The following is a 57,671-nucleotide window of genomic DNA, read 5'->3' as shown; positions in this document are numbered from 1 at the left end:
GCAACGTCCGGCCGACTACGTTGGCGACTGGCCTGAGGCCGGCCGCGTGTACGCCGTGCGCGTGTTGCCGCATGTGCGCACGGGCCAGCCGCAGGTGCACGTCCTTGGTTTCTATGCCGAGCGTCCTTACGGGGCTTTTGCCGCCCACCGCTTCGAGCAGGTGGCGGATGTATGGTTGAACTAGGCCGCGCCGGCCGTTCGCCCGATGGTTTCATCCCTTAAGACCCCGCTGGCTTCATCGCCGGCGGGGTCGGTTTGTTTGGGGGGGGGGGAATGCCCGGCACGCCAGCGGCCTTGGCTTCTGTTGCTGCTGGTTGAATTCCGACCCTAAAACGGCTTAAAAACGGGAAACGAGCAACCAAAAACAAGCAACCAGAAATCGAGTACTTAACAGCAATTACTCAAATCGCCCGATTCCCGTTCGTGTGGATAGGGTCATTGCACCAAATGCGTAGTTAGCATTTTCTGGTTGAGCTTAAAAAAACATGTGTCGATTGCTGAATCGGAAAGTCCTTTACAGCGCCAGGATTCGGTGAAATGATTTACTGGCTGCTCAAATAGTTACAACAGCCTCCTCACAACTTGCCTTGTTCAAAGTATGCTATTGGTCAATGCGTTGTAAATATTAGCTCAACTATAGCAACGCTAACTGTGCATTTGGTGCAATGGCCCTATTCGTGTGGACGCTGGTGCCACTGACCGCGAGAAGGGCGTTGATTAGCATAAAATACTAGCTTGGGAAAAAAGATTACCTACATTGTCGGGCTTATCCCTGCCATCTTTCTTCCTTTCCCAGTATGCGTTTTTATACCCTGGGCCTCTGGCTGCTGTGCCTGAGCCTGTTTATTATCCCTCGCGCTGACTACGCGCAAACCCCACCAGCCAAGCCCGCCGCGACGGTTATCAAAGATTCGGCACGCACCCTGGGCCTGAGCACCGACATGGGCCGGCTACAGCGCCTCGACTCGCTGCGCCGCCAGAACACGGCCCAGTTGGCCCAGCTGCAACAGGAGCTGCTGGGGCTAAAAAGTGGGCCCAACCGCTCGCGCGAGCGCGAGCTGCTCACCCAATTCCAGGCGCTGCGCACCGTCGACTCGATGCGGCAGGTGCGGGCCCACCGCTACATCGACTCGCTCAAGCAGTTTGCCCGGGGCTACCCGGTGGTGGCCCATGCCGATACGCTGTTCTACGTATATACCCGGTTCGGGCCGTTCCGGCCGGAGGAGCGGGCCGCGCTTACGACCAGCAAAATTCTGGAGCTGGAGAAACAGGCCTTCTTCCGGCCCGACTCGCTACGACTGGTCCCCTCGGAGCAAACCGTGGATTTGATGTATGCCGACCGCGTGCTGCAAAGCGTGAGCGACAACGACGCGCTGTGGCAAAACGTGAGCAAGGACTCGCTGGCCCGCCAGCACCAGCAAGCCATTATCCGGGCCATCACGGCCTACCAAAAGGCCAATAGCGTGAAGACCTACCTGCGACAGGCGGGGCTCACGCTACTCGTGCTGCTGGTGTTCTTCTTTGCCGTTAAGTACATCAACAGGCTGTTTGGCTGGGTGCAGGGCAAGCTGGTGGCCCGCAAGGGCACCTGGTTTACGGGCATGAAGATGGGCACCTACGAGTTTTTCAATGCCGACTGGCAGCTCAATGCCGTGCTACTGCTGCTCACCATTCTGCAGTGGACCGTAATTCTGCTCACTATTTACCTGGTGCTGCCCATCGTATTCAGCATTTTTCCCGGCACCCAGAACATTGCCGATATGCTGGTGGGCTACGTACTGAACCCGGTGCGAAAGATTCTGCACTCGGTCTGGAACTACCTGCCCAATCTGTTCACCATCATTGTGATAGTGGCGGTGTTTCGCTACGTGCTCAAGTTCATCTATTCGCTGAAGGAAGGCATCCGGCAGGGCACGCTCACCATCGACGGCTTTTACCCTGACTGGGCCGACCCGACCTATCAGATTGTGCGGGTGCTGGTGTTTGCCTTTGCGCTGGTAGTGGTTTTCCCTTACCTGCCGGGGTCCGATTCGCCTATTTTTCAGGGAGTATCGGTGTTTCTGGGCTTTTTACTCACCTTCGGCTCGGCCGGCTCGCTCTCCAACGTGGTGGCCGGGCTGGTGCTGACGTACATGCGGGCCTTTAAAATCGGGGACCGGGTGAAAATCGGCGATGTGACCGGCGACGTGCTCGAAAAAACCCTGCTCGTAACGCGCATCCGCACCGTCAAAAACGAGGAAATTACTATCCCGAATTCTACGGTGATGAGCTCGCACACCACCAACTACAGCACGGCCGCCCCCACCCGCGGCCTGATTCTGCACACCACCATTACCATCGGCTACGATGTGCCCTGGAAGCAGGTGCACGCCCTGATGCTGGCCGCCGCCGCCCAGGTGGAGGAGCTGCTGCCCGACCCGGCCCCCTTCATCCTGCAAACCAGCCTCGACGATTTCTACGTGAGCTACCAGCTCAATGCCTACACCCGCGCCGCCGGGGCGCAGGCGGGCATCTACTCGCGCATTCACCAGAATATCCAGGACCAGTTCAACGCGGCCGGGGTCGAAATTATGTCGCCCCACTACCGCGCCGCCCGCGACGGCAACCAGACCACCATCCCGGCCAGCTACCTGCCCGCCGACTACGTGGCGCCGAGCTTCCGGGTAGAGCCGCTGCCTACCGGCGGGCCGGCCGTCCACTAGCTGCGGAACCACCAGCCTAGGCCGTGGCGGAGGTGAGCAGGCCACCTTCTTCGCGCCCCGCGCCCAGGGCGGCCAGCGTGAGCGGGCCGGGCTCGGTGTAGCTCAGGCGGGCGGTGTGGCCGGCGGCTCGCAGGTCCTGGAGCAGCGCCGGGCCATCGGCTTCGGGCGTAAAGACATCGGCGGTAGTGGCCACCACCTGCACCGGGCGCAGCGGCAAGCCCGCAAGCAAATTGCGCCGGTCGGGCAGCGGGGGAAACACGGCCGCGTACAGAACCAGCCGCTGGTAGGCCATGTTGCTTTCGGCCAGCCAATGGCAGGCCACCACCGCGCCGTGCCCGTAGGCCAGTACCGTAACGGGGGTACCGGCCGGGCAGGCGGCCAGCGTTTGGGCGGCCAGAGCTTGCAGGTAGGTAGCCGAATCGGCCAGGTCATCCGCTATCGAGTTGGGGGCAAACCACATGGCGCGGTCCGACGCGGGCTGGTCGGACCCGTCGGGCAGCGTGTAGCGCGAAAGCGCCTCGGGCAGGATGAGCAGCCGTTCCGGGGTATCGAGGTTCACGAGCTGCGCGGCCAGCTCCGCCACGGGCTGGTCGTGGTCGTGCAGGCATATCCAGACGTGCTGAATGGCTGGCCCCGGCTCGCCCAGGCTAAAAAAACGAGCGGTGCGGGGAGTGATGATGGTTGCGGGCTGCATTAGAAGCAAAATAGCGGGACAAGACGGGGAAAACGGCGCGCGAAACAACGCACCCGGCCAAACAAGAGCAACAAAGAACGGTGATGCTCATCTGCGGCCCACGGAACCAGCCGCACCAATCAGCTACCGGCCGTAGATGAGGAAAATACCTTTGTCGGAAGGCGTCCAGAGGCAGGCGCGCTGGCCGCTGGCTTTCAGGGCATTGTTAGTCCAGGTGTTGCAGGTGTAGAGGAAGCTGTACACGCGGTGGGCCTCGTAGAAAGCATCATCCGGACCGTAGCTGTGGCCGGCGATGTGCTGGGTGCGGCCGGCGACATCGAGGGCGAAGCTACGCTGGATGTAGGCAATCAGGCGGGCATATTCGGCGTGGCTGAGGTGCAGCGGGATGGTTTCGGGGCCGGGCGCGAGGCTGTGAAAGTAGGTGGTGTGCATGGCCGACGAGCCCAGCCAGAACGCCGCCACGAAGGCCGTGCTCACCTTGAGGTCGGCCCAGGTAGGCGTATCGAGGTAAAATCCTTTATCGCCCCACCCGAAGGCGATATAGCGCATGGTGCTGTCCTGCGAGGGAATATTGGCGATGGGCAGCGACTGGCCCCAGTCAATCTGGTTGGTTTTGATGGGGAGCACGATGTCGGTGTGCACGCCGTTGGTGCGCAGAAAAACCGTGACGTCGGCCGGAGCGTTGGAGTCGGCCTTGGGCACCGGAATGGCCGACAGCACCAGCGCCGACCCCACATAAAGCGCCGCGACGCCTATGATGCCGCCAACGGTATAGGCGTTTAATTTCAGCGTTTTGCGAAGCTTAAGCGGCATAGATTGGGGTAAGCGGATTTATTGAGCAGTGCCCATGCGCTGGCTGTCGCGGGTGTTTTTCTGCACGGCAATGGCCGCAAACATGCTCAGCAGAAACGACATGGCGTAGAGGCCTTTTTTGCTCAGGATGAGCGTGGCGTTCCACAGGCCCACGCTGAGCAGCAGAATGCACAGTACGGTAGAAAACCAGCTCAGGCCGTAATAAATGTTGGTTACGAGAATGCCTTCGAGACGGTCGCGCACGCTTTTTTACAGGGAAATGGCCGAAAACAGGCCGTACATCAGCACCGTGAAGTAGTAGCCTTTCTCGTTCAGGGGCATGGCGGCGTTCCAGAGGCCGATGATGAAGGCGGCTAGCCCAGCCAGCAGGGCTGCCCAGAAAGCGGCGATGAAGGCATTGGACGGTTGCGGCTGGGGGTTCATAGGTGGGTGGAAATGGTTGAATTTTGCGCCGCCAAGTATGGCAGAAACAGGGAAAGCCACGGGCCGGCGGCAACCGGCCGCCGCCAGTACTTTTGCCTGGCCGCCGCCACCTGCGGCGCTCCTCCCCTCGCTTTCCATGTGGACTTCAACCTCCGAGCGGCTGGCCGCCCTCGACGCCGAGTGGCGGCAGCCCCCGGCCCGCTTTCGCAACTTTCCGCTTATTGCCCGCTACCACGCAGCGGTGCAGGCCGAGCCCGCCTACCACCGCCTCGACCAGCAAACCTGGACCGACCTGAACGGCGACGAGCTGTTCACGCTCCTCGACGGCACCGTGAGCCGCGTGGGCCAGCAGTGCCTCTACCACCGCCTGCGCAGCCCCCTGGCCGATGCAACGGCCCTGCGGGAGTTCGACAAAGCAGCTACGTTTTTCGCCACCCAGACCCCTGAGCGCGGCCGGGCGCAGCTGGCTCTCAGCCGCCTCGCCTCTACCGAAGCCTACTACCTGACCGACCTGCTGGCCGGCGATGCCCTGCCCGAGCTGTCCTGGACGGCCACCGCCCCGGCGCTGGTACTGCTGCTGCTGGCCACGGCCGTGGGCGGCTTTTGGGAGCCGGCGCTGTGGCTGCTCACGGCGGGACAGCTGCTGGTGCACACGCTGCTGCATTTCTGGAACCGGACGCGGGTGGTGGCCGGCGTGCGGCCCATGCTGCAATTGGGCAGCCTCTACCGCGCCGGGCGCGACCTGGGCCGCCTGAGCCTGCCCCTGGAGCCCCTGGCTGGGCTGGCCGCGCCGCTGGGCCGGCTGAGCTCCATTGTGAGTAAGGCAGCTTTTTTACAGTTTGAGGGCCAGCTGCAGTCCGACCTGGCGGCCCTGCCGTGGCTGATACTGCAATACGTGAAGATTGTGCTGCTGCTCGATTTCATCGTATACCACCGCTGCCGGCGCGACGTGATGCAGCACGCCGAGGCCATCCGGGCCGTGTATGAGGCAGTGGGCTACGCCGATTGCGCGGTAGCAGTAGCCGGGTTTCGAGCGAGATACGCACACTGCGCCCCGGTTTTTTCAACGGAAGAAACCGGCCTGCACCTCACGGCGGCCTACAACCCGCTGGTGCCCGGCTGCGTGCCCAACGACCTGGCCGTAACCGAGGCCAGCATCCTGCTCACAGGCTCCAATATGTCGGGCAAAACCACCTTTATGCGTACCATCGGCCTCAATACCCTGCTGGCCCAAACCATTGCTACCTGTCCGGCGGCGGCCTACGCGGCCCCATTCCGGCGGGTAGTATCCAGCATCAACCTGGCCGATAACCTACCCGAGGGCAAGAGCTATTATTTCGCCGAGGCCGAGGCCGTGCTGGGCTTTATTCAGCAGACCGAAGCCGAGGGCTACCTGTTTATTCTCGATGAGCTGTTTAAGGGCACCAATACCGTGGAGCGCATTGCGGCCACGCAGGCGGTGCTGGCGCACCTGCAATCGCGCAGCCTGGTGGTGGCCTCCACGCACGACGGCGAGCTGGGCGCACTCCTGGCCCCGGCTTTCACCGAATACCACTTCTCCGAAACCGTGACCGAGGCCGACTGGTACTTCGACTACGAGCTCAAGCCCGGCCCGCTCACCACCCGCAACGCTATCCGGCTGCTGGCCCGGGCGGGCTACCCGGCCAGCATCGTGCAGCAGGCCCTGGCCCTGAGCCGCACCCTGGATGCGGCCGGTGCCGCAGCCCCGGGCACAGCCGCCGGCTAAATTAAATCGCAGTACCAGAAGCCGGTATCGAACGGGCTAGGGTCGGAGGCGGCGGGGGCGCAGTCGTAGTCGGCCGCGTCGGTAGGCTGGGGCGCGGGCGCGAGGTATTTGCGGTACACGATTTCGCCCTTCTCGAAGGGAATGGGCTGGCTGAACAGCGGGCCATCGAACACGAAGGTGTGGAATTCGCCGTTTTCGCCGCAGGGGTCCACATTGGCGGGCAGGTCGCGCAGGAATTCCTCGTCAATGATGCGGCCCACGAAGCGCTGGTCCAGGAATTTCTCGTTGACGCAGGTGGTGATGGTTTTGAAGCCCAGGCCGATAAACTCGCGGATAAGCTCGCCCGTGGGCACGCCCCAGAGCGGAAAAACGGCCTGCATGCCCAGCTCGGCTAGCTTAGTTTCGCGGTACTGCCGCAGGTCTTCCAGGAAAATATCGCCGAAGATGGAGGCCGTGGCCCCGGCACTTTGGAGCTCGTGCATAGTACTGGCCATCAGCTGCTCGTAGGCAGCCATGGTGGGGGTTTCGGGCAGCTGAAGCTTGCGGCAAGGCAGCCCGAGGGCGGCCGTCTGCCGGTCGAGCAGGGCCGTGCGTACGCCGTGCATGGAAATGCGCTGGTAAGGCTCGCTGATGGTGGTGAGCAGCGTTTGCACCGCGTAGTGCCCGCTTTGCAGCGTTTTGTAGAGCGCGAGCGCCGAGTCTTTGCCCCCGCTCCAGTTAAAAATGGCCGATTGTTGCATGTGCCGGCAAAGTAACCAAGTGCCGGGCATTCGGCGGGTTCAGGGCCGCACGGTTCGGCTGGGCAGGCGGGCGCTGCACCCCAACAGGCCTAAACGACAACTTTTTTGGCTTTCCCGACGAACACCCTGCCTATGCATTTTACCGTCATCACCCCCACCCACCAGCGCCGGGAGCTATTGCCCGAGGCCGTGGCCAGCGTACGCGCCAACATCAGCGCCCCGCTCAACTTCTCCTTCGAACACCTGATTTACGACAGCGGCTCGCGCGATGGCACGGCCGCCTACCTGCGCGAGGCCGCCGCCCAGCCCGGCCCGCCGCTGCGCCACTGGCACTCGCCCAGCCGCCAGCTGGCCGGCGCGGCCCGCAACGCCCTCATCCGGGAAGCCGCGCCCGATGCCTGGGTTGTGCCCCTCGATGACGACGACATCATGCTCCAGCGCACCCTGTACCACTACGCCGCCCACATTCAGGCCCACCCCGACCGGCCATGGCTCGTGGCCGATTTCCTGCGCGTGGATGAATCCGGCCGCTACCTGCCCCACGAGGACTACTACGCCTGGCAGTTTGAAACGCCCACGGCCATGCTGCAAGCCATTTTCCGGGCCGAGCATTTCATCCAGGGCAACGTGTGCTACAGCCGGGCTTTTGTAGACGAGGTGGGCGGCTACGACGGCGAGCTGGCCATGGCCGAGGACCTCGACCTTTACGTGCGCTTCCTGCTGGCCGGGCAGCTGCCGGTGGTGTGCCCGCACATCAGCCACCTGCACCGCTTCCACGCCCGCAACGTGAGCATTGGGGTAGATGCCGGGAAGCACAACGCCGATTTGCAGGTGATTTACGAAAAATACGCGCCGCAGCTGCGGGCGCTGGGCATTGCCGCACCAGGGAAGTAGCGCCGGCCTTATTTTTGGGCTTTTGCCCGCCCCATGGCCGTCCCCGAAACTGCCGCCGCCCCCGAAGTATACGCCATCCCGGCCGCGTACCGGAAGATGGAAAACACGCACATCCTGTTCTGGCTGCTGAAGGATATTGCCTGGTGCATGGTGTGGCGGCCGCTGGGCCTGCTCATGGTGGTGCCCACGCTGGGCATTGCCCTGGTCATTGCCTGGCGCACCCGCGCCTACGCCTCGGAGCTGGCTCACAACCTGGCCATCGTATTCTGGATTACGGCCAATTCCTACTGGATGACCAGCGAGTTTTTTGGGTTCGATACCGTGCAGGTGGCTCCGCACGTCACGGGCAAGCACTTGGCGCTGGTGCCGTTTCTCATCGGGCTGGGCATTCTGCTGTATTATTACCTGGTGCAAAAGCCCCGCGAAACGCGGGCCAGCCAGGTAGCTACCTTGTAGCGCAAGCTGTAACGTTCGCGCTACGGCCCTTTTCCCTTTTCCGAATGAACTCCGAAGAACAGCAAGCCCGCATCGAGCTTCGTGCCTGGCAGCTGAAAATGCAGCGGTCGCCGTCGTTTCTCAACAACTTTGCCCGGCGTGTGCAGGTGCGGCTCAATGCCTTTTTGCCCGAGCGTGTGCACCAGGCCATCACGGCCGCCATCCGGCAAATGGTGCGCGGCGTGCTCTTCGGCTCGCAGCACACCACCGGCAAACTGCTGGCCAACGCCACCTTTGCGCAGCGCGAAACCGCCGTGCGCAGCCAGATTCGCAACTACCGCACCATGGCCACCGCCGAAGGTGCCGTGACCGGTGCGGGCGGCTTCCTGCTCGGCCTGGCCGATTTTCCGCTGCTGCTCGGCATCAAGCTCAAGCTGCTCTTCGACGTGGCCGCCGCCTACGGCTACGACGTGCACGACTACACCGAGCGCCTTTACGTGCTCTACGTGTTCCAGCTGGCCTTCAGCAGCCAGCACACCCGCAACGCCACCTACCACCGCCTCGCCACCTGGGACGCCTACCGCCTCACCCTGCCCCTCAACCCCGAGGAATTCGACTGGCGCACTTTTCAACAGGAATACCGCGACTACATCGACCTCGCCAAAATGGCCCAGCTCCTGCCCTTCGTGGGGGCCGCCGTGGGGGCCGTGGCCAACTACAAGCTCATCGCGCAGCTGGGACACACGGCCCAGAACTGCTACCGGATGCGGTATTTTACGGCCCGGCAACTGGAGTAGTGCCGAAATAGCTCACAGCTCTTTCGGAGTTATACTCCGAAAGCCCAATCTGCCGGGGGCTTGCAGCCCCCGCCCGGCGCACGAAATTCACCCACCAAACAGAACTCAACCCCGCAACCACTCATAAAAGCCCCCACCCAAATGGGCCTAAAAAACCGCATCTTCCCCGACCACATCTACTTCCTCACCATGACCGTGGTCGACTGGGTCGACGTATTCACCCGCCCCTCCTACCGCCACATCATCGTCGATGCCCTGCGCTACTGCCAGCAGCACAAGGGCCTGGAACTGTACGTCTGGTGCCTGATGAGCAACCACCTACACCTGATTGCCGCCACCCCGCCCGGCAAGAACCTGTCGGACATCCTGCACGATTTCAAGCGCCACACCAGCAAAGCCATTACCACCGCCATCCAGCGCGACCCCGAAAGCCGGCGGCAGTGGCTGTTGCACCGCTTCGCCTACAACGCCCGCACCAATGCCAAAAGCGAAACCTATAAATTCTGGCAGGACGGCAACGAAGCCAAAGAATTAATGACCCGGGATTTCACCCTGCAAAAGCTGCATTACCTGCACCAAAACCCCGTTCGCGCCGAACTTGTGGCCGAGGCCGAACACTACCTCTACAGCTCCGCCTCCAACTACGCCGAGCAAGGCGGCCTCCTCGACGTCCTATTTCTCGACTGAAAAAGCCGAAAAGCTCAAAAAGCTCTTTCGGAGTTATACTCCGAAAGCCACCTGCTGCGGAGTTCTACTCCGCCCGTATGCACGCTCAACGAGCGGGGGCTACAAGCCCCCGACAGGTTTGGCTTTCGGAGTACAACTCCGAAAGAGCAGCGGGGCTTCTAAAAAGCCGTGATGACTGCTCTTCTAAAATATGGCTACTAAGTGCTTGTTCCAAATTAAACAGTTGATGCATTTGACATAACTAACTGATAGAAAACAAGAAAGAGAAAGACTATCAGCTAAAAGCTAATGGTTCTGCACTTAGCTCTGACCGGGGAAAATGGTGGCATATTACTAAGCTTTGAAATTCTTTAGTTCGTCGTATCCAGAGCCGCCACAACGAAAGCAAACGCCGCCTTCTACATGTTTATAGCTTGGTATATCGCCACTACCTCCACATCTTGAGCAAGACGTATAATAGAATACTTTTTGTTTTAAATCAGCGACTTTAAGAAGCACTTCATCACGCGCTACCTGCGTTAAAAAAACAGGGATAGATGTTCCAGCTTCATGGATTTCACGGTGACACCAATTACAAAGTGTAATTAATGCTTCGTCATTGTACTGCCAAGGCAACGATGAATGGATATAATATTTGTGATGAATTTCCAAGTGATATGCTTTGTCAGCAAGAATCTCTGCCATGCTACTATTAGACATCTTTCATGCATATATTTATAAAACAAACAAGTTATAACATGTAAATCACTGGTTATGAATGATAAATACAAACTACTTCAGGCTAACCCAACCATTTGCAAACGGCTTTTTGGGGTTGATTTTGTTCAACTGCAACAAGTGCTGGTGAAAGTGCAAAACCGGATTGACCAGTATTTGCGGGAAAATCCGCTCTCCAAACGTGGAATTGAGGCAGAATTGAGCGTTGCGAATCAACTGCTGCTGACATTCGAATACCTGCGGCAATACCCCACTTTTTTGAGCCTGGGGTTTTCGTACGGAATCTCGGAAAGCTATTGCCACAAGATTTTTCACAAGATGCGACCCATTCTAGCCGACGTAATCGGGCTCAAAAATCCGGAGAAATTAAAATATACCCACGTAAAAACAGTTGTCGTTGATGTTACCGTGCAGCCCATCGAACGACCGAAAAAGAATCAGGAAGTCTACTAGACTTGTTGCGAGCTATTAATCACAGATTTAAGCTGAAATTCCACAAGCCCGCACACACTCCCAGCACGTCATTGTACAGGTTCAAATTATGCAAACGTAATCGGTCTTCCAAAATTCGATAACGTTTCAATCCGCCAATGCTATGCTCTACGGTAATTCGTTCACTTGCTTGTTTTGTATTTATTTCTCGTTGTTCATCGGTGAGTTCTTTCCCTTTCGGCTTTTTGATAGGAATAAAAACTTTCCGGCAAACGTAGTCTTTCGCGAAGCCCAAAAACCCCAGGTCCAACCGCACCTTGAACTTTTTAAACCACTCTTTATCAACTGGTAAAATGCTTTTTAGCACACTGTAGTCGTGGTGTCTTCCGCCGTAACAACGGCTGATAAAACCAATCCAGCGGATGGTCGTTGAAATAACTATCTCTTTTACGGCGTGCATTTTTTTTTACCGCTATAGTAGTCTTTTTGCATCTCTTTATTTCCTGGTCGTTGCTTGCGTTGCTCCGTTCCATCGACCAATAACGTCTCGTGTTCCTGAAAATAGGCTTCAAATTCGGCCACTGTCGTAAATTCCCGCTTTGGCGCATGCCCGGTTTGCTCCAGCGCTTCTTGGAGCACCGTAATGCCTAATTCCTGGTTGCGTTTCGCGTTGGAACCGTCCATCCCACTGACCAATCCCAACAAATCATACGTCAAGTTTGCTTTGAAGCTGAATAGGGTGAAAAGCAGTAATTCTTCTTCTGTTTTAAGGGCTACTTCATACGGCGCAAAAGCCCCACGTTCAATCATATCTGTTCCATTCAACCGAAAATACGCCTGCTTAAAATGCGCCAAAAGCTGCGCAAAACGCTCCGCCGTGAGTCCCGTGGCAGCACGCCATTTACGCGAAGTAGTGAGGTTTTTTACGGAAAAGTTCATGTTCTAAATTTAAGTACAGTTTGTCGAAAATTCCGCACTTCACTCACTTCGCAACAAGTCTACTATAATGGCTCTAAAAAAAACATATCATTAAGTCACAATTAATTATTAGTCAAAAGGATAAAACGATTGAGCATTGCCGGGTAGAACTGGAAGGCCGCAAGTCAGATATTCGCATTTTTCAGGAGACGCCCCTGGAAATTCATCGGAAAATCAAGGTGAAAGGCGATTTAGGATACGTTGGCATTCAAAAAGTGCATACCCGCAGCCAAATCCCGCACAAAAAACCGAAAAACGGGGAATTGACCATCAAGCAAAAGAGGCAAAACAAGGCTTTTAGGAGCAAACGAGCCAAAATTGAACACGTTAACCGGCTGTGCAAGTGCTTTCGAATGGTTAAAGAAACCTACCGGAACCGATTGAATCACATTGCGCAAATTTGGCTCATCGTATGCGGACTCATAAATCTTAATATTGAAAAAGTTATACGTATTTAGGAAAGAGGTCTAATCTGCAAGAGAAATTTTAGGAGTGTCCATGATTGCAAATTCGTTTAATACAGAAATTAAACCGATTCAAATACAACCAAAAACGGCCGCCCCAGTTTCCTGAGGCGGCCGTTGCAGCTTAAGCTCTTGGCTGATGGCAATTACGCCACCTGGCCGGCTTCTTTCAAGCGAATCAGGTTCAGGGCCGAGCCGGCTTTGAACCACTCAATCTGACCTTCGTTGTAGGTGTGGTTCAACGTAATCAGGTCGGTGTCGCCATCGGCATGGTGCAGGCGGGCTTGCAGGGGCTTGCCTTCCTGGAAATCCGTCAGGCCGAGGATGTCGATGGTGTCGCCTTCCTCAATCAGGTCGTAGTCGGCCTTGTTGGCGAAGGTGAGGCCGAGCATACCCTGCTTCTTCAGGTTGGTTTCGTGGATGCGGGCGAAGCTCTTCACAATCACGGCGCGCACGCCGAGGTGGCGGGGCTCCATGGCGGCGTGCTCGCGCGACGAGCCTTCGCCGTAGTTCTCGTCACCGATGACCACGGTGCCGATATCCATGCTCTTGTAGGCGCGGGCCGACTGCGGCACGGTGGTGTAGCCGTCGCCCTGCACGGCGAAGTTGCGCACCGAGTTGGCCTCGCCATTGAAGGCGTTGGTGGCTCCGATGAGCATGTTGTTGGAGATATTATCCAAGTGACCGCGGTATTTCAGCCACGGGCCGGCCATCGAAATATGGTCGGTGGTGCACTTGCCCTGGGCTTTGATGAGCAGGCGCAGGCCCATCAAATCGGTGCCTTCCCAAGCCTTGAAGGGTGTCAGCAGCTCCAGGCGGTCGGAGGTATCGCTCACCAGTACCTGCACGCCCAAGCCATCGGCGGCGGGAGCCTGGAAACCGGCATCCTCCACGGCGAAGCCACGCGGGGGCATTTCCACGCCCACCGGCTCGTCGAACTTCACGGGGCCGTTTTTGCCGGGTAGCGTGTCGGTGAGGGGGTTGAAGGTCAAATCGCCGGCAATGGCGAAGGCTGTCACGATTTCGGGCGAGGCCACGAAGGCGTGGGTGTTGGGGTTGCCGTCGTTGCGCTTAGCGAAGTTGCGGTTGAAGCTCGTAATGATGGAGTTACGGCGCTTGGGGTCGTCGGTGTGGCGGGCCCACTGGCCGATGCACGGGCCGCAGGCGTTGGCGAGCACCACGCCGCCCATGTCGGCGAAGGTGTCGAGGAGGCCATCGCGGGCCACCGTGTAGCGTACCAGCTCCGAGCCGGGCGTGATGGTGAACTCGGCGTTTACAGTCAAGCCCTTATCTACGGCCTGCTTGGCAATGCTGGCAGCGCGGGTAATGTCTTCGTACGAAGAGTTGGTGCACGAGCCGATGAGGCCCACTTCCAGCTTCTCGGGCCAGCCGTGCTCCTTTACAGCGGCGGCAAACTCCGAAATCGGCCAAGCGGCGTCCGGCGTGAACGGGCCGTTCACGTAAGGCTCCAGCGTGTTGAGGTCGATTTCGATGAGCTGGTCGTAGTATTTGGCAGGTTCGTTATACACTTCCTCGTCGGCGCGCAGGTGCTGGCGCACGGCGGCGGCGGCCTCGGCAATCTCGGCCCGGCCGGTGCCGCGCAGGTAGTCGCCCATTTTCTCGTCGTAGGAGAACACCGACGTGGTAGCGCCGATTTCAGCGCCCATGTTGCAAATAGTGCCTTTGCCAGTGGCCGAGAGGCTTTCGGCACCGTCGCCGAAATACTCCACGATAGCGCCCGTGCCGCCCTTCACGGTCAGGATGCCGGCTACTTTCAAAATCACGTCTTTGGCCGAAGTCCAGCCGTTCATCCGGCCGGTCAGCTTCACGCCGATGACTTTCGGGAACTTCAGCTCCCAGGCCATGCCGGCCATTACGTCCACGGCATCAGCGCCGCCCACGCCGATGGCCACCATGCCCAGGCCGCCCGCGTTGGGGGTGTGCGAGTCGGTGCCAATCATCATGCCGCCGGGGAAGGCGTAGTTTTCCAGCACTACCTGGTGAATGATGCCCGCGCCGGGCTTCCAGAAGCCGATGCCGTATTTGTTGGAAACCGAGGCCAGGAAGTCGTACACTTCCTTGTTTTCGGAGTTGGCTTCGGCCAGGTCGGCAGTAGCGCCGTCTTTGGCCTGAATGAGGTGGTCGCAGTGCACCGTGCTGGGCACGGCGGCGGTGGGCTTGCCGGCCTGCATAAACTGGAGCAGCGCCATCTGGGCGGTGGCATCCTGCATAGCCACGCGGTCGGGGGCGAAATCGACGTAGGAAACGCCGCGCTCGTAGGCCTGCTTTACTTCGCCGCCATAGAGGTGGGCGTAGAGAATTTTCTCAGTGAGGGTAAGCGGGCGTGCCACGGCGGCGCGGGCCGCCTCGATGCGGGAACCCATGCCGGCGTACACCGTGCGAATCATTTCCAGGTCGAAAGCCATAGGATGCGTGTTATATAAAGAGTGGTTGCGCAAATGTAGCACTCCGGCTAAGTTGTACCTAGCCAAAATGCGCCGATGCGGGTTTTCATAGGTTTAACGTGATTTTTTGGGGTGGCGTTCGGGGTGGGGCGGCCGTTATTTCTCGCGGAGGTGCGCGGAGGTTTCCGCAGCGGTACGCAAAGGCAGGCGTAACCTAACGGCCCGGGGCTTGGTTGTTGGGCTTCTGTCTGCATTTTTGCGCTTACCATGACATCAATTTCCCTTTCGCTGCTGGCTACGGCCACGCTGGGCCTGAGCCTCGCCGGCTGCTCATCCAATTCCACTTCTTCCGAAACGGCCGCTACCGGCGGCGCGGCCGGAGCCCCGGTGCTCACGCCCGGCCCGTGGCGCGGCGTACTGGCCACGCAGGGCCAGGGAATCCCGTTTTTATTTGAGGTGAAAGATGAAGACGGCAAGCCGGTGGTTTATCTTATTAACAAAGGCCTGAACGGCGAGGAACGGCTGCGCTGCGAGGACATTAAATCGGCCGGCGACTCTACTACGATAAGGATGCACGCTTTTGATGCGGCGCTGGTCGTGCGGGCCGACGGCGCGGATAAGCTGAAAGGCACTTGGGTGAAGTATGATTCCAAAACGCCCTATCGCGTGCCAATGACGGCCACGGCGGGTGCGCAGGAGCTGTTCCCAGCCGCTCAATCGGCGGAAAAGCCGGGTGACTTTAACGGTACCTGGCGGGCTACCTTCGACGATAACGGCAAGCGCTACCCGGCCACGGGGGTCTTCACCCAGCAGGGCAGTCTGCTCACCGGCACCTTCCTGACCAACACTGGCGACTATCGCTACCTCAGCGGCCAGGTAAGCGGCCAGGATATAAAGCTGAGCACCTTCGACGGCAGCCACGCCTTTCTGTTCACGGCCCACAACGGACCGAAGGAACCGGTGGATATCACCAAGGAATACGCGCCTAACACGCTGTTCGGCGACTTCTACTCCGGCAAAGCGGGTCACGAAACCTGGACGGCCGTGCCCGACCCCAAGGCCAAGCTGCCCGACGCCGACACCCTTGTCTACCTCAAAAAAGGCGAATCGCGGCTGAATTTCAAGTTCCCGAACGTGCTGGAAGGCGGCAGCATCTCCCCCACCGACCCCAAGTACCGGGGCAAGGTGGTGGTGGTGCAAATTCTGGGCTCGTGGTGCCCCAACTGCATGGACGAAACCAACTTTCTGGCCCCGTGGTACGAAAAGAATAAGGCGCGCGGCGTGGAAATCATCGGCCTGGGCTACGAACGCAGCGGCGACTACACCAAGTCGGCACCCAAGCTGCGCAACATGCGCGAGCGGTTTCACATTGGCTACGACGTAGCTTTTGCGGGCGTTTCCGATAAGGATTCGGTGGCGCGGTCGCTGCCGCAGCTGGCAAAATTCGTAGCGTTTCCGACCACCATTTTCCTGGATAAAAAAGGCAACGTGCGGAAGATTCATACCGGCTTCTCAGGGCCGGGCACGGGCCGATATTATCAGGAAGAAATCGATGGTTTTAATAAGGAGATTGACAAGCTGCTAAAGGAGTAGTGCGGGGCAAAAAGATGAAGCGGAAGTGAGGATTGGGCGCTGGAATAAGCCCTATTACGCAGAAGCTTACGACCTAAGTTAGTAATCTACGTAAACATTAATGTTAATGCGGGAAAAATGCTTATATGCACAAACAGACGATTTGCAACAATGCGTCTTGGGATGCTTTTCGGCCACTGCTGAATCTCGCGCATTAATCTAACGCATTATTCCGCACAAGCTTTATTATAGTGGCTTCCTTACCCGCGCTGCATCTTTCAGCACCCAATATCTTTTCCCTATGAAAAACATTCTTGTTCCCACCGACTTTTCGGCCGAGTCGCACCATGCGTTTGAGGTAGCCCTGCAGCTGGCCCGTCAAACCGGCGGCACCGTAACCCTGCTGCACGTACTGGAAGCCCCCGAGACAAACACGGGCAATTTCAGCACCTACGGCGGCCCCGTGAACGGCAGCGAGCTACCCAACAGCGACGGCGGCATCGACAAGATTTTCTTCATCAAACTGATGGAGGTGACCAAGGGCCGGCTGCACGCCCTGCGCAACGAAGCCGAAACCCTGGCCCCCGGCGTGCCGGTAACCGATGCCGTGGAAGCTGACCGCATCGGCGACGGCATTCTGAAAGCCGTGGAGCGCCACGGCTCCGACCTGGTGGTGATGGGCGCGCAGGGCCACGGGGCGATGGAGAACTTTTTTGTGGGTTCGAACACCGAGCGGCTCATCCGGCTGGCCAAGGTGCCGGTTCTGACCGTGAAGCATCAGCAAAGCACGTTTGAGGTGCGCAACATCGTATTCCCGTCTGATTTCACGGAGGAATCGACCGGGGCCATTGCTGGTTTGCAGCAGGTGCAGGCCGCTTTCCCCAACGCCGTTGTGCACCTGCTACACGTCACGAACGGCGCCGAAACCACCACGACCCGGCAGCACGAGCTGGCCTTTGCCGAACGCGCCCAGCTGACTAGCTTCCAGACCGCCTCCATCTCCGCCGACAGCACCAGCGCCGGCATCGAGCAATTTGCCCGGCAGGTCAGCGCCGACCTGGTGGTGATTCCGACCCGCGCCCGCTCTGGCCTCAGCCGTCTCTTCCAAAGTAGCATCGCTGAAGCGGTGGCGACCAATGCCTTCCCACCGGTGCTCACTTACCATCTGGCATAGCGAGCGCCCAGGTTTCACACGCTATTACAACGGATACATCCCAACAAAAAAGGTTGCCCCAGGGGCAGCCTTTTTTGTTGAATGCCCAGGCTTCTAATAAGTGCTATCCTCCAAAAATCCGACAATCATTTCACTTAAACACCTTTAAATCAATATTATAATACAAATAGCTAATTATAAATATTAATCCTGAAATTTATGTGGCAACTTATAGAACAACTCAATGGCTGCGCCCCGCCATTACACGGCAAAAATGACGGATTACTGCCCACCCTAATTCCACTTCGGCCATGAAGAACATATTGGTTTGCACCGATTTTTCGCCCGAAGCCCACAACGCTTTTGAAGTGGCCTTGCAGTTGGCCAAACGCACGGATGGCCGCGTCACGCTGCTGTATGTGCTGGAAGAAGCCGAGGGCGTAGCAGGCGGCTTCAGCACGATGGGCATCCCGACGGGTGCCCACAGCGTCGACCGGATTTTCACCATCAAGCTACTGGAAACCACCAAGCGGCGAATGCACTTCCTGCGCGATGAGGCCGCCCAGCTGGCCCCCGAAGTACCGGTGCAGGACGAAGTAGAAATTGCCCGCGTCGGCGATGGAATTCTGCATGCCATCCGGCGCGACCACCCCGACCTGGTGGTGCTGGGCGCGCGCGGCCACGGCGCGGTAGAGCACTTTTTCGTGAGCTCCACCACCGAGCGCATCATTCGACTGCCCCCCTGCCCGATGCTCACCGTGAAGCACCCACACACCGATTTCGACGTGCAGAACATCGTGTTTCCGTCCGATTTCGCGGCCGATGCTGCCAGCGCCCTCGAAGGCCTGCGCCAGGTACAAGCCGATTTTCCCAATGCCACGCTGCACCTGCTGCACGTAGCGGCCGGCGGCAGCAGCCACGTCGCCCAGCAGCAAATGCAGGCTTTTGCCCGGCAGCATCACCTGCACAACTGCCAGACGGCCGAGGTAGACGCGGAGCGCACCAGCCTCGGCATCGAAGAATACGCCCAGCAGGTAGGAGCCGATATGGTGGTCATTCCCACGCACGCCCGCTCGGGCCTGAGCCGCTTCCTAAGCACCAGCATTGCCGAAACCGTGGCTACCCACGCCTTCCCACCAGTGCTGACGTACCATCTGGCCGCGTAGTTATTGGCCGTTTGGTTATTCAGACCGCCACAATCAGGACTGTCATGCAGAGCGCAGCGAAGCATCTTTACCTCGATACTAATTCTTTACTACTGCGGTAAAGATGCTGTGCTCTGCATGACGGTCTAACAAGTTCGTTCTGCAATCAAAAACGTTTACCCCCGTACCCGCAGCCGTACCTGAAAGTCGTTTTTCGGCCTTAGCGTAACGAGCGGCTGCATGGCCACGGGCGGCTGGCCAGCCACCCACTCAACATCAAACTGCCGCAGCAGCTCCAGCGTCACGAGCTGCATTTCGGTGAGGGCGAACTGCATGCCGATGCACAGGCGCGGCCCACCACCAAAGGGCACGTAAGCATTGGCCTGCACCGGCTGCGCCGGGCTGGGCGCGAAGCGGCCGGGCCGGAATTCCTCGGGCGCGGGCCAATATTTCGGGTTGTGGTGCAGGCCGTGGAAATAAAGCGAAAACAGCGTACCTTTGGGAATACGCAGGCCCTGGTATTCGTCATCGGCCAGGGCCACGCGGTCCACCATCCAGGCGGGCGGATAGCGGCGCATGGCTTCCTGCACGGCATAGAGGGCCGTGCCGAGGCGCGGTAGGTCCTCAAACGTGGGGGTGCGGCCGGCCAGCACGGCGGCCATTTCCTGTTGAATAACCACGGCCTCGGCCGGATGGTGGGCCAGCAGGTAGGTCAGCCAGGTGAGGGCGTTGGCGCTGGTTTCGTGGCCAGCCACGAGCAGGATGAGCGACTCGTCTATGAGCCGGTCGGCGGGCATGGGTTCGCCGGTGTCCTCGTAGCGCACGTCGAGCAGCATTTGCAGCAGGTCGTCGGGCGGCGTGGGGGCGTTGGGGTGGGCGTTGGCCTGCTGGCGCTGGGCGATGAGGCCACCCAGCAGCGTGCGCAGCTCGGCGGCCAGCGCATCGTGATACGCAAACCGCCCCCGCAACCGAAACCACGGCTTGAGGTACGGCTGCCGGATGGAGCGCACGAAAAACGCCTGAATCTCGGTAATCAGCCCCGCCAGCCGGTCCAGTTCGGCCTCCGGGAAATTGGTGCTGAACACCGAGCGGGCAATGATGCGGAAGGTCAGGCGCGTCATCAATTCGTGTACGGCCACGGTGGCCACGCCGCCCGCAGCCATGGCCTGCGCCACCAGCGGGGCCAGCGTTTCGGTCGTTATTTCCTGCATGAGGCCAGTGAGGCCCGCCACCCGCTGCCGGTGAAAACCGGGCTGAATGAGCCGGCGCTGCCGCAGCCAGTCGGGGCCGTCGTTGGTGAGCAGGCCGTGGCCGATGTAGCGCGAAAAGCCCCGCGTGAACTTCGACTTGGCGTAGTTCCGATTGTTCTTCTGCAACACGTGCTGAATAAGGCCGGGGTCGCGGGTGAGAATGCTTTTTTCGACCCCACCAATGAACAGCTCCACCGTATCGCCGTGGCGGGCCAGCACCTGGTTCAGCACCGGCAGCGGGTCCTTGGCCAGGGCGAATGAGCGCAGCAGCGAGCGCCAGCGCGGCAGCCGGGGCAGCCGAAATGGCGTTTCCGAAGCTTTATCAGCAACCAGCAGCTCGCTCATGGTACGGGCCGCACTTGGATGCGGCCCCCAAAAATACAGCTGACCACGCGCCGGCTCATCTTTTTTGCCCCTACCCGCGTACAGCCAAAGGCACCTAGTACGGCTCCAGCTCCCGAGCGCCACTTATCTTTCTTGCCATCCCAAAAACCCTTCTCCGTTATGTGGATTCAGCAACAAGCCAATGCTCCCGCCTCCCTTTCCGACCTGCAGGGCCGCACGGTGGGCCTCAAATTTGAGTGCAACAAGTGCCAGACCGAGGTATTTACCGCCCTCATCGGTGTGCCGGAAATCAACGAAAGTGCCGACTCCATCAAGCACGCCGCCAACCACGAAATTGAAGAGGTGAAGTGCCCCACCTGCGAAATGACGCACCAGCTGGAAGTAGACAGCACCACCGCCGGGGTCCGCTTTAAAGTGAGCGAAGTGGCACCCGAAAAAGTGAGCTACCAACTGAGCCACTAATTCTGAGCCACTAATTAGCACGGATTTTAGCGGATTTCACGGATTTTGTAGCCGACTTTCGTTTTCCCGATTCCCAGAATAAAAACATAAAAAAGCCTCTCGCATGAGAGGCTTTTTTATTGGGGTTGTTTAGAAAGCCCCCGGACGGTCATACAGAGCGCAGCGAAGCATCTTGCTCGCATCGTCAGGCCCGTTCAACGATGCAAGCAAAATGCTTCGCTGCGCTCTGCATGACCGTTTGAGTACCCTTTATGACTTTCTAAACCACTCCATTGCAATAATACCACCCATTAAAATTAGCAGTCGACTACAAAATCCGTGAAATCCGCTAAAATCAGTGCTAATCAGTGATTTATTTTTCCCGCTCAATCGTGTAGTTAATCAACGCTTCCAACGACGTGCGGCTGGGCGATTCGGGGAAGGTATGGAGGATGGCGAGGGCCTCGTCGCGGTAGCGTTTCATGGTTTGTATGGCATAGTCCAGGCCGCCCGATTTTTTCACAAATTCAATTACCTGCTGCACCCGGTCGCGGTGGCCGTCGTTATTTTTTACGTTGAAAATAACCTTGCGCTTTTCGAGCCAGGAAGCCTGTTGCAGAGCATAAATGAGCGGCAGGGTCATCTTTTTTTCTTTGATGTCGATGCCCACGGGCTTTCCAATTTCGGCAGTGCCGTAATCGAATAAATCGTCTTTAATCTGGAAGGCAATCCCCACTTTCTCACCGAATAAACGGGCACGCTCAATCACCTCTTTATCGGCCCCCACGGAGGCCGCGCCCACGGCCGTGCAGGAGGCAATCAGCGAAGCGGTTTTTTGCCGGATAATGTCAAAATACACCTCTTCGGTGATGTCTAATTTGCGAGCTTTTTCGATTTGCAATAACTCGCCTTCGCTCAATTCGCGCACGGCATTACTCACGATTTTCAGCAGGTCGAAATCGTCGTTTTCGAGGGCTAGTAAGAGGCCACGCGAGAGGAGATAATCGCCGACTAAAACCGCGATTTTATTTTTCCAAAGCGCGTTGATGGAGAAAAAGCCGCGCCGGTAATTACTCTCGTCCACCACGTCGTCGTGTACGAGGGTAGCGGTATGCAGCAGCTCGATAAGGGCAGCGCCCCGAAAGCTGGCGTCGGGCAGCGGGTCGCTGGTGGCGGGCTCGGGGCGGGTGGCGCGGGCCGTGAGGAACACGAACATGGGCCGGATTTGCTTGCCCTTGCGCTTCACGATGTAGCCCATTATCTTGTCGAGGAGCAGCACTTTGGTGCGCATCGACTGGCGGAATTTGTGCTCAAACTCTTCCATTTCGGCCGCGATGGGGGCCTGAATCTGGTCGAGGGACAAGGGGGAGTGTTGGGGCATTGCGGCGACAATGATACGGCAGAACGGCGGAGGGACCACCCGGGAAGCGCCAACCTTTTGGGCCGGCTACGAATTATAACCGCGTCGGCGGCCAATTGGCTGCGCTTCGCTCCTACCTTCGCCCTATGCTCACCCACGCCTCCTTCCTGCTCACGGGCCCCGCCCACGGCCGGCCCTTCGAGGCCGACGCCACGTACCAGGCTACCGGCCACGCCAAACCGGTGCTGCTGTTCGTGCACGGTTTCAAGGGGTTTAAGGACTGGGGGCACTTCCCACTGCTGGCCGATTATTTCGCCACGCAGGGCTTTGTGTGCGTGAAGCTGAACTTGTCGCACAACGGCCTGGTGGTGGGCGGCACCGGCGATTTGGAAGATTTGGAGGCTTTTGGGCGTAATAATTTCTGTGTTGAGCTCGATGACATTGGCCAGGTTATCGACGCACTTTTTACGCCCGGCGCCACGCCCGTGCCCGCCACTGAGATTAATTTGCAGCGTTTTTTCCTGGCCGGCCACAGCCGGGGCGGCGGCCTGGCGCTGCTGAAAGCCGCCGAAGACCCGCGCATCCGGGCCGTGGCTACGTGGGCCGCCATCGCCGAAATTCATCCGCAGTGGCCCCAGGCGGTGTTTGATGAGTGGCAGCGCGTGGGGGTGCTGCACGTGCCCAACACCCGCACCGGCGTGGAACTGCCCATGCACTACCAGATTGTGGAGAACTACCACGCCAACCGCCCGCGCCTCGATATTCCGCACAACGTGCGCCGCAAGCTGAAGCAGCCGCTGCTCATCATCCACGGTGATGAGGACGAGACGGTGGGCGTGGCGGCGGCCCACAAGCTCAAGCAGCTTAAGCCCGATGCGGAGCTGCTGCTGGTGACCGGGGCCACGCACATGTTTGGCGGTGCCCACCCCTGGCCCGAAGCGGAATTGCCCGCGCCCGCCCGGCACGTTGCGGAGGCCACAACAGCCTTTTTTAAGCAGCAAACATGAGCGAACCCGTGCTGGCCTACCTGCTGCTGGGCAGCAACCTCGGCAACCGCGCCGCGCTGCTGGCGCAGGCCCGCGCCCGGCTGGCGGCCACGGCCGGGGCCATCGTGGCCGAATCCGGGCTGTATGAAACGGCCGCCTGGGGCCGCGAAGACCAACCAGCATTTCTCAACCAGGCGCTGGCCGTACTCACGGCTTTATCGCCGGAAGCGCTGCTGGCGACCTGCCAGGCCGCCGAGCAGGCCGCCGGCCGCGAGCGGCTGGAGCACTGGGGCAGCCGCACACTGGATGTCGATATCCTGTTTTTTGGGCACGAAACCATTGCCACGCCCACGCTGAGCGTGCCGCATCCGCGCCTGGCCGAGCGCCGCTTTGCGCTGGTGCCACTGGCCGAAATTGCCGGCTCGCTGGCTCATCCGCAATCGGATGAAACGGTGGCCACGCTACTCGCCCGCTGCCCCGACCCCTTGCCCGTGCGGCCCTGGCCCGGCGAATGAGCCGGCCGGCAGCGGCGGCACCCGGCGCAATTCCTGCGCTACGTGGCCTGCCCGAACCCCCGCACCCAACAGCCAGACGGCCAGCAGCCCCGCCCCCAGCCAGCGCGGCGCCCGGACCGGCCACGCCGCCAACACCAGCAGCGCAAACGGCGCAAATAGCACGCTGGCGTACCGCTCGGCATCGTGAATACCAGCGGCACTTTGGGAGAATACTGTCAGGCCCGCCACCAATAAAATCAAAGCGGCACCGGCACTCCAAAGTATTTTCGACATTAGCTGACGGCTAAAATCAATATCCAATTGTGGCCTAAAAAGCAGATTTGGGCTACGTAGCAACGCGGCAGCCGGAGCAGCAGCCGGAACAGCAGCCGGAGCAGCAGCCGTTTTGGTCGTAGTCGTCTTATGGCGTGGCCATATCAGCCAACCTAATACAAGCAGGCTGATGGCCCATATCAAATCAGGCAGCATCGTTCGGCCCGAAACCGGTAGCGGTAGCAGCCAGCGGCCCAGCACGAAGCCGTAATCTGCCACTGAGCTGAGCAGCTGGCTCCAGCCGCGGCTGGGGTGGTAGCGGCTGGGGCCGGCCACCAGCAGCGCGTACCACTGCCACAGCACGCCGCCGGTGCCGCTCATCAGCAAGTGGAAGAAAAACATGCCCCAACCACGCGCCGAAAGCCTGCGCCAGCCGCTCACCAGCAGCCCCGCTCCTACCCCAACCAACAGAAAAAGTCCCAAGGTGCGCTGCAAAGGCAGCAAAGCCCCGGCAACCGTGAGTACGCCCCACCACTGCCACTGCCCCGTGCGCAGCCACCGCCACAGCGCCGCCGCGTAGGCCGCAAACAGCAGCAGGAAAACGCTTTCGGCCCACACAAATTTGCTCACCAGCAGCCACGGCGTGCTCAGCGCCAGCAACAGCGGTAGTACCAGCGCCCGGCGGGCGGGCAGCAGCTGGCGGCCCAGCCAGCTCCACAGCAGCAGGCTGCCTAGCAAGCACGCGCCGTGCAGAACCCGCGCCCCTGCCAGCGAGCCAACGGTGCGCAGCAGCAGCGGGAATAGCGGGGGCCAGTAGCGGTACGGCGTGCCATCGAGGTTGAGCAGGCGGCCGGTTTCGCGCAGCGTGCGGGCGGCATAGAGGTAGTGGCGCGAGTCGCCGGTGCCGGCCAGGCCGGGCGCGGCGGCGTAGGCAAACAGGGCCAGCTGCAACACCCCGGCTGCCGCCAGCAGCCCCGCGAAGAGCCACCGGAAGCGCCGGGCGGCGGCAGAATCAGAGGGAAACTTGGCAAACGCCATAGATTCGATTATGATGGCGTACAAGACGTCATGCTGAGCGGAGTCGAAGCATCTCTACCGCAGGAGTAAATCAAATTACCTGCGCAGTAGAGATGCTTCGACTCCGCTCAGCATGACGATAAAATTCACCCTGACGCCCTCGGTTTATACCGCGAAGCTACCCACCGTGGCCGTGGGCACTATTTTCTTCACCAGGCCTTGCAGCACCTTGCCGGGGCCGCACTCCACGAAGTCGGTCGCGCCATCGGCGGCCATGTTTTGCACCAACTGCGTCCAGCGCACGGGGGCGGTGAGCTGGGCCAGCAGGTTGGCTTTGATTTCGGCCGGGTCGGTATGGGGCAGCGCATCCACGTTCTGGTACACGGGGCAGCGGGCGGGGCTGAAGGTGGTTTTTTCGATGGCCTCGGCCAAGGCGGCGGCGGCACTCTGCATCAGGGGCGAGTGGAAGGCCCCGCCCACGGGCAGCGGCAGGGCGCGCTTGGCGCCGGCGGCTTTCATGGCTTCGCAGGCCTGGGCCACGCCTTCGGCCGAACCGGAGATGACGAGCTGGCCGGGGCAGTTGTAGTTGGCGGCTACTACCACGTTGCCGGCGCCGGTAATTTCCTGGCAGATACGCTCCACCGTGGCATCGTCGAGGCCGAGGATGGCGGCCATGGTGCCGGGCTGTTCCTCGCAGGCGGCCTGCATGGCCTGGGCGCGGCGGGCCACGAGTGGCAGGGCATCTTCAAATTTCAATACCCCGGCGGCTACCAGGGCCGAAAATTCGCCCAGCGAATGCCCGGCCGTGCTGGCCGGCTGGAAATCGGGCCGGGCCACGAACTGCGCCACCGAATGCACAAAAATGGCAGGCTGCGTAACGTCGGTGCGGCGCAGGTCGTCCTCGGAGCCGCCGAACATGATGTCGGTGAGGCTAAAGCCCAGGATGTCGTTGGCGTGGGTAAGCAGGGCGCGGGCGTCGAGGTGCTGGTCGAACAGCTCGCGGGCCATGCCCGGAAACTGGCTGCCCTGGCCGGGAAATAGTACGGATTGGGTCGGATTCATTGGAAGTCGCGGATTCGCGGTTTTCAGGTAGTGGGAATTGATAAATGGGGGCTGCCGGCTACCTCAGCAGCGGCAAAGCGGGCGCAAGCTGCACAAAAAGCCGCATTGCCCAAAAAAAACGGAGCGAACCATCAGGCCCGCTCCGCTTCAATATTAGCAGTCAATTAATCTAAAAGCATGATTACCGGACGATTTCGACCCAACCCTTATACGTGCGCTTGGTACCGGCGAAGTCGGCAAACTCTACTTCGGCGAGGTAGAAATACACACCGTCCACATTCTTCAGCTTGGTGTTGGCTTCGCCCGTGGGCCCGCCGCCGTCCCAGTTGATGAGGATGGGGTCGTCGGATGTCGTGGTATTCTCAAATACCTTGGTGCCCCAGCGGTTGAAGGCCTGGAAGTGGACGCGCCGAACCGGACTGCTGTTCTTGGGCCGGAACTGGTCGTTGGCCCCATCGCCGTTGGGCGTGAAGATGTTGGGTAGCTTGAAGAACACGCAGTTGTCCTGGCAAGCCACGTTGCTGGTGTCGCTCACCGCGCCGCTGCCGGCAATGGCCTGCAAGGCGTAGCAGCCGCCCGAAAAGGCCAGGTTGCCGTGCACGTAGCTGGTGGCGGTGGTAGTGCCCAGCAGCGTGAAGCGGCCCGTGGGCGTGGGCCGGTAATACACCTTGTAGCTCACCGGGGCCGCATCGCATCCTGCCGGCGTGTTGCCCACCGTCCAGCGCAGTCGGTTGGTGTATTTCTCGTTCAGACGCGGAAATTCAGACAGGCTGGCCAAGCTGTCGCAATTGGTGGGCAGCAGCGTGAGCACCGGCGTACAGGGCGGCGAAATAAGCGTGAGGCAGCGCTCCTGGCTGCGGTTCAGCAGCGAGCTCAGAAAGGCAAAGCCGGGATAGCGGCCGTTGGTTTCTACGTAGTAGCAATAGTTCTGGCCCTTCACCAGCGCGGGGTCGCGGTCGGCGTAAGTGCCGCCGGCGGCGGTAGAGGCGGCAGTGCCGATGCGTACGTAAGGCCCGGCATTGCCAGTGCGTCGGTAAATAGCAGTGGGCTGCGTGGCGTTGTCCCAGGGCACATTATACGTCCAGCTTACCGTGATGGCCGAGGCGGCCACGTTGGCCGGCAAGGCACTCACGCGCACGCTGCTGGCCGTGGGCGAAATCTCGCTGATGGGCGTGGCCAGGGCCTGCACAAACTCCAGCTTGTAGGTATACTGCTTGTTCTGGGTATCGAGGCCCAGGTCCACATAGCTCGTGTCAGTCAGCGCCGTGAACGGCCCGTGCGCCACCGGCACGAAGTCGGCGGCGGCGGGGGTCAGCCCCTCGGCCCGCGACAGGTTGTAGCGCACCGCGCTGGAGAAGCTACCCCCGCCGGTGGGGCGGGGCTGGGTCCAGCGCACGGCCATCTGACCGGTGGTGGCGCTAGTGGTGGCCACGTCCACGTTGGTCAGCAGCGCGCCCCGGCCCGATATCTGAGCACAGGCCTCGTTCGAGGCGATGCTCTCGCCACCAGCCGGCAGCGGGAAGTCGGCATAAATGCGGTAGCAGTAGTTCTGGCCCCGATCCAGGCCGCGGTTGGTGTTGGTAGCGTCCGTGTTCAGGTCCGTAAACGTGGTCATATTAGGCCCCACTGTAGCAATACGCACGTAGCCCGACGAAGCCGGGATGCCGGTATCGCACGGTCCGGGCGTGAACGTGGAGGGGTTCACTTTGCGGTAGATGTAAAAGTGAGCTGCGTTGGCGCAGGTGTAGGTGTCCCAGTTCAGCACCATGCTGTTGAGGCCGCCGGGAGCCGCAGTGGGCGTGGCGCGCAGGTTTTGGGGCGGCGGGCCCACCACCGTAATGCGCCAGGTTTTCTCGTCAATCAGCGCGGGATTGGTGTTGGAGGGCAAAACGGGGTTATCCTGGGCCTTAAACACCACCAGATACGGCACCTTGGCCACGTTGCTGCAAGTGGTTTGCCAGCTGAAGGTACCGGTGGCTTGCGGCGGGCCGGATGCGGTTTGGCGGAAGGTGGCGGGCGGAAAAATTCCGCCGTAGGCAAATAGCGTGATGGGCGACTGCGGACTGCTGGGTGTAGCTCCGTCCACGGCCGTTACCGTGCCCGTCACCCGCTGCCCGGCCACCACGCAAATGTCCTGCGGAATGGTAATGGTGGGGCGCAGGTTGGTCGAGGCCGTCACGATTATCTGCATGTCGCGAATCACGCGGCCAATGAGCCGACGCCCCAGCGGCACACGCCGCCACTCCTCCACTTCAAACGCGATGTTGTAGAAGCCCACCGCCACAGGCGCATTCCAGGTAATCTGGCCGGTATTTACGTCCTGCACAAAAATGGCGTCGGCATCAACAACTCCTGCCGGCACGCCACCGTAGGCTACCTGCACGGCGCGGGGGTTGCCGGCAGTAATAGCCTGGTCGCTGGGAAAGCGGAAATTCGGCACCGGCCTTGGCACGGGCGTATTGTTGCCCGTGCCGGCCCCCTGGCCGCTGCACGGAAAGCCGCCCACTGTGCCACGAATGCCGGCCGGTACCTGCTGGCTGGCCATGAGGTGGAAAGCCAGCGAATCCTGGTCGGCATCATAGGCTCCGGGGTTGTGCAAAAACACCTGGCCCGTGGCCGCTTTGTCGATGGCCGGGGCCGTGAATACGGGCGAGTGGTTCAGCCCCAGCGCCGGGTCGATGTAAACGTAGGTTCGGATGTAGAACGACTGGCTTTTCGAGTCGCTCATGTTCACCACCCCGTCGTTGCGGTTTTCGCCGATAAACTCGACGTTGTAGCCGCCCGTGGCCGGGTAAATATGCTCGAAGTAATAAATATTAACGCTCGTATCGGTATTGCCCGGAATGGCCCGCTTCACGGCGCGCGGAATGCCGTCGATGCAGCTGGAGGTGCCATCGCCAAAGAAGATGGTGGCCGCCGGCTGGTCCACCGGCGAGCTGTTGTCGGTGTAAAGCACCATCTTAAAAAAGATGCGGCGCGGGTTGGCGGGCGACGTGGTGTCCACCTTAGCCTGAATATCGCCGGCGCGCAGGTGCGATGCCTGAGCAGCATGCGGGCGCAGGCTCAGCCCCGTCATCATGAGCAGCAGCAGCAGCGTCAGCCGCGCCCCGGCCCCACCCCGGAGTAGAAAAGATTGTATCATATAATGTTGAACGAAAGAAAGAAAAATCGTTAGCCTTACGCTGATTTGGGTCTCAAGGGCAAGCCCTGCAGCGCGAAGCTATACGAGAAGTAACGGGAGAAGGAAAAGTTAGTCCTTAGTTTGGCCGAAAGCGCATCGGCCGCCGGCCGCGCCCAGCGGGTTGCTTACGCCAGATAGCCCCGCAAAAACCGCTCCGAGCAGGGCAGTTTTTACGGGGCTACCAATGAAGCTGTTTAGAAAATCGGACCGGAACAACGACTTTGGGCTGACTTTCCAAACAGCTTCAGTATATTAGTCCAGCCAACCGCCAGCCTTAGCGGATGATTTCAACCCAGCCCTTATACGTACGCCTGGTATTGGCAAAGTCGGCAAACTCCACCTCGGCCAGGTAGAAATACACGCCATCGCTCACTTTGCTGCTGGTGCCGTTGCCCGATTCGCCCGTGGGCCCGCCACCGTCCCAGTTGATGAGGATGGGGTCGTCGGCCGTGGTGGTGTTCTCGAAGACCTTGGTGCCCCAGCGGTTGAAGACCTGGAAGTGAACGCGCCGCACCGGGCTGTTATTCTTGGGCCGGAACACCGAGTTCTGGCCGTCGCCGTTGGGCGTAAAGATATTGGGCAGCTTGAAAAACAGGCAATTATCCTGGCAGGCCACGTTGCTGGTGTCGCTCACCGCGCCACTGGCTACCACGGCCTGCAAGGCGTAGCACCCGCCCGAAAACGCCAGGTCCGAATGCACGAAGCTGGTGGCCGAGGTGGTGCCCAGCAGGGCGAAGCGCCCCGTGGGCGTGGGCCGGTAGTATACCCGGTAGCTGATGATGTTGGCATCGCAGCCGGGGGGCGTGGTGCCCACCGTCCAGCGCAGGCGGTTGGTGTAGCGCTCGTGCAGGCCCGGGAACTCGGGCAGGTTGGCCAGGCTGTCGCAGTTGGTGGGCAGTAGCGTGAGCACCGGCTTGCATGGGAGCGAACTGAGAGAGAGGCACTGCACCTGGCTGCGGTTCAGCAACGAGCTCAGGAAGCCGAAGCCGGCATAGCCGCCTTCGGTCTGCACGTAGTAGCAATAGTTCTGGCCCTTCACCAGCGTGGGGTCAAGGTCGGTAAAGGTGCCGCCAGTGGCGCCCGTGGGCGCAGTGCCAATCTGGACCAGCGCCCCGGCAGTCCCGGTACGGCGATAAATAATTGCCGGCTTGCCCGAATTATTCCACGGCACCTGATACGTCCAGCTCAACGTAATGGCCGTGGGCGGGTTGTTGGGCAGCGCCGTGAGGCGAACGCTGCTGGCCGTGAGCGAGGCCTCGGTGAGCGTAGTACCCTGGCCCTGGGCGAAGGTGCGCACAAACTCCAGCTTGTAGGTGTACTGCTTGTTCTGGGTATCGAGGCCCAGGTCCACATAGCTCGTGTCAGTCAGCGCCGTGAACGGCCCGTGCGCCACCGGCCCAAACGCCGTGGCCAACGGGTTCAGCCCTTCGGCCCGCGACAGCACATACGACGGCGTGCCCGTGAACGTGCCCCCGCCGGTGGGGCGGGGCTGGGTCCAGCGCACAGCCATCTGGCCGATGGTGGCGCTGGTGGTGGCCACGTCCACGTTGGTCAGCAGCGCGCCCCGGCCCGATACCTGGGCGCAGGCCTCGTTCGAGGCGATGCTCTCGCCACCGGCCGGCAGCGGGAAGTCGGCATAAATGCGGTAGCAGTAGTTCTGGCCCCGGCTCAGGCCCAGCGTGGTGCCGGTGGCGGGGTCCACGTTCAGGTCGGTGAAGGTGATGGCACCGGGCGCTACCGTGCCAATGCGCACGTAGCCCGCCGAGGCCGGAATGCCGGTATCGCATGGCCCGGGCGTGAACGTGGAGGGGTTCACCTTGCGGTAGATGTAGATGCGAGCCGCGTTGGCGCAGGTGTAGGCGTCCCAGCTCAGCACCATGCCATTGTAGCCGCCGGCCGCCGCCGTGGGCGTAGCGCGCAGGCTTTGGGGCGGCGGGCCTACTACCGTAATGCGCCAGGTTTTCTCGTCAATCAATATCGGCGCAGGAGCCGTGGGGCTGTCCTGGGCTTTGAACACCACCTGATAGGGCAGTCCGGCCACGTTGCTGCAATTCGTCTGCCACTGGAAGGTGCCAGCGGCCTGGGGCGGGCCGGTCGTGGTTTGCCGGAAAGTGGCGGGCGGGAAAATCCCCCCGTAGGCAAACAGGGTAATCGGCGTTTGGGGGCTGCCCGAAGCCACGCCGTCCACAGCGGTTACGCTGCCGGTCACGGTTTGCCCGGCTACCACGCAAATGTCGGGCGGAATAGTCAGAGTCGGCCGCAAGTTGTTAGTGGCAACAATGGCAATCTGCATATCCCGAATCACCTCGCCGATGAGCCGACGCCCCAGCGGGGTGCGCCGCCATTCCTCCACCACCATCGCCACGTTGTAGAGGCCGGCCGCCACGGGGGCGTTCCAGGTAATCTGGCCGGTGTGCACGTCCTGCACTAATATGGCGGGGTTGCCGCCGGTGGGGTCGGCCGGCACACCGCCGTAGGGCACGGTCAGGGGGTTGGCCGCAATGGCGGGGTCGTTGGGGTATTTAAAATCGGGCACCGTTACCGGTCTGGGCGAGTTGTCGCCGGTGGTACCGGGGCAGGGCGGGCCGATAATGGTAGAGGCCAGCCGGGGCTCCTTCTGGCTGGTGCGCAGGTGAAAGGACAGCGAATCCTGGTCGGCATCGTACGCCGCCGGGTTGTGCAAAAACACCTGCCCCATGCCTCCCTTGTCAATGGCCGGGGCCGTGAGCACCGGCGAATGATTCAGCCCCAGCGCCGGGTCAATGGTGATTTTGGTGCTGATATAGAAAGACTGGTCGAGTGGGTTGCTCATATTGATGACGCCCCCGTTGCGGTTTTCGCCCACAAAGCTGACCGTGTAGCTGCCCGTGGCCGGATAGGTATGCTCGAAGTAATAGATACTGAGTGCCGTATCGGTGTTGCCGGGAATGGGCAGCCGCCCCCCCTGCCGGGCAATGCCCGGGTTGCAGCTCGACGTGCCATCGCCAAAAAAGATAACCGCGTTGGGCTGGTCTACCGAATTTGCCCCCCGGCTAATGTCGAGGTACAGAATCATCTTAAAAAAAATGCGTCTCGGGTTTGGGCTGGCCGTGGTGTCCACCTTGGCCTGAATGTCGCCCGCCCGGATGTGGGTGGCCTGGGCCACCTCGGGCCGCAGGCCCAGCCCTGCCAGCACCACCATCAACAGCAGCGCCGTCCGCGCCAGCGTGCCAGCCTTCGGAATAGTAAACTGTACCATACCAACTTGTTTACGAGAAAGGAAAACTGCGATGCACGCACGGGCACCTAGCAAGGGAGCCGGCCGCTGAATTCGACATCATCAGCTGTTGCTATTTGCCGATAGCTAACATCAGCACGCCCGTGCGTGTTAACGATTCCGGGCGCGGATAGATTCACCACGTCCCCGCAATGTTTTTCGGCCTGCCTGTCCTTGCAAGAATCAGGCTCGCCCGTTGCCCGGTTAGCGGGTGGGGGCTACCTTTGGGCAACCTAAACACACCTCTTCACTTCCCTAGTTTGGCTACTTTATGAGTTGGATAACAAAAGCTTTAACCAGCAGCATCGGCCGGAAGATAATTATGTCCGCTACAGGCCTGTTTCTGTGCACGTTCCTGGTAGTTCACCTGGTTGGCAACTTGCAGTTATTCAAGCACGACCAGGGCGCGGCCTTCAACACCTACTCCCACTTTATGGGCACCAACCCCATCATCCGCACCATCGAGTGGGGCCTGGTGCTGGGTTTCGGCTTCCATATTTTTGAAGCCTTCGCGCTCACCCGCCGCAACAAAGCTGCCCGGGGCACGCAGGGCTACGTGAGCAACCACTCGGAGCAAAACAGCGAGTGGACCTCGCGCAACATGGGTATTTTGGGTAGCATCATCCTGATTTTCCTCATTGTTCACCTCTACAACTTCTTCTGGCGCGCCCGCTTTGCCGGCGACCTGCCCCGCATGGGCGGTGCCGACCCGCTGACCAGCGACTATGATAACCTGTACCTGGCCGTGGTGTCGTCGTTCCACATCTGGTGGTACGTGCTGCTGTACGTGGCTGCTCAAATCAGCCTCGGCTACCACTTGTGGCACGGTTTCCGCTCAGGTTTCCAGACCCTGGGCCTGAACCACCGCAAGTACACCCCGCTTATTAAATACGTGGGCTATGGCTTTGCCGTGGTTGTATCGGCGGGCTTTGCCTCCATGCCCCTCTACTTTTTCCTGTTCACCGATGCGCAGGGAGAAATGGCCGCCAACGCCCCCGCTTTTCTGCACACCGTGGCTGCGGCTTTTTAATTGATTAGGAGCGATAAAACTCGCCTAACGCGCTAACACCTGCGGCGTTTCGCTGTTACCTTATTGCTCCATCACTCAGTCATTCAATCACTCCGTCGCTCTATGCTGTTGGATTCCAAAATTCCCGAAGGCTCCCTCGCCGAAAAATGGGACAAGCACAAGTTTAACGTCAAGCTCGTGAACCCCGCCAACAAGCGGAAATACGACGTGATTGTGGTCGGCACGGGCCTGGCTGGTGCTTCGGCCGCCGCCTCGCTGGCCGAGCTGGGCTACAACGTGAAAGCCTTCACGTACCACGATTCGCCCCGCCGCGCGCACTCCATCGCCGCGCAGGGCGGCATCAACGCCGCCAAAAACTACCAGAACGACGGCGACTCCGTGTTCCGCCTGTTCTACGACACCATCAAGGGGGGCGACTACCGCTCCCGGGAGGCCAACGTGTACCGCCTGGCCCAGGTATCGGTCAACATCATTGACCAATGCGTGGCGCAGGGTGTACCCTTTGCCCGCGAATACGGCGGCCTGCTGGCCAACCGCTCCTTCGGTGGTGCCCAGGTAAGCCGCACGTTCTATGCCCGGGGCCAGACTGGCCAGCAGCTGTTGCTGGGGGCCTACTCGTCCCTGAGCCGTCAGATTGCCTACGGCAAGGTGAAGATGTACACCCGCTCGGAAATGCTCGACGTGGTGATTGTGGATGGGCAGGCGCGCGGCATCGTGACGCGCAATACTATCACGGGAGAGATTGAAACCCACGCCGCTCATGCGGTGGTGCTGGCCACGGGTGGCTACGGCAACGTGTTCTACCTGAGCACCAACGCCATGTACTGCAATGTGACGGCCGCTTGGCGGGCGCACAAGCGGGGCGCGTATTTCGCCAACCCCTGCTTCACGCAGATTCACCCCACCTGCATCCCGGTATCGGGCGACTACCAATCGAAGCTCACGCTGATGTCGGAATCGCTCCGCAACGACGGCCGCGTGTGGGTACCCAAAACGGTGGAAATGGCCGAGCGGGTGCGCCAGAACCAAATCAAGCCGCAGGACGTTCCTGAGGACGAGCGCGACTACTTCCTGGAGCGTAAGTACCCGGCTTTCGGCAACCTGGTGCCGCGCGACGTGGCTTCGCGCAATGCCAAGCTGATGTGCGACGAAGGGCGCGGCGTGGGCAGCACCGGTTTGGCCGTGTACCTCGATTTCTCCGATATTATCAACCGCACCAGCGCCGAGGCGGTGAGCCAGAAGTACGGCAACCTGTTTGCCATGTACGAGAAAATCACCGACGAAAACCCCTACGAGCGGCCGATGCGCATTTACCCGGCCGTGCACTACACCATGGGCGGCCTGTGGGTTGACTACAACCTGCAAACCAGCGTACCCGGCCTGTATGCTGCCGGCGAGTGCAACTTCTCAGACCACGGCGCCAACCGCCTCGGTGCTTCGGCCCTGATGCAGGGCTTGGCCGACGGCTACTTCGTAATCCCCTACACCATTGGTGATTACCTGGCCAGCACGCCGCCCAAGCCAGTGGACACCAACCACCCCGCTTTTGCCGAGTCGAAAGCCTACGTGCAGGCCCGCACCGAGCAGCTGCTCAACATCAAGGGCAACCGTACCCCCGATGAGTTCCACAAAGAGCTGGGTCTCATTATGTGGGAATACTGCGGCATGGCCCGCACCGCCGAAGGCCTGCGCCACGCCAAAGCCGAGATTCAGAAAATCAAGAAGGCTTTCTGGAGCGACGTGAAAGTGGTGGGCACCGGCGAGGAAATGAACCAGGCGCTGGAGAAAGCCGGCCGCGTAGCCGACTTCATCGAGCTCGGCGAGCTGATGGTGGACGATGCCCTGGACCGCAACGAAAGCTGCGGCGGCCACTTCCGCGAAGAGTACCAGACCCCCGAGGGCGAGGCCCTGCGCGACGACGAAAATTACGCCTACGTAGCGGCTTGGGAGTATCAGGGCGAAAATCAGCCCGAGAAGCTCAACAAGGAAGAATTAACTTTCGAAAACGTGAAGCTGACCCAGCGCAGCTACAAGTAATTAATTAATAATTATGAATTAATAATTAGGAATTGAGAATTGGCAAAAAATCAAATGTGCTAATTTCTAATTCTTAATTATTAATTATTAATTCAAAAAAATGGCCGGTTCCAACCCCAACGCTAAACCGATGAATCTGACCCTGAACGTATGGCGGCAGCCCAACCGTCAGGCGCAGGGGAAAATTGTGGAGTACCACGTGAAGGACATCTCGCCCGATATGTCGTTCCTGGAAATGCTCGATGTGCTGAACGAGGACCTACTGCGCGGTGGCCAAGACCCGGTGGCTTTCGACCATGACTGCCGCGAGGGCATTTGTGGCTCGTGCGACCTGTTCATCAACGGCCGTTCGCACGGTCCGGAGAAGGGCACTACTACCTGCCAGCTGCACATGCGCAAGTTCTCGGATGGCGACACCATCACCATCGAGCCCTGGCGCGCATCGTCGTTCCCCGTGAACAAGGACCTGAGCGTGGACCGCTCGGCATTCGACCGCATCATTCAGGCGGGTGGCTATGTGAGCGTGAACACCGGCGGCGCACCCGACGGCAACGAGATTCCGATTCCAAAGGAAATTTCGGACCGTGCTTTCGAGGCGGCTACCTGCATCGGCTGCGGAGCTTGTGTAGCAGCCTGCAAAAATGCATCGGCTATGCTGTTCGTTTCGGCTAAGGTTTCGCAGCTGGCCTTGCTGCCCCAGGGCCATGTGGAGCGCAAAACCCGCGTTGAAAACATGGTAGCTCAGATGGACAAAGAAGGCTTTGGTGCCTGCACCAACATCGGCTCGTGTGCGGCTGAGTGTCCGGTGGGCATCTCGCTGGAGAACATCGCCATCCTGAACCGTGAGTTCCTCGCGGCAAAGGCTACGTCGAATAACCTGGCGTAAGGCCGGTAAAATATAATTAACAGAACGCCCCGGCAGTCGTGCGACTGCCGGGGCGTTCTGTTGTAGGGTGCGGGGCTTGCCCCCGCCCGCCGTCGAACGGCTCATTCGCAGACGTTCGACGGCGGGCGGGGGCAAGCCCCCGCACCCTACTGCACTTCTAGGCTATCACGGCATCCAGCGCCTTCATATCCTCAGCAGAGAGTCGAATGTCAGCTGTTTTCATATTCTCTTCCAGGTGCTTTACTTTGGAAGTACCGGGAATGAGCAGGATGTTGGGCGAGTAATGCAGGAGCCAGCTCAGGGCAATCTGCTGGGGTTTTACGCCGTGCTTGGCAGAAATCTGGTCGAGGGCCTTGAGGGCGTCGGCATTGCCGCCGCCCAGCGGGAACCACGGAATGAAGGCGATGTTCTGCTCGCGGGTGTAGGTGAGCTCGGCCTCCCACTTGCGGTTTTCGACGCTGTACATGTTCTGCACCGACACGATGGGCACGAATTCCTGGGCCTTCTTGATGTCGGCCACGCTCACTTCGGACAAACCGATGTGTTTGATGCGGCCATCCTGTTGCGCCTTTTGCAGAAATTTGAGCGTATCCTCGAAGGGCACGTTAGGGTCGATGCGGTGGAGCTGGTAGAGGTCAATCTGCTCCACCTTCAGGCGCTTCAGGCTGCCGTTGAGAACTTCTTCGAGGTGCTTGGGGCTGGCATCGATGGGCCACTCGTTGGGCCCAGTGCGGAGCAGGCCGCCTTTGGTGGCGATGACGACGCCTTTGGCGTAGGGATGCAGGGCTTCGGCAATCAGCTCCTCCGATACATTGGGACCATAGCTGTCGGCGGTATCAATAAAGTTGACGCCCAGCTCCACGGCCCGCTTCAGCACACGGATGGATTCGTCGTGGTCGGCGGGCGGCCCCCAGATGCCTTCGCCGGTGATGCGCATGGCACCGTAGCCGAGGCGGTTGACGGTGAGGTCACCGCCGATGGTGAAGGTAGCGGGGTAAGTGGTGGTATCGGACATGAGAACTGGTTTGAGATGAAATGCCCCGGCACAATTAATGGCGAGGTGGTTCATAAGACGTTTAAATGACGGGATTGTTTTATCAGGGCCGAAAGCGTGAGATAGTGCTGGCGGGCGGGCACCAGCCGGATTACCCCGCAGCAGTGCCGTTACTTTGTTGCGTGCCCTTGCCCTCCGACCGTCGCCTGCCACTTCTCTACGCCATTATTCTTGTTGATGTAATTGTGGGGGCGGCGGTGGGGCCGGTGCTACCGGAGTTTGTGCGGGGCCTGCCACAGCCACAACTATGGCTGAGCGTGGGCACGGGCATTTTTCTGGGCGTACAGCTGTTTTCGGCCCCGCTGCTGGGGCGGCTGGGCGACGGCTACGGGCGGCGGCCCATTTTTATTCTTTCGGCGGTGGGCACGCTGCTGGCCAACATATTGCTACTGCCGGTGCAGGCGGGGCTGTATTTCGCAAACCGGGTTTCCGACGGCCTCACCAACGGCATGTACGCCACGGTGCGCTCGGCCATTACCGATATTTCCCCGCCCGAGCGGCTGTTTCGCAACCTCGGCATCGAGGGCGCAATTATCTCGCTGGGCTTTGTGCTGGGGCCCATGGCGGCCGGGCTGATGCTGACCTTTCTGGCGGTGCCGCCCGGCCAGCAGGCTACCTACGTAGTGCGCCTGGCCGTGACGCTGGCCGCCCTCAACGTGCTATTGAGCGTGTGGCTACCCGAAACGCACGCCGGACGCGGGGGAGTGCGCGGGGCCGAGCTACGGGCCGAGCTGAGCCTCGCCATCAACCCGCTCACGCTCTGGGCGCGGCTGTGCGAAAAGAACGGGCAAAATCCCGGGGTGCGGCGCATTGTGCTCACGCAGGTGGCCCTCACGCTCAGCACGGGCTATTATTTCTACTTTGTGCCCTTTGCCAGCCTGGGGCCGCTGCACCTAGATGCGCGGCAAATTTCCTATTTCTTCATGTACTTCGGGGCGCTGAGCGTGGGACTGAACTACGTGTTCTACACTTATTTTGCCGACCGCATCAACCAGCGCCGGGTCATTGTGTGGCTGGCCGCGCTGGGCGCGCCGGTGCTGGCCGGCTACGGCCTGATGGGCACCTCCAAGCTGGCGCTGTACGTGCTGGTTACGCTGGACTGCTTCACGCTTTCGCTCATTCAGGGCTTGCTGGAAGGCCGCCTGGCCCGCCACACCACCGAGGCCGACCGGGGCGAGATATTCGGGCTGAACCAGGCTTTTCAATCCCTGGCCAGCTTCGGCACAGCGCTGGTATTCGGGGGTTTATCGGTGCTGGATTTGCGGCTGCCGTGGGCGTGGTTTGCGCTGTGCCTGGGGGCCGTAGCCGTGCTGGCGGCTACGGATAGCGAAGGCCGGAAACGCAGGTAAGCCACGGGTTACTATATTGCCATATCAGGGAATTCGCGTTTTTTATTTTTAGCTGATTTCCTGACTCAGGTCCGGCACTCTCCGCTTCCTGCGGGTGTTTGGACTGAACTGGTTTCATTACTGCTAATTACCGCTCTCATGAGGTACTTTTCCGTTGCGATTAAGCTGGCTTTGCTATTGACTGCTACCACCGTGCGAGCCCAGCAGCCGGCAGCGGCTAAGCCATCACCGCAGGCCGATGAGCTGGAATGCCGGGTGCTGACCGGCCGGGTAACCGACCCGTTTGCGTACCCGCTCACGGGGGCCACCATCATGCTGCGGCATCCCGGGCAGGGCCTCAGCCCCGATGCGTTCAGCACCAACGCCGAGGGGCACTACATCATCACGTCGAAGCAGGCCATTGCCCGCAATACCGTTATGGAGATTAACGCCTTGGGCTACAGCACCCTGGAACTACCCCTGACCAACTGCCAGCCGCTCGACATCACCCTGACCCCACTGGCCAGCCCCTACGCCAAACCCAAAGGCCGCAACAAAAAGCTCACCGGCAACGGCAAGGTGCGTTAGCCAGGGGCGGGCCGGAAAAGAGCCTATTTTATTTCAGAGCCTCACTCTATTACCCGAACCAGGTAGCAGCTCAGGCAGCTATGGTAGCCGCACCGTCCTGCATTGGGCGCCCCTCTTTTTTTCGCGTCAGCAGCTTGCTGTGCCAAGGCTATTTCCGGCAATGTGATACTATTATCCAATTGGCCGTAACCAGCAGCCATCCCAACCGGTTAGCAACACGGTTTCCATTGTTAGTTAGCCCACTCTTGTTTTGATTACCATTCTCGCGGGCACCAACCGGCCCAATTCGCGCGCACGCCGCATTGCCAAATACTACCGCAACCTGCTTACAGAGCTGGGGGCCGAAAGCCAGATTCTGGACCTGGCCGAGCTGCCAGCCGATTTCATTGCCACGGCGCTGTATGCCAACGCCGGCACGCACCCCGAGTTCAACCGCCTGGCCGCCATGCTCGATGACAGTGCGAAGGTGGTCATCATCGTGCCCGAGTACAATGCCTCGTTTCCCGGCGTGCTGAAGGCGTTTATCGACGGCCTCACTTACCCCAGCGGCCTTCAGGGCAAAAAAGCAGTATTGGTGGGCCTGAGCAGCGGCGGCCAGGGCGGCCTGCTGGCCATGACCCACCTCACCGACGTGCTGATGTATCTCGGCACCACGGTACTGCCCCAGCGCGTGCGCCTGCCCTTCATCAATCAGGATTTGAACGCCGAGCACGGCCTCAACCACGACCTGTCGCGCCAGTTGCTGCGCGAGCAGGCGGTGGCACTGCTCGCGTCTTAAAGTAGTCGTATGGCAACAGGCGGATGCTCCGGTCTGACCGCCCTAGGCGGTCAGACCGGTTGAAGTACCCCCGATTTTGTCCTCCCGACAACCGGTCGGACCGCCTAGGGCGGTCCGACCGGCGCATAGGGTTACTACTGCGGCGGGTTTTTGTTGCTGCGCAGCTCACTGGCGGTCGGCCCCATCATTGCCAGGCGGCACTCAGCTCCGCGTGGGTCGCCTCCACTTGTTGGCGCTCGTAGGGTTGGGGCAGGGTGGCCACGGCGCCGACCAGGAGCAGGCCGGCCTGCTCGCGCAGGATGCGCCGGCGCTCGGGTAAAGTAGTCTGGCCGCCGATTAGGGCCAGGGCGCACAGCATTCGGCGCAGCACGGCCGGGTTGTTTAGGGCATTAGCACGAATCAAATCGAAGGCCAGGTGGATGTAATCGCCGAAATCGGGCACTTTTACCAATACGCGCAGGTGCTGGCCGTCGGAGCGCAGGGGAATGGGGGAGTCGCGGCGGGCGAGCCGGCCGCCCAGCTCGCCCAGGTAATCGACGGCCATGATGGCCGTGGTGGTGTCGTTCACGGCCGGTGAGAGGGCTTTGAGCGCAACATCAACCAGTTGCTGGAGTCCAAAGGCCACATCCTGCGCCGGATTGCGGTGCCGGCCAATGCCCACGTAGCATATCAGGTCGTCGGGCCAGTCGGCAGGGGTTTTGTCGGCGTCGGGAGCGGCGGCGCGCTCCATGCCGGCCCGTACGCCAAACAGCGGCTGGCACTCGCCCACAAAGCCGCCCACCGGCACATTGATGCGCTCCACGGTGCGGTGCCGCTGCGCCCAGCGCAGGAGGCCGTCGGCATCGATGGGCTGGAGGTAGCCAGCCGTGTCGGACGGCCCCGCGTGTCAGCCGTGCCGGGCCACGAAGGCATGGGCCGCCGCCTGCTCGGCCTCGGGCACGGGCGGGCCAATGCGGTCCGGGAAAAGCGCTTCAATCTCCGCTTCGGTTTCGAGCGCGATGTTACGCAGCAGGGTGCCGGTTTGCAGGGCCTCGGCTACGTGGTGCACGAAATACACCAGCGCGCCCACGCCGCCCAGGGCCAGTACCAGCCCCACCAGCACGGCCGTGTTGGGCACAAACCGCGACAAGCCCACCTGGTGGCCGCCCACCACCGAGCGAATAGTGCCCAACACTACCAGGCAGTAGGTGAACACGCTCACGAAATAGCCCAGCACCACCTGGTTCACCCGGTCGCGCATGAAGTTGCGCAGCGCCCGGGGCGAATATTGGTTGCTGACCTGCGCCAGCGCCGCCAGCAGCAGTGAAAACGTGAGTGCGGCCACCGTCAGCATAGAGCCCGCAATGGCCGACAGCATCCCGCTGGCCCCGCCCGCATCAATGCCAAACAGTAGCGGCAGCCGCCGCAGGCCCTGCACGCTGCTGGCCTGGTCAAACTGCACTACGCTATAGGCCAGCCCGAATCAGGCCAGCACCATCAGGACGGGCACAAACCAGAGCGACTCGCGCAGCGGCTGCCGCACCTGCCGCAGGTAAAACACAAGGGATGGGCCAGTAAAACGAGACATAGGGCAGGTTATTTAGGCTTTTACTTCCGCTTCGCTATCCAGCGTGGCCGCCTGCCGCACCAATACCCGCCGAAATACCACCCGTAGCGTGAAATACAGCACGGCCACCAGCGGCACCATCGCCATGACCCACAGCAGCAGCGCGCCCAGCTCGGCCCGCCACAGGAGCTTGCCCACCGCGGCCCAGCCTTCGAGGGCGATGAGCTGGCGCAGGCTGGCTACCGTGAGGTTCGCCACTTTATCGCCCTGGCCCATGATAACGGCCCCAGCGCGCAAAAATGGAATAAGCAGCGCCAGCTGAAAAAACGTCATCAGGTGAGTAGCCAGCTGCATGGCGGCCACGTTGAGGCGCAGACGCAGGGCCACGGCGGCGCTCAGCACGGTGGTGATGCCGAAGGCGGGCACCAGCCCAACGGCCACGCCCAGCCCCACGGTGAGGGCCAGCTGCTGGGGCGAGAGGCCGGCCTTGAGCAGGTCCAGCAAGGGGTCGAGCACGCGGCGGCGCAGCCAGGAGCGCGGCGGGACTACTGGCGGCAATTGGGTTTCGGAAGGCGACATACAGAAATATAACGGGGCCGAAAGCCGGGCCGCACGGCAGCCCGTACCTTCGCTGGGGGCTTTCCTCATACGGCGGTGGCCCGCAATGTTGCCCCACGGGTATTTATGACAAAGTTAGATTCCCCGGTCGAGTTGCCGGGTCCGTGGTGGCGCGAGCTGCCCATTCTGCTGCACCGCGCCGCCCGCGAGCTGGGTCAGAACGACCCGCTGCGGCTGGGCGCGGCCACGGCATTTTTCACCTCGTTTGCCCTGCCGCCCATCCTCATCATTCTGGTGCAGCTGCTGAGCTCGCTCTACCCCTCGTCCATCGTGCGGGTGATGCTGCTGGGCAAGGTGAGCAACCTGGTGGGGGCACCGGCAGCCGGGCTGGTATCGCAGATTGTGATGAACGTGGCCGACCCCATGCGCAGCCGGCTGGTAACGTGGCTGGGCTTTGCGTTTCTGCTGTTTGTGGCCACCACGCTGTTCACCGTCATCCAGCATTCGCTCAATCAGCTCTGGCAAATCCGGCCCAAGCGGGGTACGGGCAAGGTACTGCAGGCCGTGCGCGAGCGGATGCGCTCGGGCGGCGTGCTGCTGGCCACGGCGGCGCTCACGCTGCTGGCATTCGGCACCGATGCTGCCCTGAGCCTATTCGCCGAAAGCATCCGCGACTTCGATACCACCTTCACTTATTTCATTGTGCGCGGGCTGAACTCCGTGATTGCCTGGCTTATTCTGGCGGCGTGGTTCGGCGTCACCTTCCGCACCCTGAGCCTGGCCAAAGTGCCGTGGCGGGTCGTCACGCGCGGCGCGGCGCTCACGGCCCTGCTCATCAGCCTGGGCGAAGTGGTGCTGGGCCAGCTGCTAGTAGCCCGCGATTTGGGGCCGGTGTACGGCCCCGCCTCCAGCCTGGTGCTGGTGCTGCTATTCGTGTTTTACTGCGCCATGATATTCTATTTCGGGGCAGCATTTACGAAGGCATACGCTCACCGCATCGGGCTCGATATCCGGCCCAAGAAGTCGGCCGTGCGGTACCGGCTGGTGAATGTGGAGGAGTAGCGTGTGCAGAGGAGAACGTCATACCGAGCGCAGCCGAGGCATCTCGCGTGCCATAGTAATCCCATCGTTGAACGACAGAACTACTATTACATGCGAGATACCTCGGCTGCGCTCGGCATGACGTTCTTTTCTTTTATCGTCCCTTCGACGGCCCGAAAACCCAAGCCGTACCTTTGTCCCGTGCAAACTCCTGATACCTCCGCCGCTGCCGGCGCTTCGCCGGCCCAGCCCACCACCAAGCCCAACCTCCAATTCGCCGATTTCGGCCTCTCCCCCGCCCTGCTGGCTGGCGTGGCCGAGCTGAATTTCACCCAGCCCACCCCCGTGCAGCAGCTGGTGCTGGCCCCCGCACTCGAAGGGCAGGACGTGGCCGGCCAGGCGCCCACCGGCTCGGGTAAAACCGCTGCCTACGGCCTGGCCATGCTGCAGCAGGTCGATGTGACCTCGGCCACCATGCAGGCCCTGGTGCTAGTGCCCGCCCGCGAGCTGGTGATGCAGGTGCGCGACGCCTTGCGCAGCCTCGGCAAGCACATGCCCAACCTGCGCGTGGCCGGCTACTACGGCGGCCACGCCATGCGCGAAGAAGTGAAAGGTCTGCAGCAGATGCCCCACGTAGTAGTGGCCACGCCCGGCCGCATGCTCGACCACCTGGAGCGCCGCACCATTGTGCCCAATCGCCTGAAAGTGCTGGTGCTGGACGAGGCCGACAAGCTGCTGGAGCTGGGTTTTCAGGAAGAAATGGCCACCATTATCAGCCGCCTGCCGCAGCGCCGCCAAACGCTGCTGTTCTCGGCCACCATGCCCGATAAGGTGCTGACGCTGGTGCGCGAATACCTTACCCGTCCCCGGGTGATGAACGTGGGCGGCTCCAACGCCACTACCCTGCCCGAAAGCCTGGTGCTGCGCGGCCACGTAGTGAGCGCCGCCGACCAGAAGCCCGCCGCCCTCTTTCACCTTATCACCCAGCCCACCGCCGGCCGGTCGCTGGTGTTTGCCAACACCCGCGACCGGGTAGAGGAGCTAACCCGCTTCCTGCGCGGCCGGGGCCTGGCCGCCGAAGCCCTGCACGGCAAAATGCTTCAGCCCGAGCGCGACAAGTCCATGATGAAGCTGCGCAACGGCTCGGCTACCGTTCTGGTAGCCACCGATGTAGCCGCACGCGGCCTCGACGTGAACGAGCTCGACACCGTGGTGCAGTTCGACCCGCCCCACGAAACTGATACCTTCCAGCACCGCGCCGGCCGCACGGCCCGCGCCGGGGCCGTGGGCACCGCCCACCTCATCGTGACGCCCTTCGAGCAGGAAAAAATCAAAAACTGGCCCGCCGCCAGCACCGTGCAGTGGGCCGGCCTGCGTCCGCCAGTGCTGCCCGCCGCCGCTCCCAAAGCCCCGCGCCCCAGCACCGTTACGCTGCACGTATCGGCCGGCAAGAGTGAAAAAATCAGCCGGGGCGACCTCGCCGGGGCCTTCGTGAGCGTGGGCGGCCTGGAGCGCGACGCCGTGGGCCGCATCGAAGTTTTCGACCACCACAGCTTCGTGGCCGTGCCCGAGGCGCTGGCCGAGGAAGTGCTGGCGAGAATGCAGGGTGCCAAGGTGAAGGGGAAGAAAGTGAAAGTGGCGCTGATTCGGTAGGCTGAAACGTCACCCTAAACGTCATGCTGAGCGCAGCCGAAGCATCTCGCGTGCAATGGTAATTCTTTCGTTGAACGATTGAGTAACTACCACACGCGAGATGCTTCGGCTGCGCTCAGCATGACGTTCTTTTTATTCATCACTAGCCAGTAGCCATACTCATGCGCTTCATCTGCAGCCAGAACAAGTGGCGCAGCCTCACCGCTGAGCGGCTTTTTGACGACCACCCGCACTACGAGGCCCGCTCGGCCGGCACCAAGCCGGGGCAGGGGTGCGCGTCACGGCCGGCTACCTGGGCTGGGCCGGAATCATCTTCGTGATAGAGCGCCGCCACGCCGACCGGCTACGGGAAAAGTTTGCAGAGGTGTTGCACGGGAAAACAGTGGTTACCCTGTGCATTCCAGATAAGTACCCGTTTGGCGACAGTACGTTGATTGCCCTGCTGCGGGAGAAGCTGGCGACGCATTTGCCACTACTTTAGCAGCCGCATCAACTACCCTTTATGCTGCAACGACTTTTACTCCTGCTGGCCTTCGCGCTATCCTATACTTTCCAAACCCAGGCCCAGGCCTTTGAGTCGGGCATGCTGGTGCGCGCCAACGGCGATACGCTACGCGGTGAAATCGAAAACAGTTTTTGGAAAGAGCCCCCCACTTTTATTCGTTTTCAGACCACGCCCGGCAGTTTGGTACAGGTGTTGAAGCCCCGGCAGCTGCGTACCGTGCTCTTTACCAACGGGCGCTATTTCCGCTACGAAGCCCTGCCCATTAACTACGCGGCCGAAGTTCAACTGGACCGGCTGCCACGTGGCTACACTATCGATGTGCACACAGACTCCCTGCTGGCCGACGTGCTGCTCGAAGGCGCGGCCGAGATGCTGCGGGTCGAGGTGAATGGCATCACCCATTACCTCGTTCATCGGCACGGCCAGCCTTTTCTGGACCTGAGTGAGCAGAAATACCTACGTGAAACGGCAGCCGGCACCCAAGCCATCACCGATGGTAACAACTATCGAAATACGCTGGGAGTGTATTTCGGCGATTGCCCGGCGGCCCAAGCAGCCGCTGCTGAGGCCCCATTCACTGCGCCCGGCATAGCGGTGGTGGTGCAGGCCTATAATACCGGCTGTGCTCCCAGCCGGCAGCCGGGACGTATCTGGCTGGCCCAGGCTAAAGTGCGACGCCGGGTATCAGTACAAGGCGGTATTCTGCTGGGGATGCGCTACAACCAGGTGGCCTCGCCCCGAGACATGGACGGCTATGAAGTACTCGACCAGCGCCCCCGTCCCACGGCCGGACTGTTTGCCGAGATGTTTCTTCCCGGCCGCACAACTTCAATCTACGGGGAGCTCAGTCTGAGCACCTTTCGCAGCCGCCAAGGACTGTATAGCTACCGCTCCGGAATCACGGTGGGAGGCGTTAAGGCTTACGAATTTGCGTATGCTGACTATTCGGCCTGGCTGGGTTCAGCGCGCATTGGCCTACGTAAGTATAGTTCGCTTAAGCACAATCAGCAATTGGTGCTTGGTGTTAGCTACGAGCTGAACAGTATTTTCAATCCGGCGTTTTCCACCATCACCACTGGCAGCAGCGACAATCCCACCGAAACAGCACCTGCCGCGCCTGCTTTTAACACCCAAGTGGGATTTACAGCCCAAACTCTTCTTCCCGCACTGACCCTGGGATGGCGGGCCAATCGCCTGACGTTGACCATAGATGCTCAGCGGGGCTACGATTTTCGCGATAAAAACAATGCCGTAGAGAGCCTATTCCTAGGCTCGGCATGGAGCGCCCGGCTGATGGCCACCTACCAGCTGGGCCGCAACCCGGACGCTGTGCGCCCATCAGCCGCCCGCTAAGTCAACCCAGCCGGCGCCGGGCCGTACTAACAGCCCATGCCCTACCTCATTTCCCTGGCCGTATTGGTGGCCATTCTGTACGCGTTTTACCAATACGCCACCGCCGACTCGCGCCTCCGCACGGCCGCGCTGGCCCATGAATTTCCGGCCGCCTGGCGGCAGATTCTATTCGAGCAGGTGGCCTTCTACGTGGCCCTGACGGATGCCGAAAAAGCCCGGTTTGAAAAGCAGACGCAAGTTTTCCTGGCCCGCACCCGCATCACCGGCGTACAGACGGAAGTGGACGACAACACGCGCCTGCTGGTGGCCGCCTCGGCCCTCATCCCCGTGTTTGGGTTTCCCGATTGGGAGTACCGCAATCTGAGCGAAGTTCTCATCGTGCCCGATGCCTGGCAGCTGCAAAACGACCCTACCAGGGAAATCAAAACCTTGCAGGGCACGCTGCTCGGCTCGGTGCAGGGCTTCCAGAACCAGCACTACATGCGCCTTTCCAAAGCGTCTCTCGAACAGGGCTTCCGCGACGCGGTGGACCGCCAGAACGTGGGCATCCACGAATTTGCGCACCTGCTCGATGAAGCAGACGGCGTGATTGACGGCCTGCCCAAAGTCGCCATGCCCCCCGATTTGCTGCCCCAGTGGGCGGCCGTGGTGCAACGCGAAATCGCGGCCATTCAGGCCGGCAAATCAGAAATCAACCCCTACGCCGCCACCAACGAGGCCGAGTTCTTCGCCGTCGTCACCGAGTACTTCTTTGAGAAGCCCGAGAAGCTGCAGGAGCACCACCCCGAACTCTATCAGCTGCTCACCCAGGCCTTCCGCCAAAAACCCAAACAACGCTTCCTCCGCTTCGCCACCGACCCGCGCGAGTGGATAAAAACCCTGCGCAGCAGCCGCAAATTTGGCCGCAACACGCCCTGCCCCTGCGGCAGTGGCCGGAAATACAAGGACTGCCACCTGGCGGTGCAGCCGGTATAAACACCTATCAAGCAGTCCGTCATGCTTCAATGGCGCTCAGCATGACGGACTGCTTTGATTTATCCTGACCTGCCGCTACCGGCTCCCCTGCTGCAATACCCAATCACGCACCGCAGTCAGCAGCACCGGAGCAACCACGGACTCCACCGTGCCATCGGCGGCGGCAATGCGCTCGGCGGCGGGGGTTTGAAACCAGTGGTTGAGGCCCGGCAGCCGGCGGGCGCTGACGCGCTTATTCCCTTTAAGGCCTTTTTCGAGGGCGGTCAGGTTGGTAGCGGCATTCACCTCAGCATCGTCGGTGCCATTAAGCAGTAGCACGGGGCACTGCACATCGGCCAGGCCGGGCTGGGGGTCGAATTTCAGGTAATAGCGGTACCAGGGCGTAAGCAAATCGGTGGCGCGGGCGCGGGCCAGGGCGGGGTCCTGGTTGGGGTAGCGCTGGTGCAGCATGTTTACCACGATGGCCTGCGCCTGGTCGTTGCTGGCCGTTTGGCGCACAATTTCCAGCATGGTTCGCCGAAATTTGAGGGTTGTTTCCGCCTGCTTACGCTCTTCGCTTTTGATTTTGAGGCGCTGCTGCGCCACGTAGGTTTCGACCTGGGCTGAGTTAGAGCCACTGGCCCGCAGCTTGGCGGCCTTGGCCAACACCTCGGCCCAGGCCTGGCGGCGGGCCTCGCCAGTGCGGGCCGTGTCGGCGGCGCTCAGCGGTTCGGGCTGGCTGGCCAGCAGGTCCAGTCCCACCAGGCCAGATGCCGCCAGCGCCACCACAAAGCCGGGGGGCACGGGCTGGGCCGCCGCCAGCAGGGCCACATTACCGCCCTCGCCGTGGCCGATGAGGCCGGTGCGCGCCGGGTCGATGCTCGGCCGGATGCGCAGGTAGCCGAGGCCCGCCTGCGCATCGCGCACCAGGTCGGCGGTGGTGGCCAGCGGGCCGTTGCCACCCGACTCGCCCACGCCCCGGTCGTCGAGCCGCAGCACAGCAATACCCTGGCGGGCCAGCGAAGCGGCGATATCGGCAAAGAAGCGGTAGCTGCCCTGGCGCGAGTCACGGTCCTGGCTGCCCATATCGGTGAGCAGCACGGCGGCCGGAAACGGCCCGGCCCCGTCCGGAATGCTGAGGGTGCCGGCCAGGGCCACGTTGCCCGGCTGGCTGGTCAGGTGCACGGCTTCAATGTGGTAGGTGGTCGCCTTCACGGCTGCGGTTTTTTCCACGGCTACTGTGCCGGCACCGTTGGGGTCGGCGCGCTGCAGCACCAACGGCACGCGCAGCCCGGGTTGTAGCCACACGCCGCGCAGCTCCTGCCCCGCCTCGCCCGCCTGAATGCACACGAAGCGGCAATCCACGGTAGCGGCGTAGAAGATGAGCGTATCGCCCCGCAGCGTGAGCGAGGCCGGCACCTTATTCAGGCGCTTGGCGGGCAGGTCAAGGGTGGCAATCAGCTTATTGGCCCCCGGCTGAATGATGCTGATTTGGATGGGCAGCGTCCCGCCGGGGATTGACAGCGGCCCCTTCCAAACGCCGGCAACGCTGGGCATACTGGCCACCGGCGCTGCGGAATGCTGGGCCACCGAGTCGGGACGGATGGGCGCGCTGGCTTGCCCCAGCACTGCCGCCGGCCACAGCCCCACGCCTATTACCACCTTTCCCGCGTTGCGGAGCAGCTTCCGTATCATATCAATTTAAGGCAAACTCATGACCTAAGCAATAAAACCATGATTATTAACTACTTATGGCAGCAGCACGCGGTCAATCACGTGTACCACGCCGTTGGTGCACTGCACGTCCGGAATCACCATGTTGGCAGGTACCGTGTTGCTGGCACCTTTCACGGTAAGCACACCGCTCTGGAAGCCTCCCAGCACCACCGGTGCGCCACCAGCCGAGGCCACCGAAGTGTTTTCGGGTAATTCGGGCGTGAATTTCCCACCCTGCGCACCCCCAACTACGTGGTTGAGCAGCACTGCCGTCACGGTAGCCACAGGCAGCTTGCGGATGTCGCTGGGCTGATTCAGCGGTACGCCCAGCAGCACGCCAAGGTCTTTAAACGCCTGGTCGGTGGGCGCAAATACGGTGAGCGGCGCGCTGCCGGGCGACCCCGTGAGGCCCCCCTGCAGGTTGCAATATACCACGGCTTCAACGAGAAATGTCAGCTCCGGCTTCACGAAAACCTTGCTGCTTTGCAGGGCCAGCGCCGAATTAAGGATATCGACACCCGTAGCCAGCAGCACCTTGTCGATGGGGTGAATCAGGCCGTTGGCCGCCTTCACATCGGTACCCAGAATTTTGGAGCCGTTGACATATAGCGTACCATCGGCCCGCCGGATAATGCGCCGCGTGACACCCAGCGCCGAACCAGACGTGCTGCCCGCCGTGAGCGCGCTGCCCGCCAGCGTCCCGCTGAAGACGTGGTAATAGAGGGTGCTCTGCAAAAAGGACTGCTGCAACGCTCCCAGGTCCTGGGCCGTGTTGAGGCCGAGGCGGCTGAAAGCGGCATTAGTGGGCGCAAACACCGTGAACTTTCCGCCGCTGGCCGGGTCTTCGTTTTTGTTGCCGAGCAGCACGGCCACGTTGCCACGAATAGCGGCATCTTCCAGTTCCTGAAAATCGGGATTGGTAACCGCAATATTGGTGATGGAAGGGTCAACCTCTTTATTCTTGGCGCAGCCATTCATGGCTAAAAGGCCCAATGCCAGCAAACCGGCTTTAATGGGAAGATATTTTTTCATCGGGTAAATTATTGTTTTTATCGTGCTAACAAGTTCATTCAACTCAAATTGCTGAATATAAATGATTTCATAAAGCCATCGGATTGCGCTAAGGTAAATCTGTTCCATTAAACACACCCGTAAATTGCATCAGAATAGACTAAATGAGCTGTTTTTGTTTGGCCATACCCAGCCAGGCTACCCCTAATAGTAGTTTCTTATTTATTGTTTTTATGCAAAATTTTTCCAAGCTGTTTTGTGGTGTTTTTTTACTTACCGGCGTGGCTACCACTGCTCGGGGGCAGAGCCTGGTGAGTGGTTTTATGGCGGGCAAGGGCCACGGCTCGGTGGTAGTGTCGGGCACGGCCGAGCGCTATACCGATGTGTACCTAGCCCCCGAAAAAATATCGGGCGTGCCGGTTTTTCAGGAGGTACGCGTCAATTCGCTCAATCTCTACGGCACCTATGGCCTATCCGACAAGATTGACGCCGTTATCAGCCTGCCCTACATTCAGTCGAAAGGCCGCGCTGCGGAGGGGGTAATCGATGGCCTGAACTCCTACTACTCCACGCAGGGCTACACCAACGTGCGCCAGGGCCTGCAGGACGTTACCGCCCTACTCAAGTTCAAATCCTACACCCGCGAAATTGGCAGCAGCATCCTCGACCTGCTGGGCGTGGTCAGCTTCAGCACCCCGGTGAGCGACTACCAGAGCAACACCGGCTACGGCTACATCATCGCCATCGGCAACCGGGCCACCAAGTACACGGCCTCCGGCGTGGCGCACCTCAAAACCAGCTCGGGCGTGTTTGCCACGGCCCAGGTGGGCTACAGCCTGCGCACCGGCTCCGTGCCCGATGCCCTTGTGGGCGAGGCCAAGCTGGGCTACGCAGGCCCCAAAATCTACCTCGAAGGCAATGCCTCTTTCCAGGAATCGAACGGCGGCACCGACATTGCCGCCCAGGGCTTCAACGGCTTTTTCCCCTCCACGCGCGTCAATTATCTCCGCCTGGGCGCCAGCGCCTACCGGCCCATCACCAACGGCTTCGGCCTGACGCTGGGGGCCAATACCTACGTGGCCGGCCGCAACATTGGCAAGGCCACCGGCTACTCGGCCGGTATCACGTATAACTTCTAGGTTAATCAGCTTTCATTAAGCCACAAGCTCCAGGCTGCAAGCTTTCTCCGTTGTTTCGGAAAAGGCTTGCAGCCTGGAGCTTGTGGCTTGTGGCTTAAATCTTAATAATTCGATTCTGACGAAGGCAGGTCAATCAGGATAAACTGCGCGTCTTTGGCGGCGCGAATCTGCACCACGTCGTCGTCGGTCATGCGGGCCTGGTCGTTGGGGCCGAGCTCGGTGCCGTTTACGAAAATGGAGCCCTGCTTCACGTAAATGAAGGTGAGGCGAATGGGGAAAGTTTTGAACTCAATTTCCTCACCCTCGTCCAGATTTGACCAGTAAACCGTGCTGTTGGAATTCATGTACACCACGTCTTCCAGCACTTTCTGGCCGGTTACGAGGGGCACCAGCTGGTTCTTGTTGCCGCTGGTGAAGCCCAGGTCTTTCTGCTCGTAGCTGGGGGCCAGGCCCTTCTGGCTGGGGATGAACCACAGTTGGTAGAGATGCAGGGGGGTATCCTGACGGTTAAACTCGGAATGGGCCAGGCCGGTCCCGGCGGTCATGCGCTGTACTTCGCCCGCCTTGATGGTCGTTTTGTTGCCCATCGTGTCCTGGTGCGTGATTTCGCCGTCGAGCATCAGCGTCACGATTTCCATTTCCGAGTGCGGATGCTGCGGAAAGCCCGACTGGGCGGCCACGCTGTCATCATTGAACACGCGCAACGGCCCGAAGTGCATATTGGCGCGGTCGAAATAATCGGCGAACGAAAACAGAAAGTAGCTACTGAGCCAGGCAGCGGGAGCAGCATGGTGACGGTCGGCGGCGGAAATGTACTTGAGCATAGCGTGAGAGCGAGAGGACATGGCGTGCCTACCATACGCGCAGGCCGGGCCGGAAGTTGGCCTTGCCCCGCACAGCAAATCCCCTCCGAAAGTCGAAAGGGATTTATGACCTTATTTAAGGAAGCAGTTTCAGGTTATGCTTTGCGCAACAGGGCTACCTGCTGCTGCAGGTCGAGCACGAGGCTGGCCACACGCTCCAGCGAGAGCTCGGCAATGGGGAACGTGCTGCTGATGTAGCTTTTAGCCTCCCAGATTTCGAGCACGTCGTCGGCCTTCACGTCGTAGGGCGAGAAATTCGGGTTGTCGGAGTGGAGCACGAACATGGCCCCGGAGCGCATCTTATTAAACACGCGCTTGAACACGATGCCGTCGCGCGAACTCACCACGATGCAGGGCGTGCCATCCTTAATGCTGGCCCATTCTTCTACGTAGCGGCCTACGATAACGGTGCCGCTGGCGATGGGCAGCATCGAGTCGCCGGCAATTTCGAAGGCGCGGTACGTGCCCGTTTGCGAGAGCATGGGCAGGCGGAATTTGGGCAGCACCTCCAGGTATTCGCGGTCGGCGTAGCCGTTGAGGTAGCCGGCAGCGGCTTTCTGGGGCACCAGCTCGATGTTCTCGTTCTGGTCCTTATCCACGGTGAAGGCCAGCACGCGGAGCCGGCCGCCAGCCGCCGGCGTAGGCGGCTCGGGGTTATCGTCGGCGGAATCAGAATCGAGCGCGTTGGGGTCGGGCGCGGGCAACGAACCGATAATTTTGGTGTTCTTCTTCTTGCTGAAATCGGTGGTTACGAGCTGGTCGAGCGTGATGCCGAATAGGCGGGCCATGTTGACGAGCGTAGCGAGGCGGGGCTCGGCGCGGCCTTCTTCGTAGGCACCCACCAGGGAACGTTTGATGCCGAGCTTTTCGGCCATCTGGGCCTGCGTGAGGGCGAGCTCGCGCCGGCAAAACTTGAGGTTGGTATTTATCATCGGTGGGAGGCGGCAGCCGGGAGTGGCGTTGGATTCAACGCGGATTCGGCTGGTGAAGTTAGCAACGCAAGTGCGAAGTTACTAATTCACTTAGCTAATAAATTTCTGCCCACCACTTTAGCGTCGAGCAATTTGTCTTTCGGCTCCCAATTCCCCGCCTTTGCTTTTTCTCGCGGAGGTTCGCCGAGGGTAACGCGGAGGTTCGCAGATTTTATGTGGTTGATTTATCAGGCTTTTTGAGCTCTGATAACGACCTGAATTCAAACGGCAAGCGAAAGCTTACCTCACTTTACTGGCCGCGCAAACGCCTGTGATACAGCGCGGCCATGCGTAGCTGAAAGTAGTCGTATTTCTCGCGCAGGTGGTCGAACAGGTCGCGCAGCGTGGGGTCGCCGCCGAGCTGGGCGCGGGCGGTGAAGATTTCGGCCAGCTCGGCATCAGTGGTGAAGTCGTGGATGCGCAGCTCGCGGCCTTTGGCGTAGGCGTTGTAGAGATGGGTTTTCACGGTGCTCAGGGCCAGGCCGCGGCGCTCGGAAATGTCCTCGGGGGTGAGGCCAATCTGGTGGAACTGGATGGTGGCATCCTCGGAGTCGCTCACGGGCTTTTCGGCCACGGCAATACGGGGGCGCGGCTCGCTGAACATGTTGTCGGAATCGGAGGGTACGGCCCCGCCGCCATCTTCCAGAATGAGGCGAATGAAGCTCTCGCCGTAGGTCTCGAACTTCTTCATGCCCACGCCCGAAATACCCAGCATGCCCACGCGGTTGACGGGGCGCTCGGCGGCCATTTCCTGCAGCGTGGCATCGGAGAACACCACGTAGGGCGGCACGCCCTGCTCGTCGGCAATCTGCTTGCGCAGCTTGCGGAGCTTGTCGAACAGCTGCGCTTCGGGGGTGCCGAAGGCGGCAGTGGCGACGGCGTTGGCGGCTTTTTTGCCGGCGCGGGTGGTCTTCTCGGCCTTCTCGGCCACCTGAAACTTCTTGAGCGGCAGGGCGAGCTGGCCCTTCAATACTTCGTGGCCGCGCTCGGTGATTTTCAGGGCGTAGCCTTCCTCGTAGGCAATGTAGAACAGGCCGTCGTTCAGCATCTGGTGCACGTAGCTGTACCAGTCGAGGTAGGGCAGGTCGGAGCCCGCGCCGTAGGTTTTTATCTGGTCGTAGCCGCCTTGCAGCACGGCTTGGTTGCGCATGCCGCGCAGAATGTCAATCAGCAGATTGATAGCGACTTTCTCCCGGCTGCGGAACACGGCCGACAGGGCTTTCTGGGCAATGAGCGTGCCGTCGAAGGTGGTGGGCGGGTTGCGGCAGATGTCGCAGTTGCCACAGTCCTGGGGCAGGGTTTCGGAGAAGTAGTTGAGCAGAATTTTGCGGCGGCAGCTGGCGGCTTCGGCAAACTGCTGCATGCGCTCGAGCTTGGCGGTGTTGAGCTGGGCCTGACGCGCGGGCACATCCTTGGTCACCATCTCGCGCATCTGCATCACGTCGGCGAAGCTGTAGAACAGGATGGCGGTGCTGGGGGCGCCGTCGCGCCCGGCCCGGCCGATTTCCTGGTAGTAGCCCTCGATGTTTTTGGGCAGATTGTAGTGCATCACCCAGCGCACGTTGCTTTTGTCGATGCCCATGCCGAAGGCGATGGTAGCCACAATCACCTGAATATCATCCTGCAAAAAAGCCTCCTGGGCCTTGCCGCGCTGCAAAGGCGTGAGGCCGGCGTGGTAGTGCGCCGCCTTGATGCCCTTGGCCACGAGTTTGGCGGAAATGGTTTCGCAGGTTTTGCGCGAGAGGCAGTAGATGATGCCGGGGTCTTCGGGGTGCCGGCCGATGTAGTCGATGACCGAGCCCACCCGGTCCTGGCCGGGGCGCACGTTGAGGTTGATGTTGGGCCGGTCAAAGCTCGATAAGAACACCCGAGGCTCACGCAGGTTGAGTTGGGTGATGATGTCGCGCTTGGTGAGACGGTCGGCCGTGGCCGTGAGGGCGATGATGGGCGTGTTGGGAAAGTGCGTGCGCAGGGTTCCCAGCTTGGTGTACTCGGGTCGGAAATCGTGGCCCCAACTTGAGATACAGTGGGCCTCATCGATGGCGAAGAGGCTGATATTGATGCGGTTCAGGAACTGCATAAAGCCCTCGCTCAGCAGTTTTTCGGGGCTCACGTAGAGCAGCTTGAGGTAGCCGCCGGTGGCGGCGCGGGCAATGTCATTGGCCTCGTTCTGGCCCACGCTGCTGTTGATGTAGGCGGCCGCGATGCCGTTGGCTTTCAGGGCTTCCACCTGGTCCTTCATCAGGGCGATGAGGGGAGATACGACGATGCAGGTGCCATCGGAAACGACGGCCGGAATCTGGAAGCAGACGGACTTGCCGCCACCGGTGGGCATGAGCACGACGGTGTCTTTACCGGCCAGAATGTGCTCGATGATGTCGCCCTGCATGGGGCGGAAATTGTCGTAGCCGTAGTACCGTTTCAGGGCCTGGCGGGCGGCGGCGAGGGGCGGAGCGGGGGCTAATTCGGGCATGTTGTTCGAGCGGGTCACCTCACCCCCCGGCCCCCTCTCCAAAAAAGAGGGGGAGTCAGACGGTCGTTCTATAAGGTTGTCTTTTAGGAATTTAGTAATTTGGGCTAAGACTGCGTCTAAGCTGGTTAGCACTTGCTGGTTGGTGAAACGCAGTTCGCAGTAGCCTAATTCAGTTAGCGTGAAGGTACGGCCGAGGTCGTATTCAGCGTTCTCGGGAGCAGCGTGAATTTCGCCATCGAGCTCGATGGTGAGCTTGGCAGCCACGCAGATGAAATCGACGATAAAAAAGTCGATGGCGTGCTGGCGGCGGAATTTGGCACCTATCTTATTGCCGCGCAGTTGCTGCCAGAGCAGATTTTCGGCGGGCGTGGGGGCTTTGCGGTTTTCGCGGGCGTAGGCCTTTAGCCGCTTGTCCCAAGTATGGGGGTCGGTGGTGTAAATGTGTTCCTGCGGGCCGCTGAGTTTGGGCGGGGTTTCCATACGGGTAAGGTAGTACCGCCTGACGTCAACCTCACCCCCTGACCCCCTCTCCAAAAAAGAGGGGGCACCGGACCTGCCCTGATTTTGAGCTTTCAGCCTTAAAAAGGCTGAAAGCTCAATTCAAAAACTCATCAAAATTTACATCCGAGCAATGCCGGTGCCCCTCTTTTTTGGAGAGGGGGTCAGGGGGTGAGGTTTTCTGGCTGCGCCGCCCGCGGCTCCCGCTTCGACCCCCGGTACAGCTCATACTTCAGCAGCCGGCAATCAATCGGCCCATTAAACAGCGGCACGCGCCGCGCCGGCTTCAGCCCGATGCTCTTCGCCGCCTCCAGATTCCCGGTGAACACAAACGCATTGTACCCCTGAAAATTCGTCTTCAGCGAATCGCCAATCGTCTTATACAGCGCCGTCATTTCGGCCTCCTCCCCTATTCGCTCGCCATAGGGCGGGTTCATAAGCACTATGCCGGGCTCCTCCTTGGCCGGGACCACGGCATCCTTCACGTCGCGCACCGACAGTTTAATGTAGTCTTCCAGGCCGGCGGCGGTGATGTTGGCGGCGGCCATGTCGATGACGCGGGGGTCGAGGTCGGAACCGGCGAGATAGGCTTGCGGCTCCTCCAAGCGCTGGGCTTTGGCTTCTTCGCGCACCTGGTTCCAGAGCTCGGGGTCGAAATCGTACCAGTTTTCGAAGCCGAACTTGCCCTGGTGAAACAGGCCGGGCGCGATGCGCTGGCTGATGAGGCCCGCCTCGGTGAGGATGGTGGCCGAGCCGCACATGGGGTCGATGAGCGGCTGCTTACCATCCCAGCCCGAGAGCAGGACCAGGCCGGCGGCCAGCACCTCGTTCAGCGGGGCCTCGTTGGTGTGCTGGCGGTAGCCGCGGCGGTGCAGCGAGTCGCCGGCCGCGTCGAGGCTGAGGATGACTTCGTTCTCCGTCATGCGCAGGTGCAGGCGGATATCGGGCTGGCGGGTGTCCACGCTGGGCCGCTCGCCGGTGCGGGCCCGGAACTGGTCCACGATGGCATCCTTGGTGAGCTGGGCCACGAAGAGCGAGTGCTCGAAGGTAGAGCGGTTCACCACGGGCGTGATGGCGAAGGTCTGGCCGGGGCCGATGAAATCCTGCCAGTCGATGCGGCTTACTTCGCGGTACAGCCCCTTTTCATCGGCGGCATGAAAGGCAGCGAAGGGCCGCAGCAGGCGCATGGAGAGACGGCTCCAAAGGGCCACTTCGTAGAGCAGGCG

Annotated in this window: 48 protein-coding genes and 2 pseudogenes (2 of these 50 only partly in view); 27 read left to right on the top strand and 23 right to left on the bottom strand. The window is 60.7% G+C overall.

From position 1 onward, the window contains the following. Both KQ659_RS07155 and KQ659_RS07150 read left to right on the top strand, forming a co-directional pair. Positions 1-184: the 3' portion of a hypothetical protein gene (locus tag KQ659_RS07155; protein WP_168673872.1), read on the top strand. Its footprint begins 65 nt before the window's first position; the window shows 184 of its 249 coding nt (coding positions 66-249); its start codon lies off the left edge, out of view; its stop codon occupies positions 182-184. A gap of 613 nt (positions 185-797) precedes the next feature. After that, entirely contained in the window at positions 798-2,702 is a 1,905-nt protein-coding gene (locus tag KQ659_RS07150) for a mechanosensitive ion channel family protein (protein WP_216689408.1), read from the top strand. Positions 2,703-2,718: 16 nt separating this feature from the next. On the opposite strand, the gene KQ659_RS07145 is transcribed toward KQ659_RS07150, so the two are convergent. The 3 genes and pseudogenes from KQ659_RS07145 to yiaA form a co-directional block, all read right to left on the bottom strand. Then, the gene (locus KQ659_RS07145) at positions 2,719-3,396 is read right to left on the bottom strand and encodes a hypothetical protein (protein ID WP_216689409.1); all 678 of its coding nucleotides are present in this window, start codon (positions 3,394-3,396) and stop codon (positions 2,719-2,721) included. Positions 3,397-3,519: 123 nt separating this feature from the next. After that, complete coding sequence (locus tag KQ659_RS07140; RefSeq protein ID WP_216689410.1) at positions 3,520-4,209, bottom strand: TIGR02117 family protein; 690 nt, start codon at positions 4,207-4,209, stop codon at positions 3,520-3,522. A gap of 18 nt (positions 4,210-4,227) precedes the next feature. After that, positions 4,228-4,632 (bottom strand): annotated as a pseudogene (gene yiaA / locus KQ659_RS07135) (inner membrane protein YiaA). A 136-nt stretch (positions 4,633-4,768) separates the two neighbouring features. Between yiaA and KQ659_RS07130 the strand changes: the two are divergent. Then, positions 4,769-6,379: a MutS-related protein gene (locus KQ659_RS07130; protein ID WP_216689411.1), complete on the top strand. Its 1,611-nt coding sequence runs from the start codon at positions 4,769-4,771 to the stop codon at positions 6,377-6,379. Here KQ659_RS07130 and KQ659_RS07125 read toward each other — a convergent pair. Next, entirely contained in the window at positions 6,376-7,119 is a 744-nt protein-coding gene (locus KQ659_RS07125; protein WP_216689412.1) for a Dph6-related ATP pyrophosphatase, read from the bottom strand. The genes KQ659_RS07130 and KQ659_RS07125 overlap by 4 nt on opposite strands. A gap of 132 nt (positions 7,120-7,251) precedes the next feature. Here KQ659_RS07125 and KQ659_RS07120 point away from each other — a divergent pair, with 132 nt between their 5' ends. From KQ659_RS07120 to KQ659_RS07105, 4 genes are all read left to right on the top strand, one after another. Next, entirely contained in the window at positions 7,252-8,013 is a 762-nt protein-coding gene (locus KQ659_RS07120) for a glycosyltransferase family 2 protein (RefSeq protein WP_216689414.1), read from the top strand. 33 nt (positions 8,014-8,046) lie between these two features. Beyond that, positions 8,047-8,469: a hypothetical protein gene (locus KQ659_RS07115; RefSeq protein WP_216689416.1), complete on the top strand. Its 423-nt coding sequence runs from the start codon at positions 8,047-8,049 to the stop codon at positions 8,467-8,469. 44 nt (positions 8,470-8,513) lie between these two features. Beyond that, positions 8,514-9,245: an EcsC family protein gene (locus KQ659_RS07110; protein WP_216689418.1), complete on the top strand. Its 732-nt coding sequence runs from the start codon at positions 8,514-8,516 to the stop codon at positions 9,243-9,245. Positions 9,246-9,386: 141 nt separating this feature from the next. Further along, positions 9,387-9,932 carry an REP-associated tyrosine transposase gene (locus KQ659_RS07105; RefSeq protein ID WP_216689420.1) on the top strand — a complete coding sequence of 182 codons (546 nt, stop codon included), beginning with the start codon at positions 9,387-9,389 and terminating at the stop codon, positions 9,930-9,932. A gap of 333 nt (positions 9,933-10,265) precedes the next feature. Here the strand turns inward: KQ659_RS07105 and KQ659_RS07100 are convergent, their stop codons facing one another. After that, positions 10,266-10,616 (bottom strand): hypothetical protein, encoded by a 351-nt coding sequence (locus KQ659_RS07100; protein WP_216689422.1) that lies wholly within the window; start codon positions 10,614-10,616, stop codon positions 10,266-10,268. A gap of 69 nt (positions 10,617-10,685) precedes the next feature. Between KQ659_RS07100 and KQ659_RS07095 the strand changes: the two genes are divergently transcribed. Continuing rightward, positions 10,686-11,102 carry a helix-turn-helix domain-containing protein gene (locus KQ659_RS07095; protein WP_216689424.1) on the top strand — a complete coding sequence of 139 codons (417 nt, stop codon included), beginning with the start codon at positions 10,686-10,688 and terminating at the stop codon, positions 11,100-11,102. Positions 11,103-11,121: 19 nt separating this feature from the next. On the opposite strand, the gene KQ659_RS07090 is transcribed toward KQ659_RS07095, so the two are convergent. Both KQ659_RS07090 and KQ659_RS07085 read right to left on the bottom strand, forming a co-directional pair. After that, complete coding sequence (locus KQ659_RS07090; protein WP_216680677.1) at positions 11,122-11,541, bottom strand: transposase family protein; 420 nt, start codon at positions 11,539-11,541, stop codon at positions 11,122-11,124. Continuing rightward, a complete protein-coding gene (locus KQ659_RS07085) occupies positions 11,529-12,020 on the bottom strand; it encodes a transposase family protein (RefSeq protein WP_216680531.1) in 492 nt (163 codons plus the stop codon). Before KQ659_RS07085 ends, KQ659_RS07090 begins: the two co-directional genes overlap by 13 nt. 86 nt (positions 12,021-12,106) lie before the next feature. On the opposite strand from KQ659_RS07085, the gene KQ659_RS22070 reads away from it, so the two are divergent. Next, on the top strand, positions 12,107-12,517 hold the full coding sequence (locus KQ659_RS22070) for a transposase family protein (RefSeq protein ID WP_216690733.1): 411 nt from the start codon (positions 12,107-12,109) through the stop codon (positions 12,515-12,517). Between the two features lie 152 nt (positions 12,518-12,669). On the opposite strand, the gene KQ659_RS07075 is transcribed toward KQ659_RS22070, so the two are convergent. Beyond that, the gene (locus KQ659_RS07075) at positions 12,670-14,949 is read right to left on the bottom strand and encodes an aconitate hydratase (RefSeq protein WP_216689426.1); all 2,280 of its coding nucleotides are present in this window, start codon (positions 14,947-14,949) and stop codon (positions 12,670-12,672) included. A gap of 246 nt (positions 14,950-15,195) precedes the next feature. On the opposite strand from KQ659_RS07075, the gene KQ659_RS07070 reads away from it, so the two are divergent. The 3 genes from KQ659_RS07070 to KQ659_RS07060 all read left to right on the top strand — a co-directional run bounded on the left by KQ659_RS07070 (position 15,196) and on the right by KQ659_RS07060 (position 18,819). Beyond that, a complete protein-coding gene (locus KQ659_RS07070; RefSeq protein ID WP_216689428.1) occupies positions 15,196-16,521 on the top strand; it encodes a peroxiredoxin family protein in 1,326 nt (441 codons plus the stop codon). Between the two features lie 280 nt (positions 16,522-16,801). Further along, positions 16,802-17,674 carry a universal stress protein gene (locus KQ659_RS07065; protein ID WP_216689430.1) on the top strand — a complete coding sequence of 291 codons (873 nt, stop codon included), beginning with the start codon at positions 16,802-16,804 and terminating at the stop codon, positions 17,672-17,674. Positions 17,675-17,964: 290 nt separating this feature from the next. Next, complete coding sequence (locus KQ659_RS07060; protein WP_216689431.1) at positions 17,965-18,819, top strand: universal stress protein; 855 nt, start codon at positions 17,965-17,967, stop codon at positions 18,817-18,819. Between the two features lie 155 nt (positions 18,820-18,974). On the opposite strand, the gene KQ659_RS07055 is transcribed toward KQ659_RS07060, so the two are convergent. After that, entirely contained in the window at positions 18,975-20,393 is a 1,419-nt protein-coding gene (locus KQ659_RS07055) for a cytochrome P450 (protein ID WP_216689433.1), read from the bottom strand. Positions 20,394-20,552: 159 nt separating this feature from the next. Between KQ659_RS07055 and KQ659_RS07050 the strand changes: the two genes are divergently transcribed. Continuing rightward, positions 20,553-20,855, top strand: a complete 303-nt coding sequence (locus KQ659_RS07050; protein ID WP_216689435.1) for a hypothetical protein — start codon at positions 20,553-20,555, stop codon at positions 20,853-20,855. A gap of 352 nt (positions 20,856-21,207) precedes the next feature. On the opposite strand, the gene KQ659_RS07045 is transcribed toward KQ659_RS07050, so the two are convergent. Then, entirely contained in the window at positions 21,208-22,215 is a 1,008-nt protein-coding gene (locus KQ659_RS07045; RefSeq protein ID WP_216689437.1) for a polyprenyl synthetase family protein, read from the bottom strand. A 125-nt stretch (positions 22,216-22,340) separates the two neighbouring features. Here KQ659_RS07045 and KQ659_RS07040 point away from each other — a divergent pair, with 125 nt between their 5' ends. Continuing rightward, a complete protein-coding gene (locus KQ659_RS07040) occupies positions 22,341-23,201 on the top strand; it encodes an alpha/beta hydrolase family protein (RefSeq protein WP_216689439.1) in 861 nt (286 codons plus the stop codon). Then, positions 23,198-23,695 (top strand): 2-amino-4-hydroxy-6-hydroxymethyldihydropteridine diphosphokinase, encoded by a 498-nt coding sequence (folK, locus tag KQ659_RS07035; RefSeq protein WP_216689441.1) that lies wholly within the window; start codon positions 23,198-23,200, stop codon positions 23,693-23,695. Before KQ659_RS07040 ends, folK begins: the two co-directional genes overlap by 4 nt. Here folK and KQ659_RS07030 read toward each other — a convergent pair. From KQ659_RS07030 to KQ659_RS07015, 4 genes are all read right to left on the bottom strand, one after another. After that, positions 23,642-24,985, bottom strand: coding sequence for a hypothetical protein (locus KQ659_RS07030; RefSeq protein ID WP_216689443.1), 1,344 nt, complete (start codon positions 24,983-24,985; stop codon positions 23,642-23,644). The genes folK and KQ659_RS07030 overlap by 54 nt on opposite strands. 144 nt (positions 24,986-25,129) lie before the next feature. Then, positions 25,130-26,026 carry an ACP S-malonyltransferase gene (gene fabD, locus KQ659_RS07025; protein WP_216689445.1) on the bottom strand — a complete coding sequence of 299 codons (897 nt, stop codon included), beginning with the start codon at positions 26,024-26,026 and terminating at the stop codon, positions 25,130-25,132. 181 nt (positions 26,027-26,207) lie between these two features. Further along, complete coding sequence (locus KQ659_RS07020; protein WP_216689447.1) at positions 26,208-29,168, bottom strand: T9SS type B sorting domain-containing protein; 2,961 nt, start codon at positions 29,166-29,168, stop codon at positions 26,208-26,210. 313 nt (positions 29,169-29,481) lie between these two features. Then, the gene (locus KQ659_RS07015) at positions 29,482-32,445 is read right to left on the bottom strand and encodes a T9SS type B sorting domain-containing protein (RefSeq protein WP_216689449.1); all 2,964 of its coding nucleotides are present in this window, start codon (positions 32,443-32,445) and stop codon (positions 29,482-29,484) included. 289 nt (positions 32,446-32,734) lie between these two features. Between KQ659_RS07015 and KQ659_RS07010 the strand changes: the two genes are divergently transcribed. The 3 genes from KQ659_RS07010 (at position 32,735) to KQ659_RS07000 (ending at position 36,416) form a co-directional block, all read left to right on the top strand. Next, positions 32,735-33,493, top strand: a complete 759-nt coding sequence (locus tag KQ659_RS07010) for a succinate dehydrogenase cytochrome b subunit (RefSeq protein ID WP_216689451.1) — start codon at positions 32,735-32,737, stop codon at positions 33,491-33,493. 102 nt (positions 33,494-33,595) lie between these two features. Next, the gene (locus KQ659_RS07005; RefSeq protein WP_216689453.1) at positions 33,596-35,530 is read left to right on the top strand and encodes a fumarate reductase/succinate dehydrogenase flavoprotein subunit; all 1,935 of its coding nucleotides are present in this window, start codon (positions 33,596-33,598) and stop codon (positions 35,528-35,530) included. A 130-nt stretch (positions 35,531-35,660) separates the two neighbouring features. Continuing rightward, positions 35,661-36,416: a succinate dehydrogenase/fumarate reductase iron-sulfur subunit gene (locus KQ659_RS07000; protein WP_168673975.1), complete on the top strand. Its 756-nt coding sequence runs from the start codon at positions 35,661-35,663 to the stop codon at positions 36,414-36,416. A 157-nt stretch (positions 36,417-36,573) separates the two neighbouring features. On the opposite strand, the gene KQ659_RS06995 is transcribed toward KQ659_RS07000, so the two are convergent. Further along, positions 36,574-37,431, bottom strand: coding sequence for an aldo/keto reductase (locus KQ659_RS06995; protein WP_216689455.1), 858 nt, complete (start codon positions 37,429-37,431; stop codon positions 36,574-36,576). Positions 37,432-37,592: 161 nt separating this feature from the next. On the opposite strand from KQ659_RS06995, the gene KQ659_RS06990 reads away from it, so the two are divergent. From KQ659_RS06990 to KQ659_RS06980, 3 genes are all read left to right on the top strand, one after another. After that, positions 37,593-38,819, top strand: a complete 1,227-nt coding sequence (locus KQ659_RS06990; protein ID WP_317196127.1) for an MFS transporter — start codon at positions 37,593-37,595, stop codon at positions 38,817-38,819. 138 nt (positions 38,820-38,957) lie between these two features. Continuing rightward, the gene (locus KQ659_RS06985) at positions 38,958-39,386 is read left to right on the top strand and encodes a carboxypeptidase-like regulatory domain-containing protein (protein WP_216689457.1); all 429 of its coding nucleotides are present in this window, start codon (positions 38,958-38,960) and stop codon (positions 39,384-39,386) included. Between the two features lie 250 nt (positions 39,387-39,636). Further along, a complete protein-coding gene (locus KQ659_RS06980) occupies positions 39,637-40,164 on the top strand; it encodes an NADPH-dependent FMN reductase (protein WP_216689459.1) in 528 nt (175 codons plus the stop codon). Positions 40,165-40,348: 184 nt separating this feature from the next. Here the strand turns inward: KQ659_RS06980 and KQ659_RS06975 are convergent. Next, positions 40,349-41,620: pseudogene (locus tag KQ659_RS06975) on the bottom strand (DUF2254 domain-containing protein). Between the two features lie 123 nt (positions 41,621-41,743). Further along, positions 41,744-42,289 carry a DUF2062 domain-containing protein gene (locus KQ659_RS06970; protein WP_216689461.1) on the bottom strand — a complete coding sequence of 182 codons (546 nt, stop codon included), beginning with the start codon at positions 42,287-42,289 and terminating at the stop codon, positions 41,744-41,746. Between the two features lie 105 nt (positions 42,290-42,394). Between KQ659_RS06970 and KQ659_RS06965 the strand changes: the two genes are divergently transcribed. From KQ659_RS06965 to KQ659_RS06945, 5 genes are all read left to right on the top strand, one after another. Beyond that, positions 42,395-43,330, top strand: a complete 936-nt coding sequence (locus tag KQ659_RS06965) for a YihY/virulence factor BrkB family protein (protein ID WP_216689462.1) — start codon at positions 42,395-42,397, stop codon at positions 43,328-43,330. Between the two features lie 180 nt (positions 43,331-43,510). Then, complete coding sequence (locus KQ659_RS06960; protein ID WP_216689464.1) at positions 43,511-44,962, top strand: DEAD/DEAH box helicase; 1,452 nt, start codon at positions 43,511-43,513, stop codon at positions 44,960-44,962. Between the two features lie 161 nt (positions 44,963-45,123). Next, complete coding sequence (locus KQ659_RS06955; protein ID WP_216689466.1) at positions 45,124-45,282, top strand: hypothetical protein; 159 nt, start codon at positions 45,124-45,126, stop codon at positions 45,280-45,282. A 182-nt stretch (positions 45,283-45,464) separates the two neighbouring features. Then, positions 45,465-46,820 (top strand): hypothetical protein, encoded by a 1,356-nt coding sequence (locus KQ659_RS06950; protein ID WP_216689468.1) that lies wholly within the window; start codon positions 45,465-45,467, stop codon positions 46,818-46,820. Positions 46,821-46,856: 36 nt separating this feature from the next. After that, positions 46,857-47,795, top strand: coding sequence for a zinc-dependent peptidase (locus KQ659_RS06945; RefSeq protein WP_216689470.1), 939 nt, complete (start codon positions 46,857-46,859; stop codon positions 47,793-47,795). Positions 47,796-47,870: 75 nt separating this feature from the next. Here KQ659_RS06945 and KQ659_RS06940 read toward each other — a convergent pair whose 3' ends face one another. Both KQ659_RS06940 and KQ659_RS06935 read right to left on the bottom strand, forming a co-directional pair. Beyond that, a complete protein-coding gene (locus KQ659_RS06940; protein WP_216689472.1) occupies positions 47,871-49,469 on the bottom strand; it encodes an alpha/beta hydrolase in 1,599 nt (532 codons plus the stop codon). A gap of 54 nt (positions 49,470-49,523) precedes the next feature. Then, a complete protein-coding gene (locus tag KQ659_RS06935; protein ID WP_216689474.1) occupies positions 49,524-50,522 on the bottom strand; it encodes a fasciclin domain-containing protein in 999 nt (332 codons plus the stop codon). A 212-nt stretch (positions 50,523-50,734) separates the two neighbouring features. Between KQ659_RS06935 and KQ659_RS06930 the strand changes: the two genes are divergently transcribed. After that, on the top strand, positions 50,735-51,640 hold the full coding sequence (locus tag KQ659_RS06930) for a hypothetical protein (protein WP_216689476.1): 906 nt from the start codon (positions 50,735-50,737) through the stop codon (positions 51,638-51,640). Positions 51,641-51,741: 101 nt separating this feature from the next. On the opposite strand, the gene KQ659_RS06925 is transcribed toward KQ659_RS06930, so the two are convergent. The 4 genes from KQ659_RS06925 to KQ659_RS06910 form a co-directional block, all read right to left on the bottom strand. Beyond that, positions 51,742-52,464: a pirin family protein gene (locus KQ659_RS06925; RefSeq protein WP_216689477.1), complete on the bottom strand. Its 723-nt coding sequence runs from the start codon at positions 52,462-52,464 to the stop codon at positions 51,742-51,744. A gap of 134 nt (positions 52,465-52,598) precedes the next feature. Continuing rightward, positions 52,599-53,435 carry a LexA family transcriptional regulator gene (locus tag KQ659_RS06920; protein WP_216689479.1) on the bottom strand — a complete coding sequence of 279 codons (837 nt, stop codon included), beginning with the start codon at positions 53,433-53,435 and terminating at the stop codon, positions 52,599-52,601. 289 nt (positions 53,436-53,724) lie between these two features. Further along, complete coding sequence (recQ, locus tag KQ659_RS06915; RefSeq protein WP_216689481.1) at positions 53,725-56,427, bottom strand: DNA helicase RecQ; 2,703 nt, start codon at positions 56,425-56,427, stop codon at positions 53,725-53,727. A gap of 182 nt (positions 56,428-56,609) precedes the next feature. Continuing rightward, positions 56,610-57,671, bottom strand: partial view of a THUMP domain-containing class I SAM-dependent RNA methyltransferase gene (locus KQ659_RS06910; RefSeq protein ID WP_226915621.1) — the 3' portion only. The gene runs 120 nt beyond the window's last position; 1,062 of the gene's 1,182 nt are visible here — the last part of the coding sequence; the start codon falls outside the window, past its right edge; the stop codon is at positions 56,610-56,612.

The sequence above is a fragment of the Hymenobacter siberiensis genome, assembly GCF_018967865.2.
Taxonomy (GTDB): Bacteria; Bacteroidota; Bacteroidia; order Cytophagales; family Hymenobacteraceae; genus Hymenobacter; species Hymenobacter siberiensis.
The sequence above is the reverse complement of the archived record's forward strand: the minus strand, read 5'-3'. Positions and strand labels throughout refer to the sequence as shown.

Coding starts and splice junctions, on each gene's coding strand:
- KQ659_RS07150 (WP_216689408.1), top strand. CDS start 798: ATGCGTTTTTATACCCTGGGCCTCTGGCTGCTGTGCCTGAGCCTGTTT.
- KQ659_RS07145 (WP_216689409.1), bottom strand. CDS start 3,396: ATGCAGCCCGCAACCATCATCACTCCCCGCACCGCTCGTTTTTTTAGC.
- KQ659_RS07140 (WP_216689410.1), bottom strand. CDS start 4,209: ATGCCGCTTAAGCTTCGCAAAACGCTGAAATTAAACGCCTATACCGTT.
- KQ659_RS07130 (WP_216689411.1), top strand. CDS start 4,769: ATGTGGACTTCAACCTCCGAGCGGCTGGCCGCCCTCGACGCCGAGTGG.
- KQ659_RS07125 (WP_216689412.1), bottom strand. CDS start 7,119: ATGCAACAATCGGCCATTTTTAACTGGAGCGGGGGCAAAGACTCGGCG.
- KQ659_RS07120 (WP_216689414.1), top strand. CDS start 7,252: ATGCATTTTACCGTCATCACCCCCACCCACCAGCGCCGGGAGCTATTG.
- KQ659_RS07115 (WP_216689416.1), top strand. CDS start 8,047: ATGGCCGTCCCCGAAACTGCCGCCGCCCCCGAAGTATACGCCATCCCG.
- KQ659_RS07110 (WP_216689418.1), top strand. CDS start 8,514: ATGAACTCCGAAGAACAGCAAGCCCGCATCGAGCTTCGTGCCTGGCAG.
- KQ659_RS07105 (WP_216689420.1), top strand. CDS start 9,387: ATGGGCCTAAAAAACCGCATCTTCCCCGACCACATCTACTTCCTCACC.
- KQ659_RS07100 (WP_216689422.1), bottom strand. CDS start 10,616: ATGGCAGAGATTCTTGCTGACAAAGCATATCACTTGGAAATTCATCAC.
- KQ659_RS07095 (WP_216689424.1), top strand. CDS start 10,686: ATGAATGATAAATACAAACTACTTCAGGCTAACCCAACCATTTGCAAA.
- KQ659_RS07090 (WP_216680677.1), bottom strand. CDS start 11,541: ATGCACGCCGTAAAAGAGATAGTTATTTCAACGACCATCCGCTGGATT.
- KQ659_RS07085 (WP_216680531.1), bottom strand. CDS start 12,020: ATGAACTTTTCCGTAAAAAACCTCACTACTTCGCGTAAATGGCGTGCT.
- KQ659_RS07075 (WP_216689426.1), bottom strand. CDS start 14,949: ATGGCTTTCGACCTGGAAATGATTCGCACGGTGTACGCCGGCATGGGT.
- KQ659_RS07070 (WP_216689428.1), top strand. CDS start 15,196: ATGACATCAATTTCCCTTTCGCTGCTGGCTACGGCCACGCTGGGCCTG.
- KQ659_RS07065 (WP_216689430.1), top strand. CDS start 16,802: ATGAAAAACATTCTTGTTCCCACCGACTTTTCGGCCGAGTCGCACCAT.
- KQ659_RS07060 (WP_216689431.1), top strand. CDS start 17,965: ATGAAGAACATATTGGTTTGCACCGATTTTTCGCCCGAAGCCCACAAC.
- KQ659_RS07055 (WP_216689433.1), bottom strand. CDS start 20,393: ATGAGCGAGCTGCTGGTTGCTGATAAAGCTTCGGAAACGCCATTTCGG.
- KQ659_RS07050 (WP_216689435.1), top strand. CDS start 20,553: ATGTGGATTCAGCAACAAGCCAATGCTCCCGCCTCCCTTTCCGACCTG.
- KQ659_RS07045 (WP_216689437.1), bottom strand. CDS start 22,215: ATGCCCCAACACTCCCCCTTGTCCCTCGACCAGATTCAGGCCCCCATC.
- KQ659_RS07040 (WP_216689439.1), top strand. CDS start 22,341: ATGCTCACCCACGCCTCCTTCCTGCTCACGGGCCCCGCCCACGGCCGG.
- folK (WP_216689441.1), top strand. CDS start 23,198: ATGAGCGAACCCGTGCTGGCCTACCTGCTGCTGGGCAGCAACCTCGGC.
- KQ659_RS07030 (WP_216689443.1), bottom strand. CDS start 24,985: ATGGCGTTTGCCAAGTTTCCCTCTGATTCTGCCGCCGCCCGGCGCTTC.
- fabD (WP_216689445.1), bottom strand. CDS start 26,026: ATGAATCCGACCCAATCCGTACTATTTCCCGGCCAGGGCAGCCAGTTT.
- KQ659_RS07020 (WP_216689447.1), bottom strand. CDS start 29,168: ATGATACAATCTTTTCTACTCCGGGGTGGGGCCGGGGCGCGGCTGACG.
- KQ659_RS07015 (WP_216689449.1), bottom strand. CDS start 32,445: ATGGTACAGTTTACTATTCCGAAGGCTGGCACGCTGGCGCGGACGGCG.
- KQ659_RS07010 (WP_216689451.1), top strand. CDS start 32,735: ATGAGTTGGATAACAAAAGCTTTAACCAGCAGCATCGGCCGGAAGATA.
- KQ659_RS07005 (WP_216689453.1), top strand. CDS start 33,596: ATGCTGTTGGATTCCAAAATTCCCGAAGGCTCCCTCGCCGAAAAATGG.
- KQ659_RS07000 (WP_168673975.1), top strand. CDS start 35,661: ATGAATCTGACCCTGAACGTATGGCGGCAGCCCAACCGTCAGGCGCAG.
- KQ659_RS06995 (WP_216689455.1), bottom strand. CDS start 37,431: ATGTCCGATACCACCACTTACCCCGCTACCTTCACCATCGGCGGTGAC.
- KQ659_RS06985 (WP_216689457.1), top strand. CDS start 38,958: ATGAGGTACTTTTCCGTTGCGATTAAGCTGGCTTTGCTATTGACTGCT.
- KQ659_RS06970 (WP_216689461.1), bottom strand. CDS start 42,289: ATGTCGCCTTCCGAAACCCAATTGCCGCCAGTAGTCCCGCCGCGCTCC.
- KQ659_RS06965 (WP_216689462.1), top strand. CDS start 42,395: ATGACAAAGTTAGATTCCCCGGTCGAGTTGCCGGGTCCGTGGTGGCGC.
- KQ659_RS06955 (WP_216689466.1), top strand. CDS start 45,124: ATGCGCTTCATCTGCAGCCAGAACAAGTGGCGCAGCCTCACCGCTGAG.
- KQ659_RS06950 (WP_216689468.1), top strand. CDS start 45,465: ATGCTGCAACGACTTTTACTCCTGCTGGCCTTCGCGCTATCCTATACT.
- KQ659_RS06945 (WP_216689470.1), top strand. CDS start 46,857: ATGCCCTACCTCATTTCCCTGGCCGTATTGGTGGCCATTCTGTACGCG.
- KQ659_RS06940 (WP_216689472.1), bottom strand. CDS start 49,469: ATGATACGGAAGCTGCTCCGCAACGCGGGAAAGGTGGTAATAGGCGTG.
- KQ659_RS06935 (WP_216689474.1), bottom strand. CDS start 50,522: ATGAAAAAATATCTTCCCATTAAAGCCGGTTTGCTGGCATTGGGCCTT.
- KQ659_RS06930 (WP_216689476.1), top strand. CDS start 50,735: ATGCAAAATTTTTCCAAGCTGTTTTGTGGTGTTTTTTTACTTACCGGC.
- KQ659_RS06925 (WP_216689477.1), bottom strand. CDS start 52,464: ATGCTCAAGTACATTTCCGCCGCCGACCGTCACCATGCTGCTCCCGCT.
- KQ659_RS06920 (WP_216689479.1), bottom strand. CDS start 53,435: ATGATAAATACCAACCTCAAGTTTTGCCGGCGCGAGCTCGCCCTCACG.
- recQ (WP_216689481.1), bottom strand. CDS start 56,427: ATGGAAACCCCGCCCAAACTCAGCGGCCCGCAGGAACACATTTACACC.